The organism is Pontibacter sp. E15-1 (assembly GCF_022601975.1).
In the GTDB taxonomy this organism is placed as follows: domain Bacteria; phylum Bacteroidota; class Bacteroidia; order Cytophagales; family Hymenobacteraceae; genus Pontibacter.
On record NZ_JAKVIR010000028.1, the window covers coordinates 1 to 57,671 of the forward strand.

Below are 57,671 nucleotides of genomic sequence, written 5' to 3' on the forward strand. Positions count from 1 at the left end.
TCTGCTAAAGGTGCTTGGCTTCTTGTTAGCCAACCATTTCTCTTTTTACCTTTAGAGCCTACCACACAACTTGAGTTTATATAATCACGCAGGAGCTGGCGTAATTAAGACGGAACTCCTTGGGGGTACACCCCTTCTCGCGTTTGAAAATGCGGTTGAAATAGGACAGGTTATTGAAACCGCACTTGTAGGAGATCTCCGAAATCGTTTCAGTCGTGTCGATCAGCATGCGGGACGCGTGGCCGAGCCGAATCTCGTTCAGGCTCTCGATAAAGGTTTTCCCTGTGCGTTTCTTGATGAACCGGCTGAAGGACACCTCCGGCATGTTCACCACTTTCGACAGGTCTGCCAGTGAGATGTCTTTGTCGTAATAGGCTTGCATGTACTCAAACGCCTTCTCGATACGGCGGCTGTAATAGCTGAATTGCTCCGAGTTGAACGAGCTGTTGGACAGCGTGCGCATGTTGCGGGAGAGCGACAGGTCGTGCAGGATCGAGATGAGCTCCAGCACCGAGTCGAAGCCGCTTTTCTGGGCCAGTTGCTCGATCCGGGGCTTAAAGGCCTCCTTTGTCTCCCGAGAAAAAGAAATGCCCTTTGAAGATCGCTCCAGCAGCGTCCGGATAAAGCTCAGCTGGTTGCGCCGCAGAAACTTATCGTCCAGCAAGTCGCGGTGAAACTGTATGGTTACCTCGCTGATGCGCTCGCTCTGGCAATTGTGCGTGAACCAGCCGTGGGGCAGGTTGCTGCCCACCAGCACCAGCTCCAGGTCGTCCAGTTCTTCCATGTGGTCCCCGACAACGCGTTTGGCGCCAGCAGCGTTCGAGATCAGGTTCAGCTCAAACTCCTCGTGGTAGTGCAGCGGGAATTTAAACTCCTGCTTGTTTCTGGAAAAGATCGTGAAGCAATCGTTCTGGGTCAGGGGCGTGATTTCTCTGTAAACAGTCGTCATAAGTCCTCTACTTTTAGGGCGGCACCTCCCGCTACGCAGGATTGTGCCGGGAAACATGGTGAAACAAGAACAGCAGCGCCAGCATGCAGGGCACTCATACCTGGCAGGCGGTATAAACTTGGCTATACCCCCACGGCCACAGGCTTACGCGCATAAAAGACGGTGTGTGGGCACCGCCCTAAACTGCAAATCCTGTTGCGTATAACTTCTCAGGATAAGGCAGCCGCTACAACTAAATGGTTAAACTTCGTTTCGTGTTACTAATTAACTATAATGAAAGCAGATGTATGCAAGGGTACGATGAATTAGTCAAGTATTTGATAAAATAGTATTATAAACGAGGGGTAAATCTATCTAGTTTTGTAATGTGAGGTATAAGCGCCTCATTGCATTAGTTTGTTGCTGTAATGTGCTGGATACCCATGGTTTATCTAAAATGATATGACACCGGGTACCCGAAGTCCGGTAATGCCAGCAGTAACCTGTAACGAAAGAAACCTGGTGGCGTGTCCGAAAGCCATCCGAATAGTATAACCGAAATGCCATGTCCCGAATCGTTGTTGCCTTCATGCTCGCCTCATGCTTTTTGCAGGTATCCTGCTCCCGGAAAATGCAGTTCGCGGCCTCCAAGAGCCTGCCGGTGAACCTGCAGGCCACGCAGGAAACCCGTCATCTGTATGCCAACCTGAAGCAGCTCTCGAAAAAGGGCGTGATGTTCGGCCATCAGGATGACCTGGCCTATGGCCTGGGCTGGAAATACGAGGAGGGAAGGTCTGACATCAAGGACGTGGTGGGTGACTACCCCGCAGTGGTTGGCTGGGACCTGGGCCACCTGGAGTTGGGCAGTACCATGAACCTGGACAGCGTGCCCTTTGACCAGATGCGCGGCTTTGCCCGGCAGGTATACGAGCGGGGCGGACTGAACACCTTTAGCTGGCACCTCAACAACCCGCTGGACCCCGCAAAAACCAGCTGGGACCCGATGGACTCCACCATACAGCGGCTGTTCTCAGACCCGGCTGCCCTGAAAGTATATGATGGCTGGCTGGATAAAGTGGCGGACTATCTCACAAGCCTCAAAGGCCCGAACGGCGAGCTGATTCCGGTGGTGTTCCGGCCGCTGCACGAGCATACCGGCAGCTGGTTCTGGTGGGGGCGCAACCACGTGTCGCCGGAGGATTACAAGAAAATGTGGCGCTATACCGTAAAACACCTCCGCGACAAGGGCGCCAACAACATCCTGATCGCCTATTCCACCGACCGGTTCACCTCCCGCGAGGATTACCTGGAGCGCTACCCCGGCGATGACTATGTGGATGTGCTGGGCTTCGACCTCTACCACCGCCCCAGAATCGATTCCACGGATACCTCACCGGCCCCCGACACAGCCTTTATCAGAGATGCCCGCCGGATGGTGGAAACCGTGCGCCAACTGGGGCAGGAGAAAAACAAGCTATGGGCCTTTACCGAAACCGGTCTCGGCAACCTGCCCCTGGCCAATTGGTGGACCAGCACGGTGCTGCCGGTAGTGCAGGATGCAGGCCTTTCGTACGTGCTGGTATGGCGCAACGCCAACAACAGCCATTACTTCGCGCCGTTCCCGGGGCAGAAAAGCGCGGAAGACTTTAAAAATCTCTATAACCGCCCGGACGTGTTCTTCATGAAAGACGTGCAGGCAGCGGATATTTACAGCGCACCGCCCAAAGGCAAACAGAAAAAGCCCGTCGCGCTGGGCGACAATTAGCTGGCCATATAGCCAGGCACCCGAACCGATATATACTTCCATACATACAAGATCAGCTAAAAGATATCATACATGAAACTAACCGCGATTGACGTAGGCATTGTGCTCCTATACCTGGTTGCCGTCGCCTCGATAGGCCTCATCATGCAGCGGAGGGCGAAGGTGAACAAGGATGCCTACCTGCTGGGCGGCAACACCCTGCCCTGGTATGCCCTGGGCCTGTCCAACGCCTCCGGTATGTTCGATATCTCCGGCACCATGTGGATGGTGATGCTGTCTTTTGTGTATGGCCTCAAAAGCATCTGGATCCCGTGGCTCTGGCCTTCCTTCAACCAGATTTTCCTGATGATGTTCCTGGCGGCCTGGCTGCGCCGGTCTAACGTAACCACGGGCGCTGAGTGGATGCTGACCCGTTTTGGCAGGGGAGGCTATGCCAACAAATCGCATGGCATCGTGGTGGTGTTCGCGCTCATCAGCTGCCTCGGCTTCCTGGCCTATGGTTTTATCGGGTTGGGCAAGTTTGTGGAGATATTTGTGCCCTGGGCGTATGTCCAGCCTTATATCCCATTTGAGGTGGCCGCCGAGTTTGTGCCGCACTTTTACGGGCTTGTGTTTACCTCCTTCGCCGTTTTCTACTCCATTCTGGGGGGCATGGCCAGTATCGTGTGGGCCGATGTGCTACAGTTCGTGATCATGACTGTGGCCGCCGTGGTAATCGGGGTGATGGCCATGAACAACCTCGACACGGCCGCTCTAAACGTGCCCGAGGCCTGGAGAACGCCTTTCTTCGGGGCCACGCTGCAGGACCTGGACTGGACTGGGATTATCGATGAGGTGAACGTGAAGATAAACCAGGACGGCTACTCCATGTTCGGGGTGTTTTTTATGCTGATGGTGTTCAAGGGTATCCTGGCCAGTGTGGCGGGGCCAACGCCGAATTACGACATGCAGAAGATCCTGTCGTCGCGCTCGCCGCAGGATGCCGCCAAGATGAGCGGGTTCGTGTCGCTGGTGCTTATCCCGACGCGCTACCTCATGATCATCGGCTTCACGGTGCTGGCCCTGCTCAACTACCAGCAACTCAATTTGCAGTCGCCCTCGGGCATCGACTTCGAGCGGATATTGCCGGCCGCCATCCAGAACTTTGCCCCGACCGGGGTGATGGGACTGATCCTGGCGGGACTGCTGGCGGCTTTCATCGGTACTTTTGCGGGCACCCTCAACGCGGCGCAGGCCTACATCGTCAACGATATTTATTTAAAGTACGTGAACCCCAACGCTACCAACACCACGGTCAGCCGCATGAACTATACCACCGGCGTGGTGGTGGTGCTGATCAGCGTGGCCATCAGCTTTTTCGCCAAAGACGTGAACACCATCCTGCAGTGGATCGTGGCGGGGCTGTATGGGGGCTATATCTCGGCCAACGTGCTGAAGTGGTACTGGTGGCGCTTCAACAGCAGCGGCTTTTTCTGGGGCATGCTGGCCGGTATCCTCCCTGCGCTCATCTTCCCGTACATATTCGACGGGCTGGACCTCTACTACTTTCCGCTGTTGCTGGTGATCTCGCTGGCCGGAAGCATCATCGGCACGCTCACCTCGCCGCCTACCGATGTGGAGACCCTGAAAAGCTTTTACCTGAGTGTGCGCCCCTGGGGATTCTGGAAACCGATTGCGGAGCTGGTGAAGGCCGAGAACCCGGAGGCCACCGAAAACAAGAACTTCAAACGCGATATGTTCAACGTGGTGATCGGGGTGTTGGGACAGATGTGCCTGACGCTCGCCCCGATCTACCTGGTCATCCGGATGCACACCGAGCTGTACGTTACCCTGGGCATCCTGCTGGTCGTGTGCCTGATCCTGAAGAAGACCTGGTGGGACAAGCTGGATCAGAACAACGCCGCCATCCCGAAACACAAAAAAGACGCGCTCGTTACCCGATAGCGCGCCTGCTGTCAGCGACCTGCAAGCAGGGAATGCCGCTGCAACCTAACAATTTAAACACCGATAGTATACGCTTGTCATGAAAACTGCCTTCAACAAAAGACTGGTGCACCTACAGAGCGCACACCAACGCCTGGTTACACGGCAAAACGAGAAACAGCCTTTGGGCAATGGGGTGTACGACCGGTATACCTACCCCATCCTGACGGCAGCGCACGCGCCGCTCACCTGGCGCTTCGACTTTAACCCCGACAGCAACCCATACCTGATGGAACGCATCGGCGTGAACGCGGCTTTCAACGCGGGTGCCATCAAACTGAACGGCAGGTACCTGCTGGTGGTGCGCGTGGAGGGTATGGACCGCAAGTCTTTCTTCGCAGTGGCGGAGAGCCCCAATGGCGTGGACAATTTTCAGTTCTGGGAGCGCCCGATCACGCTGCCGGAAACAGACGAGCCCGACATCAATGTGTATGACATGCGCCTGACGCAGCATCAGGACGGCTGGATATACGGACTTTTCTGCACCGAGCGCAAAGACCCAAACGCGCCGCTGGGCGACGAGTCGGCGGCCAACGCGCAGTGCGGTATTGCCCGCACCAAAGACCTGATTACCTGGGAGCGCCTGCCCGACCTGAAAACCAGCTCGCCGCAGCAGCGCAACGTGGTGCTGCACCCTGAGTTTGTGCAGGGCAGGTACGCACTCTATACCCGTCCGCAGGATTCCTTCATCGAGGCGGGCTCGCGCGGGGGCATCGGTTTTGGCCTCGTCGATTCGATGGAAAATGCGGTGGTGCCGGAGGAAATCATCCTGGACGAGAAGCGCTACCATACCGTGTATGAAGTGAAGAACGGGCAGGGGCCGGCCCCGCTCAAAACAGACAAAGGCTGGCTGCACATGGCGCACGGCGTGCGCAACACAGCCGCCGGACTGCGCTACGTGCTGTATGTTTTCATGACCGACCTCCACGACATCACCAAAGTGATTCACAAACCCGCCGGATACTTTATTGCCCCGGAAGGCGAAGAGCGCGTCGGCGACGTGTCGAATGTGGTGTTTGCCAACGGCTGGATCCTGGACGATGACGGCACGGTGTTCATCTACTACGCCTCCTCCGACACCCGCATGCACGTGGCGACCTCAACGGTGGATCGCTTGCTGGATTATACCGTCAACACCCCCGAAGACGGCTTCAGGTCTGCCGCATCCGTGCACCAGATCAACGACCTGATCAACCAAAACCTGGCTTACCTCGAGGCAGCCAACGCAGAACCGGTAGCCCACCACGAAGGGCTTGTGTAGGATGGCCGTAGCAGAAAAAGGCACCGGCCATACCCTTGCGGTATACCAGCAGGAGGCTGCGGCAGAGCTCACCCGCATTCTGGACTTCTGGATGCTGTATGCACCTGATGAAGCGCACGGAGGCTTTATCGGCCAGATGGACAGCCAGGGCCATATCGTGCCGGATGCCCCAAAGGGCGGCGTGCTCAATGCCCGCATTCTCTGGACGTTCTCCGCTGCCTGCCGCCATACCCAAAACGAAGGATACCGCCTGATGGCCGACAGGGCTTATACCTATCTGCGGCGGTATTTTCTGGATAAAGAATACGGTGGCACGTACTGGTCTGTGGATGCGCTGGGGAATCCGTTGAGCACCCGGAAGCAGGTTTATGCGCTGGCTTTCACCATTTACGGTCTCACGGAGTATTACCTGGCAACCCGGAACGAGGCAGCGCTGGAAACATCAAAAGAGCTTTTTAACTGGATCGAGCAGCATAGTTTTGATCCGGAGCAGGGCGGTTATTTCGAGGCGTTCAGCAGGGAAGGGGAGTTGCTGGAAGACTTGCGCCTGAGCGAGAAAGACCGCAACGACCCCAAGACGATGAACACGCACCTGCACATCCTGGAGGCCTACGCCAACCTCTACCGCGTGTGGCCCGACAAGCACCTGGCGCAGCAGTTGGAAGGCTTGTTGATGCTTTTCCTAAAGAGAATTGTAGCTGCCGACGGCCACATGAAGCTGTTCCTGACAGCTGACTGGGTACCTACCGCCGATCTGGTGTCCTATGGCCACGACATCGAGGCTTCCTGGCTATTGCTGGAGGCGGCTGAGGTGCTGGGAAAGCAGGAACTGATCCAACGGGTAAAAGAAGTAGCCGTTCAGATGGCGCAGGTCACCGCCGAAGCCCTGCAGCCCGACGGCAGTTTATACCATGAGCTCAACCGCACAAACGGACACACGGACACCCACCGCGAGTGGTGGGTGAGCGCCGAGGCGATGGTCGGCTTCCTGAACGCCTATCAACTGACACAGCAAGCGACTTTCCTGGAGCATTCGCGCAACGCCTGGGCGTTCTCAAAAAAGCACCTGCTGGACAAAGTGCGAGGCGAGTGGATCTGGGGGGTATACGACGATTATACCTCCATGACAACCGAGGACAAGATCGGTTTCTGGAAATGCCCTTACCACAACGCACGGGCCTGCCTGGAGGTGGTGCATCGCTGCGAGCAACTGCTTTTTAATGCTGAATAAGTGTAACTTAGCGTAAGGCACAGCGCGCCCTTATGCTGTGAAAATGAAAAACCGCTTTTAAAGATCATACCTGATGATAAGAAAATCAATTCTCCTTCCCTTACTGGTCGTGTTAGGTTTAAGTGTGTCGCACAGGGCGAAAGCCGTGTCTGTGCCGGCTATTTTCGGCAGCCACATGGTGTTGCAGCAAAAGGCAGAGATCACGATATGGGGCTCTGGCAAATCCGGGGAGGAGGTGACCGTGACCGGAAGCTGGGATGCGCAGCCCATCAAAACCAAGGCCAGCAACCAGGCGAAATGGCAGGTAAAGCTAACCACGCCAGCCGCAGGCGGGCCGTATACCGTCACCATCAAAGGCTACAACACCATTGTGCTGGAAGATGTGCTGGTGGGGGAGGTATGGCTTGCCTCCGGGCAGTCGAACATGGAGTGGCCGGTTGGTGGCGGGATAGAGAAAGGCGAGCAGGAAATCCCGAAGGCCAATTACCCGGAGATACGGTTTTTCAGCGTGGCGCACCAGACCGCCGACGGCCCGCAACTCGACCTGCAGGGGGAGTGGGTGGTGAGCACCCCGGAAACGGTGAAGAACTTCAGCGCCGTGGGCTACTTTTTCGGGCGGGACGTGCACCAGGCGCTCGATGTGCCGGTGGGCATCATCAACAGCAGTTGGGGCGGCACGCCGGGGGAGGTATGGGTGAGCCCCGGGACAATCGCCGGCGACCCCGTGCTGAAGGCAGCAGCGGCAACGCAAAAGGAAGTGCCGTGGGGGCCTATCCAGCCGGGTAAAGCCTACCATGCCATGATCGCTCCGCTTATACCCTACCGGATTGCCGGTGCGCTGTGGTATCAGGGCGAGTCGAACACCGGGAGCCCGGAAGCCTATGCCACGCTATTGCCCGCCCTCATCCAGAACTGGCGCACCGACTGGGGGTATGATTTCCCGTTCTATTTTGTGCAGATCGCGCCCTACAAAGACTACGGTCCGCAGGCGGGTGCGATTTTGCGCGATGCGCAGCGCCGCAGTCTGAAGGTGCCAAACACGGGTATGGTTGTGGTAAGCGACATCGGCAACAATGACGACATCCATCCCAGAAACAAAATTGACGTGGGCGCGCGCCTGGCCAACCTGGCGCTACACAAAACCTACGGCAAAACCGACCGCCCTGCCTCGGGGCCGCTCTACCGGGACATGCAGGTGAAGGGCAGCAAAGCAACGCTTTCTTTTGACTACGCGGCCGGTGGGCTGGTGCTGAAAGGCAAAGAGCTGCAGAATTTTGAAGTGGCCGGCGAAGATCACCAGTTTGTGCCGGCCAGCGCCAGGCTCGTGGGCAACACCGTGGTGGTGCAGGCAAAGTCGGTGAAGCACCCGGTGGCCGTGCGTTACGAGTGGAGCAACGCCGTGACGCCCACGCTGTTCAACAAAGCTGGGCTTCCGGCCTCTACCTTCAGCACGGAGAACGAAGCCGTCGTTCAATAATGCAATGTGAACCTTTGTAGTTGTACAGGTTTTAAATTTTTGTAGATGCTATAAATCAATAAGTTACATTATTTCCCTTCTCGGAGAGGGTAGGGGTGGGTTATTTGGTCAGAAGGCCATACCGTCAGCCGACATGTGGGGATTAGGAAATCCCCGGCAGGTGGCTTTCGGGCTGGGAAGCCCGAAAGAGCAGAGTGCAAATTCTACTGATAATGGTATACATTAAAACAGGAACGCCCCGTCTACATGCCGGGGCGTTCCTGTTTCTTAATTGCATCGGAGGGTTATACCTGTCTTCTTGCTTTAAGCACTAAAGAACGGAAGCCGCTTCGGGCCATTCTTTTTGTTTTTCCCCTTACTCTTTTTCTTCTTTTTCGTGGTTTTGCCGTTGCCGCCAGCCAGCATGCCACCCAGCAGTAAGCCGCCGAGGGCGAGTACCCCGGTCAGCACTTTGTCGCGGTGAAGGCTGAGCCATACCTGCGGACTGGAGTAGGTAGCCTTGTCGTCGAAGGTGCCGTGCGCGCCGTGGTCGCCGGGGATCGGCTCCCAGAGGTTGTTCTTGCGGTTCGGGTCTTCCGGTACGTTCGTTTGCTGCCCTTCGAAGCCGGTTTTTGCCAGCACGTAATCAGCAAACCCCGGGGCGATCTTGTTCCCGATGATTGCCTGCAAAGTGGGATAGCCCACACGGTACTCGCGGCGATTGTGCTCGGCGGCATATAAAATGACTTTGGCCGCTACTTCGGGCTGGTAGATCTTGCCCATCGGCTGGGGCTTGTTCGGGAGCCGCGACTTCACGAAGCCAAACTGCGTGGTATTCATGGCCGGAAGCTGCACCATTGTTGCCTGCACGTTGCTTTTGTCGTGCATCAGCTCGGTGCGCAGCGAGTCGTAAAAGCCCTGGATGGCGTGCTTGGAGCCGCAGTACGCCGACTGCAGCGGAATGCCGCGGTAGGCGAGTGCCGAGCCCACCAGTATAATAGAACCGCGGTCGCGGGGCAGCATGCGCTTGAGCGCCGAGAGCGTGCCATATACCTGGCCCAGGTAGGTTACCTCGGTCACGCGTTTGTACTCTTCGGCCTTCATTTCCTTCACCGGGCTGAAAACGCTGTTCATGGCATTGTTCACCCATACCTCAATCTCACCGAGTTCCTGTTCTATTTTCTCCGCCGCTGCTTCCACAGCGTCAGCGTCGGCCACATCCACCGGATAATACGCCGCTTTGCGGCCCATCTCCTCAATCTCTTTTTTGGCGCCCTCCAGGCCATCCACGCCGCGGGCAAGCAGCGCCACGTCATACCCATTCCGGGCAAACTCCCGGGCAATGGAGCGGCCAAGCCCGGCCGAGGCTCCCGTAACAACCGCTACACCTTTGCGGCCTTCATGCTGATTGTATTTCATAGTTTTTTCTGATTAGCTACACTCAATTTCTTTTGCTGATGGTACGCCTGCCCTCGGGGTTAAGTTGTAGGTATGTCAGATCGGTGTTGCGGGCAGCGGATGGGCCACAGGATTTTGGCGCACGATAGGGTATGAAGCAGTATTGCCGATGCCGCTACAGTGGCATTAGCGCCAGGGGTGGTTTGTCAGGCATTGGTAAGCGCATGATATTAAGCCGTTTATACTGGTTTAATATTAGTGGAGGTCTGGTTTAGTATAATAAAAATACGTTTATATATAATATTACCGACCAAATAATGCGTGTTCATTTTATACTTAAAGCAAAACACTATGAAACATTTTATCAAACTTACACTTTTTACGGTTTGCCTGCTCGTGTTCTCGTGCCACGAGGACGACTTCCCGATTCATGTGGGGGGCGGCGATGCCGTTGAGCTCGACCTGGTGGCCGAAAACCTGACTTCGCCGGTTTTCCTTGCCCAGGCGCCGGGTGACAAGCGCAGGCTTTTTGTGCTGGACCAGATCGGGGAGATTCGCCTGATAAAGGACGGAACGCTACAGGAAACGCCTTTCCTGGATCTGAAGAGCAAACTGGTGTCGCTCAATCCAAACTACGACGAGCGGGGCTTGCTCGGGCTTGCCTTTCACCCCGACTACGCCTACAATGGCCGTTTCTTTGTGTACTACAGCGCCCCGTTGCGCGGCGGTGCCCCGGCCAACTTCAACCATACCAGCCATATCGCGGAGTTCCGGATGATGCAGGGCAACCCCGACATGGCCGATCCCTCCTCTGAACGAATCATACTGGCAGTGGACCAACCCCAGGGCAACCACAACGGCGGCACGCTCCATTTCAGCCCGATAGACAAGTACCTTTATATCTCCCTGGGTGACGGGGGCGGGGCAAACGACGTGGGCGTGGGCCACGTGGAAGACTGGTATGCGGAAAACGCCGGGGGCAACGGGCAGGATATCTCCCAGAACCTGCTGGGTAGCGTGCTCCGCATCGACGTGAACAGCGGCATGCCCTACTCCATACCCGGCGACAACCCGTTTGTGGGCAAGGAGGGGCTTGACGAAATCTATGCTTTCGGTTTCCGGAACCCGTACCGCTACTCCTTCGACCGCCAAACCGGCATGCTGGTTTTGGGCGATGCCGGACAGGCGCTGTATGAGGAGATTGACGTGGTGACCAAAGGAGGCAACTACGGCTGGAACATCAAGGAGGGCCGCCACTGCTTTAACGCCGCCGACAACAAGAACCCGCTGGTGCAGTGCCCGGATGTGGACATCTGGGGAAACCTGCTGATAGACCCGGTGATTGAGTTTAAGAACAGCAGCAATTTTGCCGATGGCCTGGGCTTAGTGGTAGTAGGCGGCTATGTATACCGGGGCAAAGACAACTATATCGATCTCGGAGGCCAGTACCTGTTTGGGGTATGGTCGGAGGGGCAGGGCGGTGGCGGCGCACTGTATGCGGCAAACGCAAAGGCCGGCAGCCCCAACTGGCGCTTCAGGAAACTGGACATCGAAAACAACCCGGACCAGGAACTGGGCCACTTTCTGCTTGGCTTCGGAGAGGATAACAACGGCGAGGTATACGTCCTGACCACCGACAACGTAGGTCCACAGGGCAATACAGGCATGGTCTTCAGGGTGGATTAACGCGCCATACCTACGCATATTATGGAAAGACGCAAGGTGAGAGGGTATAAACCGGCTTCCAAACCCGTTTTCCTGAAACGCACAGAGGGCAACCCTACATTGGTGGGATTGCCCTCTGTGCGTTTCTTTTGCGGCGTTTCGCTTCTATTCCTCGCCTTTCTCAATCGGCTCTGCTTCCTCCAGGTGCACGAGGTAGCGCGTGAGCTTGTCCCACTGTAGCGCCTGTATGCCCGCCCAGCCCCCTTCGGCTACCAGCGTGTTCATCAGGGCGCGGTCACCGGCCTCTTCGCCCTGGTTGTTGATGCCCTCGTTTTTTCCGATCTCAAAGGCATGCAGCGTGTTGCCCTCCCGCAAGACCCGGAACGTGCTGCTGGCCTCCTTGATAAAGAAATGCTCGATTGTTTTTTCGCCGTGGCCTATTTCCTGGGGCTTCTCGCTCGGGTGTACGATAAACTCAGCCAGGTTATCCTCAACCCGAATATCTGTAATCTGCACCCAATTCTCGATGGTGGAGGCTGGCAGGATGATCTCTATATAAAACCCGACCTCGGGCCTTTGGGCCGTGGTGCGTTGCCCGTTGCCGTCGTGCAAATGGAACTCCGAGTTGAAACCGGCCATTTTGGTCCACTGGTTCACGTCAAAGAGTTTTTGCTTGGCCCGCTCCAGTTCCTGTATGGCGGTGGCTTCGTCGGCAAACTCATGATGGTTCGTGTAGACCTTGTCTTTCGTCTCCTCGCCCTGCATCACCTTCACTTCTTTTTTCAGATTCTCAAACAAGTCTTTCAGTCCCATACCGTGTGCTGCGTTTCGAATGCTTTAAAATGATTTATTTCAATGTCATAGTCAGAGAGAATACGGTTTGGCAGGGCTGAAGTTGGTGCCGCGCCATCAATTGCAGCGTCTTGGCCGTGGCAATATCCTTTGAGCTGATGCCTCGTATGCAAAGGGGCGTGTAAACGTTCAGAAGTACTTAATTAGCCACATCTATGGACAAAAACGATAACAAAAATGGCCAAGGCGGCCACCACGAAATGGGCATGCGCGGCGTAACCCGACCCATGGCCGAGAAAGAAGTGCGGCAGCACAACAAGGAAATGCACGGCGACGGAAAGGAGAAAGAGGACAAAGGCGACATGAAGATGAGCGGTGAGATGCGCCAGAAAATGTTGGAGATGCATCACATGCAAACCCTCTGGGTATACTGGATGATCATCCTGCTCGGCGCCTGGGTGTTGCTCTCGCCCCTCACCTTCGACTATAGCGTGGGCACGGTGGAGCCGTCCGGTGGGCGCGAGGTATGGCTCTCGCTGGAGCAGCGCATCCAGTTCATGAAGTGGAGCGACATCATCAGTGGGGCCTTGCTGCTGTTTTTCGGGTGGCGCGGCCTCACCCCGAACCGACCGGTCAGCCTCTGGATCTGCTGCTTTGTGGGTATCTGGCTTACCATGGCCCCGCTGCTGTTCTGGTCGCCCACGGCGGTGGCCTACCTCAACGATACCATGGTGGGTGCCCTCATCATCGCCCTCACCATCCTGATACCGGGCATGCCCAACATGATCATGTACATGAAGATGGGCCCCGATACCCCTCCGGGCTGGAGCTACAACCCCTCCAGCTGGCCGCAGCGCTGGATCATGATGGTGCTCGGTTTCTTCGGTTGGGTGGTTTCTCGTTACCTGGCGGCGTTTCAGCTCGGCTACATCAACACCGTGTGGGACCCTTTTTTCGGGGAATCCAGCATGCAGGTGCTCAATTCCAGCATGTCGCACGCAATGCCCGTTTCTGACGCGGGCCTGGGGGCAATTGCCTATACCTTTGAGTTTCTGATGGGGTGGATGGGCGCGCCCTCCCGCTGGCGCACCATGCCCTGGATGGTGGCTGTTTTCGGCATTCTGGTAATCCCGCTTGGTTTTGTGCACATCTTCCTGGTGATCAGCCAGCCGATTCTGGTGGGTGCCTGGTGCTCGTTCTGCCTGCTGGCCGCCATCATCATGCTGCCCATGATTCCGTTGGAAGTGGATGAAGTGGTGGCGATGGTGCAGTTCATGAAAAAGAAAATGAAGCAGGGCGAAGGCTTCTGGAAGCTGTTCTGGAAAGGCGGCACCATCGAGAGCGACGCAAAGGACGAGGCACCGGAGCTGATGGCGTTTCCGCAAAAGCCGGGGCCTGTGTACAGTGCGTCTATCTGGGGTATAAGCTTCCCGTGGACACTGGTGGTATCGGTGTTGCTGGGCGCTGCGCTGGTGGCGGCCCCGGCCTTTTTTGGCGTGGGTATACAGGAAACCGCCGCAGACGTGTTCCATCTCTGCGGCTCCCTGATCGTGGTGTTTGCAGCGGTGAGCATGGGAGAGCCCATGCGCATTTGCCGGTATGCCAACATCCTGCTGGGCCTTGCCCTGGCGGTGGCTCCCTGGTTTGTGAGCGGCAACACCACGGGCCTGGGCATCACGGGTGTGGTGCTTGGCCTGGCAGTGGCGGCGCTGTCGTTGCCGCTGGGCCCGGTTACGCAGCGCTATGCCGGTTGGAACGCTTACATTAAATAAACGCTTCCTTCGGCTGTGCCATACCTGTCTCCCTGTCGCGTTTACGATGAGGCTTGGGAGCAGGTATGGTGCCCGCCTGCCGGTGCATATACCAACGCAGGAAAGTAAATAAAACGAAACCATTCAGTCCATACCAAACCCGAGCCCGTGGAGGAAATCAAAGATCAGGAGATAACAGAGCAGGAAATTGAGGAGCGTGTACGGCAGCTGCTGTTCGAAAACATGATTGAGGGTAGCAATGGCGGTTACACGTTTCACTATACCAAGCCTTCGCCCGACACCTATCCCTTTCAGTATTTCTGGGACACCTGTTTCCATGTGAACACGCTCACCAGCCTGGGAGAGCACGAGATGGCCAAAAAACACATCCGCAGTCTGTTTTTGCTCCAGGATGAGGACGGGTTTGTGGGGCACATCCTTTACTGGAAGCATCCCTTTCCGGCACGCATCACAGATATTTTCCAGCTTCGGCCCAAGGATTTGCTCCGGCTGCACAAACCCCACTCGTCGGCGCTGATACAGCCGCCGCTGGTGGCGCAGGCCGTGGAGCGCATCTACCAGCGCACCCACGACAAAGCCTTTCTGGAGGAGATGCTGCCCAAGCTGAAGCGCTACTATAAGTGGCTGATGCAAAACCGCGACTTCGAGCAGGAGGGCCTCTTGTCAATCATCACGCCCTACGAATCGGGTATGGACTGGAAGGCGAGCTATGACCCGGTGCTGAATTACAGCAGGGGAAAGGCGGGCAAAATGCTGTTCCTGAAAGTGATGTGGCTCGAGATGGGCAACTTCCGGCGTGGGTATGATTTGAAGAAGATCTACGCCCAGGACAATTTCATTGTAAAGGATGTGGCCTTTAACACCCTTTACGCGCTGAACCTGCTTGCGCTGGCAGACCTGTGCGCGGAGGCAGGCGATACGGAGCAGCAGTTTTTCCGGGACAAAGCGCAACAGTGCAGCGCCAGCATCCTGAAGTATATGTATAATGCCGAAGATCAGGCGTTTTACGACCTCGCGGGCCACAGCATGCGACAGCTGAAGGTGGCCACGGCTACCGTTTTCTTCCCGGTGGCGCTACCTAACATACCCGATGCGGTGTGCAAGGCGGTGCTGGAGCGGCACCTTTTTCACAAAGACGGTTTCCGTGTGCCATACCCAGTGCCCTCGCTGTCGGTGCATGAGCCCGCCTTCGACCCGGGCGAGTCAGTATACATCTGGCGGGGGCCCACCTGGGTCATGTTCAACTGGTTTATGCACCGCTTCCTGCTAGACAAAGGGTATACCCAAGAGGCAGCGGAACTGCTGCGCAGCGTGAAGGAATTGATTGCCAAAAGCGGTTTCCGGGAGTACTACAATCCGTTTACCGGCGAGGGCCTGGGCGCGCACAGCTTTACCTGGTCGGGGCTGGTTCTGGACATGATGCAGGCCCAGAACGGTGCCTCAGCCAACTGATTTCACAGTTCGTGGCTGAATTGTCTAGCAAAATGTTGAATAAATGTATTTTTATGCTTAACTCATTGGGAAAGTGTTCGTTGGAAATAGAGGAAGGATTTGTGTTGAACGAACAACCATAAAACGGTGGAACCAATGGGAGACTTTTTTTTAGGTATGGGGATTATCGGCATGCTGCTGGGCCTGTTGATCCTGATTGTGTATGTATGGAGCATCGTGTGGTCCTACAAAGACGCGGAGCAGCGAAACAGGCCGGGATGGCTGGTGGCCATTGTGGTGGCATTTCTGGCCTGGCCGCTTGGTTTATTCGTGTGGCTGCTGGTGCGCCCAAACCATACCAAGGCTTATCACCGGCACAACCATTTGTAGCTTACTTTCTGTTGATCAGGTAGGCTCCCAGGATCAGGCTTGCCACCCCGGCCAGCCGTGTCAGCGTGATGGGGCTTTGGCGTACGCCCAGCAACCCGAAGTGGTCGTAAATGAGCGCTAGGATAAACTGGCCAGCCACCACCAGCGAGAAGATGTTGGCTACACTCAGCCGCTGCACCGACAGAATCACGACGGTGATAAAAAATGCGCCCAGCAAGCCCCCCGACAGTTTGTATACCTCTATCTCGGAGAACTGCTTCAGGGTGGGTATTTCCTGCCGGGTCAGGAGCACAAGCGTGCCCAACACGAGCGTGCCAATGCTGAAAGAGATAAAAGCCGTTAGCAGCGGGCTATGTACCGCCGTGCGCAGTTGCCCGTTAATAGCCGTCTGCGTGGTAACCGCCATACCGGCCAGAAAAGGGAGTAGAAGAATCCAGTTGAGGGAGATTGAAGGCATAAAGAGAGATTTTTACACCTGAAGTTAACAAATTTCTCAAGTATAGTTTTTTATACTTCCTTAGCCCCTTTTATACCCTCAATCGTCAAAACGATTTTATTGCCTTTCAAAGGGTATAGAAGTTACTCTTAGTTTTGGAATCTAAACTGGAGAAGCACTAACGCAGGTATAGCTTGTACACCTCATTTTCCGCTACAAATATCACTTCCTGGGGGCAATTTGGTTATGAAATCATAAAATTAAATATACGGCACAAATGATTGGGTATAAGGCTATGTACCAGCTACTTTACACCGGAATGCTTTCCGTCCTTGCCAAATAGCGGAAATGCCACTGATAGATTCAACCTTAAACCACTCCAGCCTGGCTCCAGGGATTTACCGTCGGCGTTGCGGGTCAATTTATTTTTCGGCTTGCCGGGCTCATGGAAGGGGGCGCTTGCGCTGGCCATATACCCTACACTAAGACGCAGCGGCAGATGAACCACTGGGTACTGCAGCCCCACGAAAGGCTTAATGCCTACACCGATGGCTTTGAAAGTGTCCTCACTTTCAGCGGATTCAGTATAAATGCGCCAATACTCTTTATGCACCAACTTGCTGAAAAAGGCGTTCAACTCCATACCACTGAAAAAATGAAGCTTGCTCTCTCGAATGGCATAATGTGAGTAGAGCATGCCACCCACCGCGTTGTAACTCATCAGGTCATCGATCAGGATCTCGCCGGAGTAATCCCGGTAACTCACGCGGCCACCCGTTGAGCCATGCTCCACGAAAATGCCTGCACGCGTATTTTCATTCAGGTCTTTCAGCACGTTTGCACCAAACTGCACGTATGGCCCGAAGGTATCGGTGGTTTTGGCATCAATTCCAGATGTATGGACCGCCTGTTGCTGCAGTTCCTTCATCGACTTCATGCCAAAGGTGCCCGCACCCGCCCTAAGCTCCAGGTATACGCCCGACTGAGCGGCAGCATCGAACACAAGCGGCAACAGGAGCACAAACAGATATAAATTCAGCTTTTGCATGGCTTAGAGGGGGATGTACCGGTCGGAGGAGAAAATCTTGTCTTTAAAAAGGAATATGTCAATCCCGTTTTGTGCCAGCTTTTGTTTTCGCACAAGCCTGCCTGTCTCGAGGTTGTAAACGTAAAGGGTGTTTTCGGCTGTTCCGTAGAGGAAACCGGAGGCAGCGTCTATGCTGAAGCGATTGAGTTTCACTTCAGTAGCGATTGCCGTTTGTAATGCTCCACTGTGTATCGCGTAAAACTCCAGCCTCGTATCGGTTTGAATCCCGTACCAAGGCTTATCTGGATGGAAAATCAGTCTTAAAGTAGTTTCGGTGTCGCCAATTGCCTGCTTTTGCCAGTTGCCATTGCCCTGCTCCACTAAGTAGGCATCGTATATGCGCAGGGCTTTGCCGTCCGGACTTATAGTGGTTTCCCTTGGATACGCGGCTGAATGCTGCTGCTTAAGCAATTTTTTCTGGTGCATATCCACCACATATATAGAGTCCCTGTACGAAGAGGTTTTGGCGCCTATCACCAGTCTGTTCGTGTTGCTGCAGCCTTCTAAGCTGATGTTACCATAAAAGCCATCGGCACTCAACAGTGCTTGTATACGGTAGATCGCAATTGATTCAAGTGTGCGCGGGTCGAGTTTATACACTGTATCATTTTCTATGGCATACACATGCTGGCCGTTGGCGGAGACTGTTAAATGAGGGAATTCGGGTGTATGGAATGAAGTCCTGCGCTTGTGTTTGACTTGGAGCGTAGAGGCGTCTGTCACTTCCAGCCAATTATCCTTACCCGTATAGAACAGGTTTTCCTGCGTGTTTACCCAAAGGCTGGCCAGCGGTTGAGGCCCCCAGGCAGTTCCATACCCAGCTACCTTGTTGTAGGTGGAATGCGTATTATAGTAATACTCTTTATTGACTTTTTTGGGATAAGCAACCAGCCGAAAGGCGAAATCAGTACCGAAACCAGGGTCCTCAAAGGTTACGACCGTGTCTGTTTGAACTTCAGAGAGATAGCTTAACCCCTGCGGGGAAGTAAGGGCGTAGCTTTCGAAGTTTTTGTAGAAAGGCGTCGTGGTGAAAGCCACTGTAAGCCGATGTGCGGCATCGTAGCTTTGCTGTACGATTGTGGGGAGCGGGTAATGATACGTGTAAGTAGGCCCTGTAGTATATTTGTCGTAACTGTCCTGCAACTCGGACACGGTAATCCAATAACTGACAAGGCCGCCAATATACGTGGTGTCACGCCAGGAGGTCTGCTTCACGTCTGAGATGGAGGCCATCAACTCCAAGGGGCCTCCTAATCTTATACGGTAGAGTTCATACTTGGCAAATGTCCGCCAGCTGCTCTGTTGCCACTCAAGGCGGAGTGTTCCGTTCTCGGGTTCAACCTTTGTGATGGCTACCGCCGCAGGAGGGCCGTTTTCGATGTATATGGTCCAGGTACGGTATACCTCTAGCACCTCCGCGCCAACCTTATCGGCCAGGCTGCCTGTGCCCGAGTTACCCTGCGCCGAAAGTTGAAGGGTATGGAAACCGTTGCCGTAGTTACCAGAAATAAAAGCGTGTGTATCAGCGTCTTTGTAGCCTTCAGTGAGCAGCGTGCCATCTAGCTTCAACTGGTACATTCGCAGGGCTCGGCCAGGCAGCGAAATCGAAAAGTCAAACAGGATCAGACCGCGGACATAGAGCGTGTCCTTATCCGGGTGGAGGGTTAAATCTGCAAGCACCGCCGGCTTCGGGTTGATCTCCTCGTAGTGCTCTCCAGAAGGGCTGTAATCACAGGAAAAGAACAGGAACGGCAAAGCCAGCACCAGTAGGAGTATACGTTGTTTCATAGGCTGATAAAATAAATTGGGGGGCACTCTGTGCGAGCAAATATACACATTAACAGGATGTTGCCAATTTTTTTTATCAGTGCAATTTTTGAAGCTACCTTGCCTTTTGGGGTTAAGAATCGACTTTTGTAAAGGATTGTAAAGTGCAATTTAATAGTTCCCCCTGACACGCAAAAAGCGCTGTGCCCCGAGCCTCTGTGTTATCAACATCACTCCTTTTCAACGATTGGATTTTTAGGGTGTTCTCCTTTAGAATGGCGCAATGCTCCAGCGCTGCGCAGTGCACCGCTGATAGAGTGCTGTTGGAGTGCTGTGCTGTGCGATGATCCGGCCTTGATCTTATACCAATATCAATTGATAAGCGCATACAGCGTTGCCTTTCATTAGAGCAATTCCCCTCGTGGGGGTAGGGGCCCTCTTGGGAGGGTAGGGTCGTTAAGTTCTAACGAAAATTGTCCCCTTGAGGGGACCGCAGGGGTGTAAAGCCAGCGAAAATAACCTTCCGCAAAGAGCAAACACCCCTCTAACTCCCCTCAAGGGGAGAATCGTTTTTCTGCTATATTAAATCTTTACGTGAAGACATGGTGCAAATTCTTAGAACTTAACGGCCCTACCTCTTGGGAGGGGGAGAGGTAGGTTATTCTGCACAAACACTTATACATGCGCAGAATCTATTTGATAAGGGTATAATACCTGAAATAAAAAGGCAGAGCAGCCTGCGCCACTCTGCCTTCCCAAATAAAAAAGGTTTACTAGTTCTTGTACGTCTCTTGGGTACTGCCGCACTTCAGCATCTTGTCGCCGAAGTATGGGTTGCGGATTTCCTGGGTTGTGCTGATCCAGTAAGCGCCCTCGTTGTTGTTGGCCATGGGGCAGTGCTGGTAGTAAAGCTCCTGGTTTGTGGCACCAAACGCCTTTGCCATCGAGAACACCGACTCAGACAACTTGTCCAGGCTGGCGCGCTGCGCGTCAATATCCGAGGCATTGGCAATAGCGGAGGCGCTTTCCTTTACCTGAGCTGTCTTTTCCTCTGCGTAGGCCTTCTCATCGCCTGTCAGGGTAGCCACTGGCATCGCGTTGGCAAGTGTCAGCACGCTGTTGGCTGCTTTTTTGGCTGCTTCGGCGTCGGCGCTTACCAGGGCCTCTTTCAGGTTCAGGTACTCGTCTACCAACTGCTTGATCTGCGTCTGCACGGGCTCGGCTACGGTGGTATAATCCGGTGTTTCTACCACAACGGTAGCAGGGGTAGCCATTTCTTCCTGTGCTGCCGCGCTGTTTTCGGCGGTGGCTTCAGTGTCAGCGGTCTTGTTTTCTGAACATGCCGAGAAGGTGAATGCAGCGACGAACGCTGCTGCTAAAAACGTCTTTTTCATGATTAGAATTTTGAGTTATTGAATAATTGGTTGTTGAATTCTGCTTTGGTATACTGGCTGCCTGCAGGAGAGAGTTATAATGCGCTCCTCCTTAATGCAGCCATTCAGTGTTAGTGATTGTGCCCGGCCATGGGGTTTGCGCCTTTCTTGAGCACAAACTCGCTATACAGCAGGTATGCCCCGGATGTCACCACCTGGTCATTCTCTTTCACGCCGCTCAGAATCGAGGCGTTGTCGGCGCTGGCTTCTCCCAGCGTAACCATGCGGGCCTGAAAGGTGTTGCTGCCGGTCTTTACCCATACATGGCTGCCTTGCCCGTCGCGGATCACGGCATCGGTGGGCACGAGCAGTGCCGCCCCGTTTTTGCCCGGAAGCACCACGTTTGCCTGCATGCCAGGCAGGTACTGCGCGTCTTTATTTGGCAGCTCGGCGCGTAACACCGTTACCTGGCTGCCTTGTCGCAACTCCGGGCTGATGAAGGTAACCTTGGCTGGCACCGATTTGCTGAATCCCTGCACAGCCACCTGCACATTGTCGCCGGCCTGCACAGCCGCCACTTCCTGCGGGTATAGCTCTGCCTCCACCCAAATGCTGCCTAAATTGCCCAGGCGGTATAGCACGGCCCCTTCGGCCACGTACTGGCCCTCGGCGGCGGCAATCTCGGTAATTACCCCAGCGGCAGGGGCTACAAAGGTAATGCGGGGAGATAGTTGCTCCGTTTTCCCCAGAGTTCTGATTTGCCCCTCGGTGAGCCCGTAGAGCAGGAGCTTGCTTTTGGCGGCCTTTAGGAAGGAGGCGAACCGCGGGTTTTGGGTACCCAGTTCCTGCTGCTGCTTCAGGGCCAGCAGGTACTCCCGCTGCAGCGTCAGCAGCTCTTCGGAATACAGCTCATACAGGGGCTGCCCTTTCCGGACCTGCTGCCCTGTTTCCTTTTGGAAGAGGCGCTCCACACGGCCCGCCGCCCGGCTGCTGATCACATCAGTCTGTGTCTCGTCCAGCACCAGCTTTCCGGTCAGGATGGCGTTGCTGGCGAGTTCCCCGGACTGCACTTTGGAGGTCTTGATATTGCCCAGCAGCATCTGGTTTTCGCTCAGCATTAGCTCGCCGCTGTCTTTGCCGCTCTGCGAAACAGGCACCAGGTCCATGTGGCACACGGGGCAGGTGCCCGGCTCCTGTTGCACCACCTGCGGGTGCATCGGGCAGGTATAGGTGGTGCCATCGGCAAGGGCATCGTCGTGCTCATGGCTCAGCTCACTCTGGCAGGCAACGGTGGCCAGGGCCAACACGAGCAGCACTATATTTCGGTATCGTTTCATGTCTTTCTACTTTTTACTTCTGACTACCTGAATGATTGAATCGGGATGGGCTTGCTGGTTTACATTCCATCGTGCAGGAGTCCCTTATTCAACATTTACTTTCACAAAGCTCTCGCTGTCGACCAGGAACTGGGCGTTGGCGGCGATGGTGTCGGTGGGTTTCAGGCCATCCAGCACCTGCACCTCATCGCCTGCCACGGCACCCAGGGTAATGGGCACAGGCTTGAAAATGCCCTTCGAGGGGATAAACGCAACTGTCTGCGTGCCCAGGTCCAGCACCGCCGTGCGCGGCACCCATATACCAGGGGCCGTAGGGTAGGAGGCCGTAGCCGTCACCAGCGTGCCCACACGGGCCAGATTCTGGGAGCCGGGCAGGTATGCGCGTATTTTCGCAAAATTCTCGCCAGCCTCATAAAACGGCTGCAGAAAGTCTACTTTGGCCTCCAGCCGCTCGCCCGGCAGTTGCGGAAACGTGATCTGGAGCGGCGCGCCCTTGGCCAGCGCGCTCACCTCTCCGGCCGGGACATTGAACTCCGCCCAAAGCGTGGAAGTGTTCACGACGCTGAACAGGGGCTGGCCTGTGCTCACATACATACCCTCCCGCAAGGGCGTCGCCTGTCCGCCGGGTGCAGTACTGCCTGCGGGAGTGGGGGCGCTGCCGCCCATACCCCCACCCATACCACCTGCCGCTGGCGCTGCACTTGCCTGGCCCGGGGTGGCCGCTGGGGCCGACGTGTTCAGGTTCACTACATACCCGTCGTAGGGGCTATAGATCGCGAAGGCATAGCTGGCCTCCCCGGTGCGCAGCAGCCGGTTTACCTGTGCGTCGGTGGCGCCAAGCAGCAGGAGCCGTTGTCTGGCCGCCGCCTGCATGGCCTTGTCTTCCGGGGCCGACCGGACCAGGTAGAGCAGTTCCTTCTGGGCAGTGACCAGGTCCGGGCTGTATAGCTCCATCAGCTTCTGCCCCTTGTGCACCGGCTGGAAGTTATACTGCACCAGCAGTTTCTCGATGCGGCCACCCACCTGTGCCGGTATGGTATACACCCGGCGCTCGTCGTAGGTCACGATGCCTTCCAACTCCACGGAGGCTTGCACCGTTTTCTGCGCGGGCTTCACGGTCGTCACCGACGACAGGATCGCCTCATTAGTGGGCTGCAGCAGGTACGTCAGGTCGCCGGTCAGCTCCACGTCTGCGCCGGCGGCATTCTGAGGCACCAGGTCCATGCCGCAGATAGGGCAGGTACCCGGCTCATTCTGTACCACCTGGGGGTGCATCGGGCAGGTATAAGTAGTGCCTTCGGCGTGTTCGTGCTCCTGCTCAGAACAGGCGCTGAAGACCACGAACAGCAATAATAAGAGTATGCTCAGGTATCGTTTCATATGTGTTTAATTTTGAATGATTGAATTCTGAATGAATACCTCCCCAATTCAAAATTCAGTTATTCAGGTATCCAAAACTTACTTTTCAAGCTCCCGCTCATAGTTCACGGTCAGCAGGTAGAGGGCCTGCAGGTTGTTGAGGTACTCCATCTGGGCCATGTTCAGGGCTTCCCAGGCATCGATCACCTCGGGCAGCTGGGCGTTGTTCTCCTCGTAAGAGAGCATGGTCACGTCGTAGTTCTTTGTCAGGGCCGGGATGATCTTGGTGCGGTAGTTCTCTGTCTGTTCCCGCTTGGCGTTCAGCTCCAGGGCCATGTTGCGCACCATCCCCTGGGCCTCGTTGAGGATGTTCTCGCGCTCCCGCAGCATGGCGTCAATCTCCAGGCCCATGGCTTTGGTATTGGCTTTGTACATTTTGCTCGACCATGGCGCAATCGGGATGGAAATCATACCCATGGCCGTGAACTGGTTCGGCATCATGCTGTTGCGGGGCGTCATGTGGTCGAAGCGCACTTTAAAATCCGGCTTGCGCTCCAGCCTTTCCTGCTCCACGCCCAGGCGCATGCTCTCAACGGTGCGGTCGAGCTGGCGGAGGTCGCTGCGGGTGTTGTTCAGGTATACCGTGTCGGCCGCAAGTGGCACCGCGTCGGGGATGCTGCCCAGGGAGTCGATCTGAAACTGCTGCTCTTTGGGCAGGTTCATGAGGGTGTTGAGCTGCACACGCTGCTGGGCAATCTCATTGCGGGTCATCAGCTGCATGTTCTCCACCTCGTGCAGGCGCCCCTCCGCCTTGTAGACGCTGCCCAGGCTCCCCTGACTGTAGGGGTAGCGGATGCGCGCCAGTTTCAGCATATACGCCATCAGGTCGGCGTTATCCTGCAGCACATCCAGTTTCTTTTCCAGCACGGCCCAGCTGTAGTAAGCGGCCTTGGCCTGGCTGCGGAGCTCGTTGTAGGTCACTTCCGCCTTGGCAAGCTCAATGGCTGCCCGCGAGTCGAAAACGGCCTGCTTGGCCCGCTGCTTGGCCGGGTTGGGTATGGCCTGCTCCGCCGAGATCATGAAAGAGCCTTCACGCTCGTCGCTCTCCACGTTCTGGCCCGGATAGGGCAGCATAAACACGCCTCCGCCCACCATGGGGGCCATCCAGCTCGTTGCCCCCTCGGCATAGGCATCCTGTGCCTTGGCCCGCAGGTCGTACTGCTGCAGCATGGGGTTGTTGCTGCGGATGGCGCTGAGCACGCTGTCCAGGGGCACGGGCTGCTGGGCCAGGGCAGGGGCGCTAACCGACAGCATGAGTAGCGCAGCCACAGCAGCGGCGAAACATCCGCCTACCCACTTCCGGAGCAGCGTCTTGAGCGCAGTGGTTTTCAAGGTATATAGCTTAGTGCTTGACATCGTAGATCTCTAGTTTACCGTGTTTCTTCAATTCATACTGTTTCGTCATCTCAAACACCACCGGGGTTACCAGCAGGATGTGGATCGAGGAGGTGAACACGCCGCCGATCATCGGCAGCACGATCGGCAGCATCACGTCGCTGCCCACGCCGGTGGCCCACAGTACCGGGATCAGGCCGAACAGGGCCACCGACACGGTCATGATTTTCGGGCGCAGGCGCTTGGCAGCCCCCATGAAAACATAATCGGACACATCCTGCTTTGTGATGGTCTCGGACGAGTTTCCCTTTGCGTCGGCCAGGTCCTTCATGGCCTCGTTGAGGTAGACCACCATCACCATGGCCGTCTCAATGGCCAGTCCGAAGAGGGCGATGAAGCCCACCGCCACCGCCACCGACAGGTTGACGCCATAGAAATACACGATAAATACGCCGCCCACCAGCGCAAACGGGATGGTGATCAGGTTGAGCAGGGCCTCCTTCATGGACTTGAATGAGAAGTAGAGAATCAGGAAGATGATCACCAGCACCAGCGGGATGATGAGCTGTAGCGTCTGGTTGGCGCGCACCTGGTTTTCCCACTGCCCGCTCCACTCCAGGTAGTAGCCCTCCGGCATGATCTTGCCCTCGGCGTTTATCTTCTCCATCGCCTCTTTCACCGTGCTGCCCAGGTCGCGGTCGCGCACGTTGAAGAGCACTGCCCCGCGCAGCTGCGCATTCTCAGAGTTGATCATCGGCGGACCGTTGGTGAAGCGGATGTCAGCCACAGACGAGAGGGGTATGGTGCCGGAGGAGGTTTCGAGCGGGATGCGCTGAATGCGCTCCAGGCTGTTGCGGTACTCCTGCGCCAGCCGCACGTTAATGGCGAAGCGCTCGCGCCCCTCAATGGTGTTGCCGATCGTTGCCCCGCCCAGCGCCGACTCCACCGTCATGTTCACGGCGTCTATCGTCAGGCCATAGCGGCCCAGGGCGTTGCGGTCGATGTCGATCTCCATGTACTTGCCCCCCGTAATGGGGTCCACGTACAGGTCCTTCACGCCGGGCACGGCCTCGAGGGCCGATTTTACCCGCTCTGACACGGCGTATACCGAGTCGAGGTCCTGGCCATATACCTTCACGCCCACATCGGTGCGGATACCGGTGGCCAGCATGTTGATGCGGTTGATGATGGGCTGCGTCCAGCCGTTGACCACACCGGGGATCTGCAGCTTCTCGTCCAGCTCCCGGATGATGTCCTTTTTCGTGATTCCCTCGCGCCACTCTTCCCGCGGCTTGAGCATGATGATGGTCTCGATCATGCTGATCGGGGAGTTGTCGGTGGCGGTGCTGGCGCGCCCGGCCTTGCCCAGCACACTCTTCACCTCGGGCACCGACTTGATGATCTTGTCCTGCACCTGCAGGATGCGCTTGGCCTCGGCATTCGACACGTCGGGCAGCGTAACCGGCATGAACAGGATGGAACCCTCGTTGAGTGGCGGCATAAACTCGGTGCCCAGGCTGAGCAGCATGGGTATGGCCACCAGCAGGGCGAGCACGTTCAGGCCGATGGTGGTTTTGCGCCAGTTCAGGCACCATTTCAGCAGCGGGCCATACACCCGCTCCAGCCCCCGGTTGATCGGGTTGGCGTTATCGTCCCGGAACTTTCCCTTCAGGAAGAAGGAGATGAGCACCGGCGTGAGGGTGATCGCCACCACCGCATCCACCAGTAGGATAAAGGTCTTTGTCCAGGCCAGCGGGCTGAACAGTTTGCCTTCCTGGCCTGTCAGCAGAAACACCGGCAGGAAGGAGGTGATCACGATGATTGTGCTCCAGAACACGCTAGGGCCAACCTGCTTGGAGGCTTTCTCGATGATGCGGAGTCTGGTTTCTTTATCTAGTTTCATATATTAGTTTTGAATGAGCGGGTGAGTGAATGAGTGAATTTTATCTGGTAGTATTTTTTCTGGCCTTTGCCAAAACAGATAAAATCTCAGTCGTTTCTTTTACCAGTGGTGTTGTCGTCAATTTGCTGGTGATGCCAGATTCCTCAAGTAGCTCAAGCCAGAAAATTGTCTCATCCGCCTCTTCAATCACGATGCTCACTTTTGAATAAAATTCTGCTGCTGACCTTGCGCGGCAAGCAGCTCTATAATTTGCTCCTACTGATGTGGCTGAGCGCAATAACTGCCTTTTCATGATGTTTGCTTCCTCTGATTTGGGTAAACCTTGGCTAAAGCGAATGACATCGAGCGCAAGTTTTTTGGTGCGCTGGCGGAATAGTTCAACAAACTCTTCCTTAGGGGTTTTATTTAAATCACTCATGGCTAATCCATTTAAGATTCACACATTCACTCAAACACTCATTCAAAATTTCTCCTATTCCTCCTCCATCCACTTTTTGCTCTTTGCTGCTTCTGCCAGGTGCCGGTAGGAGTTTTCTACCATCACGATGGCGTCGTCCACGATCACACCCACAGACAGGGCGATACCCGTCAGGGACATGATGTTGGAGGAAATATCGAAGGCGTTGAGCAGGATAAAGCCGATGGCCACGGAGAGCGGCAGCTGAATGATAATGACCAGGGCGCTGCGCCAGTGGAAGAGAAAGAGGAACACCACGACAGAAGCCACGATCATCTCCTCGATGAGGGTGGTTCTCACGGAGCTCACGCTTTCGTTGATCAGGCCGCTGCGGTCATACACGATGTTGAACTTTACCCCCTCGGGCAAGCCCTTGGAAATCTCGGCCATCTTGGCCTTCACATTGTCAATCACCTCGGCGGCGTTCTCGCCGTAGCGCATCACCACAATGCCCCCCACGGCCTCGCCCTCGCCGTTCAGGTCGAAGATGCCAAGGCGGCTCTCGCCCGTCATCTGCACGGTGGCCACGTCCTGCACGCGCACGGGTATGGTGTTGTTGGTGGTGATGGCGATGTTCTCGATCTCCCCCGCCGACTTCAGGTAGCCGGTGGTTTTGATGATGTAGCCGATGTCGGATCGCTCAAACTTGCGCCCGCCCGCCTCGTTGTTGTTGGCGCGCACGGCCTGAATCACCTGGGGCACCGTGATGTTGTAGTAAGTGAGCTTGTTGGGGTCCACGGTAACCTGGTACTGCTTCTGGAAACCGCCGAAGGAGGCCACCTCGCTCACGCCACTCACGTTCTGCAAGGCAAACTTCACATACCAGTCCTGCACGGCGCGCTGCTCGCCAAGGTCCATGCCGGGGGCATCCAGGGTATACCACAGCACGTGCCCGACGCCGGTGCCGTCAGGCCCCAGGGTTGGAGTAACGCCCTCAGGCAGCATGTTGCCAACCGTGCTCAGCCGCTCCAGCACCCGCGAGCGGGCCCAGTACACGTCAGTGTCCTCATCGAAAATGATATAGATAAAGCTCATGCCGAACATGGAGCTGCCGCGCACATACTTCACCTCGGGCAGGCCCTGGAGGTTAGTGACCAGCGGGTAGGTAACCTGGTCTTCGATGATCTGGGGGCTGCGGCCCATCCACTCGGTGAAAACGATAACCTGGTTCTCAGACAGATCCGGTATGGCGTCTACCTTGTTGGCTTGCACAGAATAAAGTCCCCAGCCAAAGAGTATGGCCGAGACGAGCAGCACGAGCACGCGGTTGCGCAGCGAAAAGGAAATGAACTTCTCAATCATGGAGAAAGATGTTTTAAACCAATACAGAACAGAAACAAGCAGCTGCATGACAGCTGTCGGGGAGTGCCTGAAACAGGGGTATGGCCGGGGAATGCGTTAGCGTGTGGACCAAAAAGGCCACGGGTGGTCAGCATGCCCGGGAGGCACTCCGGTCTGTATGGTTATAGGAGGAAAGACTGCACCAGCAACGGAATGTCGCGGGCAAAAGGAGGTGACGTGTAAGCGGTATACCTCGGGGCAAGTGTGGACTCGGACGCGTAAAACTGCAGCACGACCGCTTTTACGATAGCCAGCAGCTTGATGTGCTGCAGCTTGTGCAGGTCAATGGACGACTGGGTGTCTGTAGCGGAATCATGGCGTTCGGCCACTGTTTTGTGGTCCTGGCAGCAGCCGTCATTGTCAGGTTTGGCTTGCTTTGGGGTATGGCACGGGGGCTGTGGCTCCTGAAGCACTTGCCGCATCGGGCAGTCGGAGGAGGCGCCAAACAGGGTCACGTCACGCAACTCACCGCCACACAGGTGCACACCCACCGCCATACCCGTCGAGGAGACGAGCACCAGCAGCGCAAGCGTGAGGAGTATGATTTGGCGGTATAGCTTCATGTTAATTTTTGATACTACAAAGGTATAAGCTCTGCAGCAAGCGGCCTTACAAAATTAGCAAAATTATTTACAGAATTCTGGAAACGGCCCAGGGGGCCAGTCTGATAACAGGCATACCGGTAAAGAAGTTGCCGGTATGCCTGCCTTTTATACCCGTTGCCGCAACAGCCTTTGTCGCTGAAGCCGGGGTAGAGCGTCATGCCGCCGTCCACGTACAGGGTGGTGCCGGTGATGTAGTCTGCCTCGTCGGTTGCCAGCCACACGGCCACTTTAGCGACGTCCTCCGGCTCCCCGATGCGGCCATAGGGGATGAGCGAGAGCATGCCCGCGCTGCCTTCTCTGGTTTCCCATACCTCCTGGTTGATCCCGGTTTTGATGGCGCCGGGGGCAATGCTGTTTACCCGGATCTTGTTGGGGGCGAGCTCCTGGGCCAGCGTCTTCATCAGCATCTGTACCCCGCCCTTGGCTGTGGCATAGTTCACATGGCCTGCCCACGGGATGATATCGTGCACGGAGCTGATGAAGAGGATATGCCCGGCCGCCGTTCTTGCTTCCGGGTCAACCTTGCGCTTCGTAAACTCGCGGGCCGCTGCCTGGGCACACAAAAAGTAGCCGGTCAGGTTGGTGTCGATCACCTGTTGCCATTCTTCCAGGGTCATGTCCAGCACAGCGGCGTCCCGCTGTATGCCTGCGTTGCTCACCAGAATGTCCACGGTGCCAAATGCGTCTGTGGCGGCCCTGAAAAGCCGCTCCACGTCTGCCGGGTTGCCCGTGTCGGCCTGTACCACCACCGCCTTGCCGCCTCCCTCCTCCAGCCGGGCTTTCAGCTCCTGTGCCGGTGCCTCATTCGCGTGGTAGTTAATCACGACACTTGCGCCTTCCTGGCCCATGGCCAGCGCGATGGCCTGGCCTATACCGGCGCTCGACCCGGTAACCACCGCTACTTTTCCCTGTAACCTTTTGTTTTTCATCGTGTTTGTTTCATGTGCTTTCTCCTGTGTGCCCGGCCAGGTGCGCGTGCAGTGGCCGGAGGTGTTTTCGCTTTCCATCTGCTAACGGCTAAACCCGGCCGCAGTTGCCTGAAACGATTGCACAGCCACAAGCCAGCCCCAGCAGGCCACGGGTTCAGTTGCGCGGGGTTGTCTGATAGGAGTTATCCTTGTACATTTGTCTGAGCAAAGCAGGCCAAATACGCAGGCATGCAGCATCATGTATGATACAGCACTGTCAGATTCGCCTTTGCCCGGTGCCGCCCTATGGTGGGGCAGGGGAGCGAATGACCAAAACCGGATATTTAAGGATGATGGGTGCAGCACTCTCACATAAAGCGGGCTTCAGGGCGGTATTTTTGCTGCTGTTGCAGGCGATCCTCTGTTTTTTGCCTTCCCAAGCAGACGCCGCGCCGGATGCCGGGTTCCCCTATGTCCAGAACTTCACAAAATTGGCGTACCAGGCGGGCAACCAGAACTGGGGTATCGCGCAGGGCCCCGACGGAGTGGTATACTATGCCAACGCCAACGGGCTACTGGCCTACGACGGAAACCACTGGCAGCTATACCCCTTGCCCAACAACCAGATTGTCCGGGCGGTGGCCTCCGATAACAAAGGGCGTATCTATACCGGAGCCTACGGCGAGATGGGCTACTGGAGCTACAGCCAGGAGGGCCGCTTCACCTATACCTCCCTAACGGGCCTGATTCCGGGCAAACAGGCGCTGGCCGATGAGATATGGAAAATCTATACCGACGGCAGCCGGGTGCTCTTCCAGTCGTTTGGCAGCATTTATATATATGAGGACGGCAAGATAGACGTAGTGAAGGCAACGCGGCCCTACCTGTTCCTGCTCAAAGCCGCAGACCGATTTTTTGTGGAGGTGATCGGGGAGGGGTTTTATGAGCTGAAGGGCAAGGAGCTGGTTCAACTTGTTCCTGCCGGGGTGCCTGGCACCGCCGGAATTCTGTCGGTGCTTCCATACCGGAAGGGGCAGTTTCTGGTGGGCACCAACCGGAACGGCCTTTTTATATACGACGGCAACACGCTGAAGCCCTGGGAGAACCAGGTGAATCAGCTCCTGATCGAAAACCAACTGAACAATGGCGTACGGCTGCCGCACGATGTTTTTGCCTTCGGCACCATCCTGAAGGGCGTTGTGATGGTAGATACCGCCGGCAACCTGGTGCAGCAGATAAACAAGAACAGCGGGCTGCAGAACAACACGGTGCTGAGCATGTTCGCGGATGCCAGCGACAACCTGTGGCTGGGGCTCGACAATGGCATCGACCACATCGACGTGAACTCGCCACTCTACTTCTACTTCGATAAAACCGGCAAGTTCGGGACGGTATACGCCAGCACGATCTTCCGGGGGAAAATATACCTGGGCACGAATCAGGGCCTTTTTTACAGCGAATGGGCGGGCAATAACAGTGCAGCCCTTTTCCAGAACCTCGACTTTAAGATGATCCCCGGTTCGCAGGGGCAGGTATGGGATCTGTCGGTGCAGGACGGCGAGCTGCTGTGCGGCCACAACGACGGCACGTTTCGGGTGGAGGGCGACCAGCTGGTGAAAATAGCGAACATCAAAGGCGGCTGGGTGCTGCAACGGCTGCAGGCAAACCCCGACTACCTGTTGCAGGGCACCTACAACGGGCTGGCGCTGTTCCGCAAGGATGAACAGGGGAATTGGGCGCTGTGGCGCCAGATAGAGGGCTTTGGCGCGCCCTCGCGGTATGTGGAGCAGGACAACAGCGGGCACATCTGGGTGAGCCATGCCTACAAAGGGCTGTTCCGGCTAACGCTGGGTAAAGAGCTGTGGAAGGTGAAGGAGAGCAGCAGCTTTAACGAGGCGCAGGGCCTGCCCAGCGATTACAGGATCAACATCTCCAGGCTCTTCAACCGCATCCTTTTTTCGTCGGATGATGGCTTTTATGTGTTTGATGAGGTCGGCAGCAAGTTTGAGCCATACCAGGAGCTGAACCGGAAGCTCGGCAGCTTCGCCACTTCCAACCGCGTCATCAAAGCCAACGACTCGACGTACTGGTTCATCAACCACGGCAAGGTCGCGCTGGTGGGCTTCGGCAGCGACGGCACGCTTACCCTCAACACCAACCAGTTCAGCATCCTGGACAACCGCATGGTGCAGAAGTATGAGAACATCAGCCAGATACGCGCCTCCGACTACCTCATCAGCATAGACGACGGTTTCGTGGTATACAGTTCCGGCACCAGGCCACAGCCGTTTGCCCTGCCGCCCGTCCTGATCAGGAGGGTGGAGCACGCCACCGAGGGCAGTGCGCTCCTCAGCGACAGGGGCGGCACTGACGGTGCGCTGGAGCTTCCGTTTGCCCACAACAACCTGCGCATTTCCTATGCCCTGCCCCTTTACCAGCAGGCCACTGTCAAGTTTCAGTATTTTCTGGAAGGGTACTCCCGGCAGTGGTCGGCCTGGAGCAGCGCCGACCAGAAGGAGTTTACCAACCTGCCCTACGGCCGGTATACCTTTCGGGTGCGCGCCCGCGTGAATGACAACCAGCTGACGAAGGATGCGGCGTATACCTTCACGATCCTTCCGCCCTGGTATGCCACCACCTGGGCCTTTCTGGGGTATGCCGTGCTGGCTGTTTTGCTGGCCCTGCTCCTCCGCAGGCTTTACCACCGGAAACTGCAGCGCGACCATGCGCGGATACAGCACCGGCTGGAGCAGGAAAAGCAGGAGCACCTGCAGCGCGAGGCGCTGCTAAACGAGCAGAAGATCGTGAAGCTGCGTAACGAGCAGCTGAAGGCAGAGCTGTCGGGCAAGAGCCGCGAGCTGGCCAATACCGCCCTGAACATCGTGTCTAAAAACGAGCTGCTGCAAAACCTGCGGGTGGAAGTGAACAAACTGGAGGACGGCGACGGCAAAAAGCTGCCTGCGGCCAAGCTTAGGAAAATCCAAAAAATAATTGAAGAGGGTATGGGCGACCAGCAGGACTGGAACCTGTTTGAGAACAGTTTCGACGAGGCCCACGCCAACTACTTTAAGAAGCTGAAGGAAGAGTACCCGGACCTGACCCCAAATGACCTGAAATTGAGTGCTTACCTACGCATGAACATGAGCAGCAAAGAGATTGCCTCGCTGCTCCATATCACGGTGCGGAGCGTGGAGCTGCGGCGCTACCGGCTGCGCAAAAAGCTTAACATGGAGCACGATAAGAACTTGGTGGAGTTTTTTCTGGAGCTATAACACGGGCCGTACACCACATCATTACCTCTCATGCCACCCCTCAAAAGCCTCTCAGAGGCTTTTTTTGTCTTCGTGCTGCCCACCCCGGGTTTGTGTGCGTATAGGAGAATATCCCGCCAACGCCCTGTAAAACAGTGTGTAAGTGCTTGCTCACACGCTACTTTAAAGTATTTGCTCCCCTGATGTGGCGATGTAGTGGTGGCTTTTTTGGTTCGGGTGGCATTAAGTGAGACTTTTGGCTTAAAATCAACTTTCTACCAATCAAACAACAACGGCGTATGAAAAAATATTTTTTACTGTTCTGTATGTGTTTGCTAACGATCGGAATGCTGTATGCACAGGGGGATCTCTCTGTGAGCGGAAGACTGACGGACGCGGACAGTGGCCAGCCTCTTATTGGAGCAGGGGTGGCAGTGAAGGGAACCACCCGCGGAACACAAACCGACGCAAATGGTAATTTTACAATTACCGCTCCAGCAAACGGCACGCTTGTCGTGAATTATATTGGCTACCAGCGCAAGGAAGTTCCCGTGAACGGGCAAACCAACCTCGACATCTCACTCGCTATTTCTTCTGAGCAATTGGCACAGGTGGTAGTGGTAGGGTATGGTGTACAGGAGAAGCGCGACGTGACGGGCTCAATTGCTTCTGTAGATGGGGAGGAGTTGAACAAGCAATCCTCGCAGAACCCGGTAAGCTCGCTGCAGGGTAAAGTGGCAGGTGTGCAGATTACGAACAATGGGCAGCCTGGTTCTTCACCAAGCGTGCGTATCCGTGGTACGGGATCTGTGTTCGGAACAGTGGAGCCACTCTATGTAGTAGACGGTACTTTTGTGGATGACCTGACATTCCTCAACCCGAATGACATTGAGTCGATGGAAGTGTTGAAAGATGCCTCCAGTGCTTCTATCTATGGTCTGCGTGCTGCAAACGGTGTGATTTTGGTTACAACCAAGCGAGGTAAGGCTGGTAAGCCACGCATTAACTACAACGGCTTTGTAGGAACTAAATCAGCAACCAATAAGCTGGAAATGGCTAATGCCAGCCAGTATGCCACGCTGCTGAACGAGAAACTGAACACAGACAGGTTTAACACAAATCAGCCATCTACCGACTGGTATGATGAGGTGTTGCAGACGGCTACGATTCATAACCATCAGTTAAGCCTTTCGGGTGGTACCGAGAAAATCACTTACAGCTTTAGCGGCGGTTACTTGAACGAGGAAGGTATCGTTAAAGGTAATGACTATGAGCGCATTACGGCTCGCCTGCAGACGGATGCGAACCTGACCGACAATATCAAAGTAGGCTACAACGCCATCTTTAGTGATTACGACTCGAAGGATGTGCCGGGTGGCGTGTTATACCAGGCCTTTGTGGCTCCGCCTATATTGCCGGTGTTTAAGGCGAACGGCAACTATGGAGACCCTGCTGATATTGGTGTGGGTAATTTTGCAAACCCACGCGCCACCTTGGACCGCTTCAACCAGATATCCGGAGGTCAGCGCCTTGTTAGCAACGCCTTTGCAGAGGTGGACTTTCTGAAAAGCCTTAAATTCCGCTCCAGCCTTGGTCTGGAGTATGGCATCAACGAGTTTAGAAACTACCAGGCAAAAGATTCGCTTACAACTGTTCAGTTTGCTGATAGAAGCACTCTGACCAAAGGACGTTCGAAGAATACGCTATGGTTATGGGAAAACACGCTTACCTATGATAGAACGATTGGCGATCATCAGTTTACGTTGTTAGCCGGAACCTCAGCGCAGGAAAAGCGCAGCGAGTCATTTAGCGGATCAGCCAAAGACGTGCCTTTCGACTCTGAGGCGACCCTGTTCCTGGAACTAGGTGACCCAACAACCTACAGCCTGACAAACCGCGCTTCCTTAGAAACGCTTAACTCATACTTCGGTAGAATTAACTACTCTTTCAGAGACCGCTACCTTTTAACGGCTACACTGCGCCGCGATGGCTCCTCTAAGTTCCCTTCAGACAGCCGCTGGGATAACTTCCCTTCTATAGGCTTGGGCTGGATCGTTTCAGACGAGTCTTTCATGCAAGGCATATCTGCCATTGACTACCTGAAGCTGCGTGCCAGCTGGGGTAAACTGGGCAATGCAGGGGTGCCTTCCAATATCACTGACGTTGTTGCCGACTATAACCCACGCTACACGGCAATATTCGGTATACCGCCTATGCCCTATGTTGGGGCCAGTATCGTAGCCGCTGTACCAGACGATCTGCTTTGGGAAGTGGTGAAGGAGCTGGACTTTGGCGCCGAGTTCGCTTTCCTGAACAATAGGCTGACACTTGAAGCCGACTGGTATCAGAAGAAAACGGAAGATGCCATTTTCCAGGCGCCTATCCTGGGTTCTCAGGGTACCTCAAGCCAGTTTATACTTGGCAACTTCGCTGACTTCAAAAATACGGGCCTAGAGCTGGTGGCTGGTTGGAAAGACGACCTGAACACCGAGATTAGCTACGGTGTGAGCGCTAACGTTTCCTTCAACAAAAATGAAGTGACGAATCTGGCCACAGGCCGAACCGACCTCCTGTCTGGCGGGTTGCCGGTAGGTGGTTACCTGACCACTGTGTCGCGTGTTGGGCAACCGATCGGCTCTTTCTATGGCTACGAGGTGGTGGGCATCTTCCAGAATGAGCAGGAAGTAGCCAACTCGGCCCAGATGAACGCCACGCCAGGCAGCTTCCGGTATCGCGATGTGAACGAAGACGGTGTTATTGACACGAAAGACCGGGTATTGCTGGGCAACCCGAACCCAGGGGTATACTACGGCATCAATATGAACATGAATTACAAGAACTTCGACTTGCTGCTCGACCTGCAGGGCGTAGGGGATGTAGATGTGTATAATGCCAACAAAGGCGTTCGTTACGGCAACGAAAACTACACCAAAGAGTTCTTCGACAACCGCTGGAACGGGGCAGGCACATCAAACTCATACCCATCGGCAAATTTGTCTGGCTCAAACCTGGACCCCAACAGCTGGTATGTAGAAGACGGAAGCTACTTCCGTATCCGAAACATCCAGGTGGGGTATACCCTGACTAGCTCATTTGTGAGCAGCCTAAAAATGCAGAGCGTGCGCTTTTACGCCAACGCCCAGAACCCGGTTACCTGGTTCAATTACAATGGCTTTACCCCAGAGGTGGGCGGTGGGCCAACCAACGCAGGCATCGACCTGAACGTGTACCCTCTGTCGGCTACTTATAACTTTGGTGTGAACGTGAATTTCTAATCTAGAAAGAGAAAGACCATGAATACGATCCTATATAAATCGAAAAGAAAAATTACCATGCTTGGGTGCGTGCTGGCTCTGGGTGGGCTTTACTCCTGCAAAGAAGACTTTCTGGATGTTGACCCGCAAGGGCAACCCCGTGGGGAGGACTTCTTTGTGACGCAGGAACACGCCCTACAGTCGGTAAACGCCATCTACGGTAACCTGCGTGAGTGGAAACTTGCTGCATTTGCCAACCTGGCCGTAACCAACATCGCCTCTGATAATGCCGATAAGGGCAGTGATCCGGGGGATGCCACGTTCATGAACGACTTCGACAACTTTACCTTCACCCCAACGCAGTTTATCCTGAACGACTACTGGACGGGGCAGTACCAGGGCATCAACCTGACCAACCAGGCCCTGGACAACATCCCGAACATCAGTATGGACCAGACGCTGCAACAGCGTTTGCTGGCTGAGGCAAAGTTCCTGAGAGCTCACCATTACTTTAATCTGGTGCGTGCCTTTGGCGATGTGCCGTTGTTGACACGCGTGCCGCAGACTCCGGAGGAGATCAACCCGGTGCGCGCGCCAAAAGAGGAAGTATACCAGCAGATTATTAAGGATTTGCAGGAGGCAGCAACTGTGCTGCCGGCAAATTACGATGCCGTGAACGTGGGCCGTGCCACCAAAGGCGCGGCACTTACCCTGCTTGCCAAAGTGAACCTGTACCAGAAAAACTGGCAGCAGGTGCTGGACCTGACCAACCAAGTGATGGGCATGGGCTATTCGCTGACACCAAACTACAACGACATCTTCCGCATTTCGGGGGAGAACAACAGCGAGTCTATCTTTGAGGTGCAGGCCCTGACGCTGCCCGGCAACTGCGGCGCATCGAACATCCAGTGGGCGGAGGTGCAAGGCGTGCGCGGCCAGTTTGGCTGGGGCTTTGCCATCCCTTCGGAGAATCTGGTGAACGCCTTCGAAGAAGGGGATGTACGTATGGACGCCACGATTCTTTTCAGGGGTGAAACCACACCGGAAGGCGACAAGATCAAAGACGATGTCCCGAACCCGTACTACAACCAGAAAGCTTACGTGCCGAGCTTTGTAACCCGCGACTGCGGCTACGGGAAGGACCAAAACATGCGAATCCTGCGCTACGCCGAGGTGTTGCTGATGCACGCCGAGGCGGCTAACGAGCTGGGTATGACCTCAGAGGCGCTGAGCTCCTTGAACATGGTGCGTGTGCGTGCCAAGCTCGACCCGATTGAGACAGCCACGCAGCAGGAGTTGCGCAACATCATCTGGCAGGAGCGCCGCGTAGAGCTGGCCCTGGAGGGCGACCGCTTCTATGACCTGGTGCGCCAGGGAAGAGCCGCGGAAGTGCTGCAGGCCGCAGGCAAGCAGTTCACCGCCGGTAAAAACGAGTTGTACGCCATTCCACAACGGCAGATTGACCTGAGCGGCGGAACGCTGACCCAAAACCCCGGCTATTAATCGGGTAGTATAGTGCGGATGGGGCCATATTGGGGTATGGCTCCATCCTTTTTTTAATGAATGATCTTCTTCAGCATGATCCAAAAACAACTTTTGTTTTATTGTCTGCTCCTGATGTGCGCTTTGCTGTCCTGCTCCGGCGATCCAGACAAGGCACCAGTACCAGACCCGACCACCGATCCCGACACACCGCTTACACCTACCACCACCGAAGATCGGGCCCTGCTCGACAAGGTACAGGAAACAACTTTTCGCTATTTCTGGGATTATGCCCACCCTGCCAGCGGCATGGCCCGCGAGCGCACCGGCTCCGGTGACCTCGTGACCTCCGGGGGCACAGGCTTTGGCGTGCAGGCCATCATCGTGGGGGCGCAGCGCGGCTGGATTACCCGGGCGCAGGCCACCGAACGACTTACCAAACTAACCGATTTCCTGGCAACTGCCGACCGCTTCCATGGGGTATGGCCGCACTGGCTGAACGGCAGCACTGGCGCAGTCATCCCCTTCAGCCCCAAAGACAACGGGGGCGACCTGATCGAGACTTCCTTCCTGATGAACGGCCTGCTGACGGCCCGCGCCTATTTCGACGGAGCCGGGCAAGAGGCTGCGCTGCGAACCAAAATCACGCAGCTCTGGGAAACCGTGGAGTGGGACTGGTATGCCTCGCGGGGCAACGGCCTGCTGTACTGGCATTGGAGTCCGAACCATGCCTGGGAGATGAACATGCCGATCCGGGGATGGAACGAGGGCCTGATCGCCTACGTGCTGGCGCTTGCCTCGCCCACCCACGCCATCTCCCCGGAGGTATACCAAAACACGTGGGTCAATGCCAGCTTCGGGCAGCCCCAGGACTTTGCGGGCTATACCCTGAAAATGGGCCCCAGCTACGGCGGACCGCTGTTCTTTGCGCACTATTCCTTCCTGAGCCTGGACCCGCGCCAGATGCAGGATACCTATACGAACTACTGGCAACAGAACCAGCACCATACCATGGTGAACCGAAGCTACAGCCTCAAGTTCGCGCCACAGGGGTATGGCTACGCCGAAAACTTTTGGGGCCTCACCGCCTCCGACGACCCGGACGGGTATGCCGCGCACTCGCCCACCAACGACAACGGCACCGTGGCCCCGACGGCCGCGCTCGGCTCGTTCCCCTATACCCCTTATTACAGCATGCAGGCACTGCGCAATTTCTACAAAGGTTTCGGCGGCAGGCTGATCGGGGAGTATGGACTGAAAGACGCTCATAACAAAACCCGCAACTGGACGGCCTCCGACCACCTGGCCATCGACCAGGGGCCGATCGTGGCGATGATTGAGAATTACCGGAGCGGCCTGCTGTGGGGCCTGTTCACGGACCTGCCCGAGATCCAGAACGGCCTGGCGAAAGCCGGCATACGCAAGCCAACCTACGAAACCGGTTTCCCGCTGGAGGTGCCCGATGTATTCACCAATCAGGTAGACCTGCTGAAACACCCGGACCGGGAGAACTACTTTGTCGGGGTGGCCACGAAGGAGGCGGGCGTTTATACCCTCAAGCTGCTGAAAGAGGACGGTACAGAGGTAAAAACGATCTGGAACGCAGCCAGCAAAGCCGCCAACGGCCTGGAGCAGGTAGCGCTGGGCGCGGAACTGGTGGCCGGCAAGTACAAGCTGCTGCTCAGTTCTTCCGCTACATCCAAAGAAGTAACCCTGTTTCTGCATTAACCCAAACGAAAAAGACGACACGAACTGATTATGAGAAAACAACTACTCGCCATACCCTTACTCGCTGCGCAGCTTTTTTACGGTTGCCAGGGTGCCAAAGTAAACACTGCCACCGAGCCCACCGCCACCACCTCTGAATCCCTTTCCGACGACGAGCTGCTCACCAAAGTGCAGGAACGCACCTTTCAGTATTTCTGGGAGGGGGCCGAACCGACTTCCGGGCTGGCCCGCGAGCGCATCCACATGGACAATGTATACCCCTCCAACGACCGCAACGTGGTGACGACGGGTGCCACGGGCTTTGGCCTGATGGCGATACTGGTAGGTATCGAGCGCGGCTTCATCACCCGCGACGAGGGCGTGCGGCACCTGCAGAAGATGGTGAATTACCTGGATACGGCCGACCGCTTCCACGGGGCCTGGCCACACTGGATTGAGGGCGAGACAGGCAAGGTGAAGCCATTCGGCAAGAAAGACAACGGCGGCGATCTGGTGGAGACCGCCTTTCTGGTGCAGGGCCTGCTAACAGTGCGTCAGTACCTGCAGGACGGCACCCCACAGGAGCAGGCGCTGGCTGGCAAAATCGACAAGCTCTGGAAAGAGGTAGACTGGAACTGGTACCGCAAGGGCGGCGAGAACGTGCTGTACTGGCACTGGAGCCCGGAGTATGCCTGGGAGATGAACTTCCCGGTGAGCGGCTACAACGAGTGCCTCGTGATGTATGTGCTGGCCGCCTCGTCGCCCACGCACGGGGTGCCGGCGGAGGTATACCACGAGGGCTGGGCACAGAATGGGGCCATCAAATCGGATGCGCGCATGTATGGCCGCGATGTGGTGCTGAACCACAACGGACATCAGGGCAGCGTCGGGCCGATGTTCTGGGCGCACTACTCATACCTGGGCCTAGACCCGCGCGGCCTCAAAGACAGGTATGCCGACTACTGGAAGCTCAACCAGAACCATACCCTGATCCAGCGCGACTACTGCGTGGACAACCCGAAAAACTTTAAAGGCTACGGAGAGGATGCCTGGGGCCTGACTTCCAGCTACTCACCTGCAGGCTATGCCGGACACAGCCCAAAACACGACCTGGGTGTGATCTCGCCCACGGCAGCCTTGTCATCCTACCCGTACGCCCCAAAAGAATCCATGACAGTGATCCGCCACCTCTACGAGGACCTGGGCGACAAGGTATGGGGCACGTATGGCTTTTACGATGCCTTCTCCGAGGAAAAAGACTGGTACACGCCCCGCTACCTGGGCATCGACCAGGGGCCGATCGTGGTGATGCTGGAGAACGGACGCAGTGGTTTGCTCTGGGACCTGTTCATGAGCGCCCCAGAAGTGCAGCAGGGCCTAAAAAAGCTGGGGTTTGAGAGCCCGAAAATTAAGTAAGCAGCCCGGCCTGGGCAATCCGGAAGCGAATAAAAGGAAACAGTGGAGTATGCCATACTTAACGCAAAAAGGTTATATTAGGCAGAACGCTTCTCTCACCATACTAAAAAACGAAACGATGAATCGAACGAAACCACTGTTTACAAGCTGGATCACTTTACTGTTGATCGGGTGGCTGGTGCTGCCAGCGGCGCAGGCGCAGGAGAACACACCGCCTTTCTGGGACGAGATCCAGGCCTTTAAGCAGCAGGACAGCCGGCAGATGCCCCCAAAAAACGCCGTGCTGTTTGTAGGCAGCTCGTCGCTGCGGATGTGGAAGGACATGCAGGAAATGCTGCCCGGTTATACCGTCATTAACCGCGGCTTTGGGGGCTCTAACCTCCTGGACCTGAACCGCTACCTGCCCGACATCGTGTACCCATACCAGCCGAAGCAGATCGTGATTTACTCCGGCGAGAACGACATTGCCTCCGACACGGTGCAGGCCCCGGAGGTGCTGGCCCGATTCAAGGACGTGTTTCAGCGCATCCGGCAGGAGATGCCGGGAGTACCGGTGGTGTTTATCTCCATCAAGCCGAGCCCCTCGCGGTGGCACTACAAGCCGATCATCGTGGAGGCAAACCAGCAGATCCGCAAGTACCTGAAATCGCAGCCCAAAACGCAGTATGTGGATGTATACCGCCCCATGCTGAACGCCGGAAAAAGACCAAAGCCCGAGATTTTTATCCAGGATAGCCTGCACATGAACAACAAGGGGTATGAAATCTGGGCCAAAACCCTCACCCCGTATTTACTGAAGTAAAGAACTGACAACCTCAATAACATGAGAAAAACATCTACCGCCTTCGCACTGCTGCTTTTAGCCGGCTGTGCCCAGCCAATTGCGCAACCAGACACCGCAACGCAAACAGCCACAGCCCCGCAGGCAAATGCCGCCAGTGCGCCGGCAAGCCAATCCGCCGACCCCGAAATGGACGCGTTTATCAGCGACCTGATGGCCAAAATGACGCTGGACGAGAAAATCGGGCAACTGAACCTGGCGGCTGTGGGCTTCGACGTGACCGGCCCGGTGGTGAGCCAGAACGTGGACGAGAACATCCGCAAGGGCAACATCGGGGGCGTGTTCAACACCTTTACCCCGGTGGCGGCCCGCAAGCTGCAGGAAATGGCAGTGAAAAACACGCGCCTGCACATCCCGCTGCTGTTTGGGTATGACGTGATCCATGGGCACCGCACCATTTTCCCGATCCCGCTGGGCATTTCCACGAGCTGGGACATGGACGTGGTGGAGCGCAGCGCGCGCATTGCCGCTGAGGAAGCCTCGGCTGACGGCCTGAACTGGGTTTTCTCGCCAATGGTGGACATTGCCCGTGACCCGCGCTGGGGACGCATCGCCGAAGGTGCCGGAGAGGATACCTGGTACGGTTCGCAGGTGGCCAAGGCCATGGTGCGCGGCTACCAGGGCACCGACCTGACCAAGGAAAACACTGTGATGGCCTGCCTGAAGCACTTTGCCCTGTATGGCGCCGCCGAAGCCGGTCGGGATTACAACACCGTGGATATGAGCATGCTGCGCATGTACCAGGAGTACCTGCCGCCTTACAAAGCAGCGATCGAGGCTGGCGTGGGCAGCGTGATGACCTCCTTCAACGAGGTGAACGGCGTGCCTGCCACGGCCAACAAGTGGCTGATGACGGAGTTGCTGCGCGACGAGTGGGGCTTCGACGGCTTCGTGGTAACAGATTATACCGCCATCAACGAGCTGGTGCCGCACGGCCTGGGCACGGAGGCAGAAGTGGGTGCGCTGACACTCAAGGCTGGCGTGGACATGGACATGGTGGGCGAGGTGTTTCTCAAGCACCTGAACCAGCAGGTAAAAGACGGCTCAGTGAGCGAGGCCGATATCGACAAAGCGTGTCGCCGCATCCTGGAGGCCAAGTATAAACTCGGACTTTTTGAGGACCCATACCGGTATACCAACGAGCAGCGCGCCACCGAGACGATCATGAAGCCCGAGTTCATCGAGGCTACCCGCGACATTGCCCGCAAGAGCATGGTGCTCCTGAAGAACAGCAAGCAGACGCTTCCGCTCAAAAAGACCGGCAGCATTGCCTTGGTCGGGCCGTTGGCCAAGAGCCAGCGCGACATGATCGGGAACTGGAGCGGTGCCGGCGACTGGAAACAGGCGGTGTCGCTGGAGCAGGGTATCCGGAACGTGGCCGGCAATGGCCTCAAGATAAACTACGCCAAAGGCGCCAACTTTACCGACGACAAGCAGATGATCGACCGCCTGAACGCACATGGCGGCGAGTTGCAGATCGATACCCGCACCTCGCAGCAAATGATTGCCGAGGCCGTGAAAGCCGCGCAGGCATCTGATGTGATCGTGGCCGTGGTGGGCGAGTCGCAGGGGATGACCGGTGAGGCAGCCAGCCGTGCCGACATTACCTTGCCCGGTCAGCAGCAGGAACTGCTGAAAGCGCTGAAGAAGACCGGCAAGCCGCTGGTAGTGGTGCTGATGAACGGCCGTCCGCTGGCCCTGCAGTGGGAAGAGGAGAACGCCGATGCCATGCTGGAGACCTGGTTTGCCGGCACACAGGCCGGTAACGCCATCGCCGATGTGCTGTTCGGAGCCTACAACCCATCGGGCAAACTGACGACCACCTTTCCGCAGGTGGTAGGCCAGGTGCCGCTGTACTACAACCACAAAGCTACCGGCCGCCCCTACGGTGGCCAGATGCTCGATAAGTATAAGTCGCGCTACATGGACGTGTCGAACGAGCCGCTGTATCCGTTTGGGTATGGCCTGAGCTATACCACGTTCAGCTACGGCAAACCGCAGCTAAGCAAAACCAGCATTACCCCAACCGAGACGCTGGAGGTGACGGTAAACGTGACGAACAGCGGTAACTTCGATGGGGAGGAAGTGGTGCAGCTCTACCTGCAGGACGTGCATGCCTCGGTTACGCGCCCTGTCAAAGAGCTGAAGAACTTCCAGAAAATCAACCTGAAAAAAGGGGAGAGCAAAACCGTGACGTTCCGGGTAACGCAGGAAGACCTCAAGTTTTACAACACCGACCTGGAGTATGTATATGAGCCCGGAGCCTTCAAGTTATATGTAGGCACCAACTCCCGCGACGTGCAGGAGGCAGATTTTACACTGACAAAATAGGGGAGGAGCACATCGCCGGGAGGACACGGTGAAGTTAATAACTCTCCTGCTTCAGCCGTTACATCAGTATATGCAGACAAACCCTAACATGTTTTGATCATGGACTCCAGTTGTAAAAAAACATATATGCGGAGCACGACCCACAGCCTGCGGACCTGTTGCCTTGCAGCGCTGGGCCTGCTCACTATCTTTGGCTGCGACCAAAAAAACCCCTCTACCTCAGCCGAGCAGACATTCGAGCGAAAAGTAGTAGACAAAAACCCGCCCTCCACGCCCTTGTCGCCGGAGGAGAGCATGAGCAAGGTGCAGCTGCCGCCCGGCTACCGCATCGAGCTGGTGGCCAGCGAGCCGATGGTGCAGGAGCCTGTTGCCATTGCCTGGGACGGAAACGGCAGGATGTACGTGGCCGAGATGAACACCTATATGAAGGATGCGACGGGAAGCGGCCAGTTTGAGCGCACCAGCCGGATCAAGCTGCTGGAAGACACCGACGGCGATGGCCAGATGGACAAGGCCACCGTGTTTGCCGACAGCCTGCTGCTGCCGCGCGCCGTGCTGCCCGTAGGCGATCAGGTGCTGGTGCAGGAAACCAACGTGCAGCACATCTGGAGCTTCCGCGACACCAACGGCGACGGCGTGGCGGATGAGAAAAAAATGGTTTTCCGAAACGACGCCATCGACCTGCGGAACCTGGAGCACCAGAACGGCGGCCTGCTCTGGAACATGGACAACTGGATATACCCCACTCGCGACAACCTGCGCTACAAATACACCAACGGCAAGCTGGTGGCCGACACCCTGATCGATAACATGACCGGGCAGTGGGGCATCACCGCCGATGACTATGGTCGCCTGTATTTCTCAGAGGCCGGTCCGGGTTTGCCCGCGGTGCAGATTGAGCAGATGCCCGCGTATGGGGCCCTGAACTTCAAAGACCAGTATACCCCGGATTTTGCGGTGCCGTGGCCCATTATCGGTACGCTGGACGCACAGGGCGGGAAAGACGCACTGCGGCCCGAGGACAACACGCTGAGCCACTTCACCTCTGGAGCCGGGCAGTCCATCTACCGGGGCGACCGCCTGCCCGCAGACATGCAGGGAGATTACTTTATACCCGAGCCGGTTGGGCGCATCATCAAGCGGGGCCGGGTGGTGAACAAAGATGGCAAGATACAGATCCAGAATGTGTACGAGGGCAAAGACTGGCTGGCGTCCGCCGACATGAACTTTCGCCCGATCAACACTTATACCGGTCCTGACGGTGCCTTTTACATCGTGGACATGTACCACGGCATCATACAGGAGAGCGAGTGGTCGGGGCCAGGCACCTACCTCTACGACATCATCCAGGAGAAAGAACTCTTCAAAAACAGGGGTATGGGGCGTATCTATCGGATCGTTCACGACGATTTCAAGCCCGACCCGACAAGACCCAACATGCTGAACGAACCTGCCAGCAAACTGGTGAGCTACCTGGAGCACCCGAACGGCTGGTGGCGCGACAATGCGCAGGCCCTGCTTGTGGTGCGCAACGACAAATCCGTGGTGCCCACGCTCCGGAAAATCGTACTGGGGGAGAAAGCCACCCTCCGCAAAAAGCCAAACCCCGTGACCCGCATCCACGCGCTATGGACGCTGGAAGGCCTGGGCGCGCTGAACAAGGACATCCTCTTCGAGGCCCTGGCTGCTGATGCGCCCGAAACCAGGAAGGCAGCGGTATGGATCAGCGAGATGTATATCCGCCAGAATGATCAGGAGGTGCTCCGGAAGCTGGGCGCGATGACCGAGGACCCGAGCGCGGACGTGCGGATACAGCTCATGCTCTCGCTCCGCGAAAACAAAACAGCCGAGGCGCAGGCCACCGTGAAAAAGCTGCTGGCCGCCAACCCGCAAAACGAACTGATGCAGAAGTCCTATGCCGCCTTTATCGACACCCGCCAGAAAATCGCGGCAGAGAAAGAACGCGTCAAGAACATCAGCCCCGAGGATCGGGAGCTTATTGCCAAAGGCGCGACCATATACAAGCAGCTTTGCACCAACTGCCACGGCCCCGCGGGCAAAGGGATACAGGTCGGCGACCGCATGCCGGCCCCACCGCTTGCCGGCTCTCCGCGCATGAAAGGCGCTGACAGAATCCTGCCCATCGAGATCCTGCTGCACGGCATGAAAGGCCCTATCGATGGCGTGGAGTATACCGATATGATGCCCTCCATGGCGGGACAGAGCGACGAATGGATTGCGGCTGTGCTCAGTTATGTGCGCAACAGCAGCGAGGTCGGGAACAAGGCCTCCGTCATCAAGCCGGAGGAGGTAAAAGAAGTGCGCGGCCGAACAGAGCTGATACCCGGCGGCGCAACTTTGCAGTATCTGGAGGTACACAAAGGCTACCGCACCACCCAGCGAAACTGGGCAAAAGACTAAAGCAAAGACATCATGCGCATGAAACGGAACCCCCTGTTGCTGCTTCCCCTCTTGTTGCTTTGTGGCTGTGCCCTTACTGCGCAGGAGCCCGCCTATACCAACCCCGTCGGGATGGAGTTTGTGCTGATAAAGCCCGGCAGCTTGGTGGTGGGCCAGTACCAGCCCACCGTAGGCAAACCCGACAGGAGCAACACCAACAGGCAATGGCTACCCGACTCGGTATATGCCGTGGCGGAGGAAATGGCCCGCAATGCGGCCATGCCCGGTTTTGAGGTAACCATCGAGCGGCCCTACTACCTCGGTAAGTTTGAGGTGACGCAGGCGCAGTGGCAGCAGGTGATGGGCAGCAACCCGTCCTTCTTCCAGGGCGACAAGGTGCCCGACGACGCGAAACAGCACCCGGTGGAAAACGTGACCTGGGAAGATGCGCAGGCCTTTGTAAAGACGCTGAACACGCTGGATAAAAAGCATACTTACCGCCTGCCCACTGAGTTTGAGTGGGAGTATGCAGCCAGAGCCGGGGCAAAGGATGATATTCCGTGGGCGGAGATGAACAAGGTGGCCGTGAAAGGCGGCAACACGACCAGCGCCATAGGGCAGAAGCAACCGAATGCCTGGGGGATGTATGACATGCTGGGCAACGTATGGGAATGGGTGCAGGACTATTACAACGAGAAGATTTTCGCGGACCCGGTGCCGCCGCGTTCCGGCAAGCAGCATGTACTGAAGGGCGCTTCCTTTACCGGCGACGCGAAAAATGCCACCTACAAAACGCACGCCGCCGGTCCGGGCAACGGCTTCGACGTGGGGCTGCGGGTGGTGATGGAAGCCAATAAATAAGTATACACGAAACTGGGATAAGAAGCCGTATGCAGCTAAAAAGTATCACCTTGTTCCTCTTCTCTGTTTTGCTGAGCCTCACGGCGGGCGCACAGGCACCCGCGGGGTTCAGGCCCATTTTTAACGGCCAAAACCTGGAGGGCTGGCATATCAGCCGCACCACGCACCAGGGCACTACGCCCGATGTGCGGGTGGAGGACGGTGCGATTGTGCTACGGCAGCAACCCTACGGACAAGGCGGCGTGTTGCTGTCGGATAAAAAATACAAGAACTTTGAGCTGTATGTAGAGGCGAAAATCGACACTTTCTCGAATGGCGGCATTTTTCTGCGCTCCTCCGAAAGCGGCATCGCTTACCAGATTGAGCTGGACGAGACGGCGGGCAGCACGGGCAGCCTCTTGGGAGAGCGCATGCCGGTCAGCAATAGCGTGAAGGCGACTGAGCGGGAGCGGGTATGGAAAGCCAACGACTGGAACGCGTTCCGGATTCGGATGGTGGGCGAGGAGCCGCACCTCACGCTCTGGATAAACGGCGTGCAGATGTGGGACGTGACGCAACCCAAAAACGATTTCGTGGCAGGGGCCACCGAGGGTATGATCGGCTTCCAGTCGCACTGGACGGCGCTTTTCTCTCCGGCAGCCTTCGACTGGAACGGCCTGGAGTCGTGGGCTCCCGGGGCAACGCATCGCTTCCGCAACATCGCCATCAAAGAACTGGACAAGGAACTAACGGAATAAAACCGCGCGCATACAGCGCTTGCATACAGGTATTTGAATTATTCGCAGTATAAAAGCCGCTTCTATATGTCGTGCCGGCTACTGCATCACTTAAACGAAAGAAACATGAAAGAGACGTTTACTTTCCTGCGCACCCCTTTTCGGGCGGCTGCGCTCCTGATGATCACGCTGCAGATGCTCTGCGCTGCCGGAACAGTGCAGGCCCAGAAGAAACAGGCCGAAGCGAAGCCCCTGAACGTGATTTTCATCCTGAGCGATGACCACCGGTATGATTTCATGGGTTTCATGAACAAGGTGCCGGGCCTAAAAACCCCGAACATGGACCGCATGGCCAAAGAGGGCGCGCACCTGCAGAATGCCTTTGTCACGACCTCGCTCTGCTCGCCCAGCCGCGCCTCCATCCTGACCGGGCAGTATGCCCATACCCACCAGATCGTGGACAACAGCGCCGCCTTGCCCGAGGGGCTTACCTTCTTCCCGCAGTATCTGCAGGAGAAGGGCTACCAGACCGGCTTTTTCGGGAAGTGGCACATGGGCAACACCGACGACCAGCCGCAGCCCGGCTTTACCAAGTGGGTGAGCTTCAAGGGCCAGGGGGTATACTACAGCCCGACCTTCAACGTAGACGGCAAGGAAGTAAAACAACCCGACAGCAGCTATACCACCGACCTGCTGACGGATTATACCCTGAACTGGCTGAAGCAGCGCGACAAGAACAAGCCGTTTTTCGCCTACCTCTCGCACAAGGGCGTGCACTCGGAGTTTATGCCAGCCAAACGGCACCGGGACGTGTATAAAAACATCCAGGTGGTGAGCCCGCCCTCCATGTACCTCACCGCTACCGATTCGAGCAAGCGCTGGGGTATGGTGCAGGCCCCAACAACTCCCGTGAACACCCGTGACATCCCGGAGTGGGTGCGCAGGCAGCGCAACAGCTGGCACGGCGTGGACGGCATGTATGACGGAGCGATTCAGTTCGACGACTTCTATCGGCAGTACCTCGAAACCCTCCTGAGCGTGGACGAGAGCATTGGCCGCGTGCTGGACTGGCTGAAGAAAGAGGGCCTCGACAAGAACACGATGGTGATCTATATGGGCGACAACGGCTTCCAGTTCGGGGAATTGGGCCTGATCGACAAGCGGGACATGTATGAGGCGTCTATCCGGGTGCCGCTGCTGGCCCGCGCCCCCGGCCTTATCAAGCCGGGTACGAAAGTGCCGCAGATGGTGATGAACGTGGACATCGCCCCGACCGTGCTGGAGATGGCCGGTATGGAGAAGCCCGCGCAGATGCAAGGAAACTCCTTCCTGCCCCTGCTGAAGGGCGAGCAAATTGCGTGGCGCAACAAAATGTACTATGAGTATTACTGGGAATGGGCTTTCCCGCAGACGCCCACGATTTTCGGCGTCCGCACCGACCAGTACAAGTACATCTACAACCACGGCGTGTGGGACATCAACGAGCTGTACGACATCCAGAAAGACCCACAGGAGATGAACAACCTCATCCGAAACCCGGAATACGAGGCGGTAGCCAAAGAACTGAAAGCAGATATGTGGAACTGGCTGGAAGCTACGAACGGCTTGCAGATACCGCTCAAAAACTCTCCCTACCGCCGTATCGACCTGCCATTTAAAGGTACTTACTAACCCGAGTGAACTCGAGAATTTATACATATACCTCAACATCAGCAACATGATAAAACACACCTGCTTTTTCGCCTTCCTGCTATGTCTGTTTTTCACTGCGGCAGGAGTACAGGCACAGGGAGAACTGGATGCCTATGCCCGGAAAACATATGTGAAAGGGAATGACACCTTGCCCTACCGCATCCTATACCCCAAAAATTTTGACCCTGCCAGAAAGTACCCGCTGGTGCTGGTGCTGCATGGTGCCGGTGAGCGGGGAGACGACAACCAGAAGCAACTGGTGTATGGCGCAAAGCGCTTTCTGGAGGAGCAGGAACAGTTTCCGGCGATTGTTGTTTTTCCACAATGCCCCACAGATTCCTATTGGTCCAACGTGGACATCGTGAAAGACGAGGCGGGCAAGCGTACCTTCAACTTTCAGGAGAAAGGCAAGCCCACCGAAGCGATGCGCTCCCTGATGGGCCTGCTGAAGCAGCTGGAGAAAAGCGGCTCTATCGACAAAGAGCGGATGTATCTGGGCGGCCTCTCGATGGGCGGGATGGGCACCTTCGAGTTGCTGCGCCGCAAGCCCAACACGTTTGCGGCTGCTTTCCCGATTTGCGGGGGCGGACACCCGGCTACCGCCAGAAAGTATGCGAAAAAAGTGGACCTCTGGGTTTTCCACGGGGAAGATGACAGCGTGGTGCCGGTGGAGAAATCCAGGATTATGGCTGCCGCGCTTGAAGACGCCGGAGGCGACGTGCAGCTGACGATTTATCCGGGAGTAAACCACAACAGCTGGGACTATGCGTTTAAAGAGCCCGCGCTGCTGGAATGGCTCTTCTCTCACCAATAGGGTGATTCAGGGGTACTTATAGATGCCTGGCGGAGGTATAAACAGGCATCCGCTAGCCAGCTCCGAGCAGGGAAATGCGCGTTTACGTTAGGTATACAGTGGGTTTTTCTCTCCGCCTTTCTTCGTGGAAAGGCTTTTGTTTAGCTCTACGGCGGCGCTGATCAGGGCCAGGTGGGTGAACGCTTGCGGGAAGTTACCGAGCAACTCACCCTGCAGCCCGATCTCTTCGGAGTATAGCCCCAGATGGCTGGCGTAGCCCAGCATCTTCTCGAAGTGCAGCCGCGCCTTGTCTACCTGCCCGGCTTTGCTGAGGTTTTCGATGTACCAGAACGAGCAGATGCTGAAGGTGCCCTCTGTGCCATCCAGACCGTCGGAAGCGCCGCGCTCGGTGCTGTAACGGTATACCAGCGAGTCGGTCACGAGGTTTTCCTCAATGGCTTTCAGTGTGGCCTGCCAGCGCGGGTCTGCCGGACTGAGCATCCGCACCAGGGGCATCACCAGCGCAGAGGCGTCCAGCACGGTAGCGCCACGGTACTGCACAAACGCCTGGCGCTCCTCGCTCCAGTAGTTCTCATACACATCTTTGTAAATCGCGTCGCGCGCTTCGAGCCACTGCGCTAGCGGCGCCGGGAAAGAACGGTCGCGGGCAATCCGGATGGCCCGGTCCAGCGCCACCCAGGCCATCACCTTAGAGTACAGGAACTCCCGTTTCTCGTTGCGCACCTCCCAGATGCCATGGTCCGGCTGCTTCCAGTTCTCGACCACAAAATCGACGAATACGGTCAGGTCTTTCCAGAAGGCATACGTGATGGGGCCACCATGCTTGTTGTAGAGGTAGATGGTGTCGATGAGCTCGCCGTAGATATCCAGCTGGAACTGCTGGAAAGCCGCATTGCCGATGCGCACCGGGCCGGAGCCCACATACCCCTCCAGATGGTCCAGCACCTGCTCCTGCAGCTGCGTCTCGCCATCCACGGCATACATCAGCTGCAGATCCGAGGCCTTAACCATATCCTTGCACCGCAGGATGATCCATTGCAGAAAGTGCTTCGCCTCGCCGATAAAGCCCAGCCGCAGAAACGCATACATCGTGAAGGCCGCGTCGCGGATCCAGGTGAAGCGGTAGTCCCAGTTCCGGCTACCGCCCAGCACCTCGGGTAGGCCGAAGGTGGCAGCGGCGATGGTGGAGCCGTGTTCCAGGGAGGTCATCAGCTTGAGGGTGATGGCAGAGCGGAGGACCATCTCGCGCCAGCGCCCCTGGTAGGTGCTCTGCTCGGCCCAGTCGCGCCAGTAAGCAACGGTGTCGGCAAAGGCGATGTCGGTATAATACTGCAGCTCCCGGCCCTTAAAGGAACTTTCCTCCTGCGGCACGGCCTCCAGCACAAAAGAGGCCTGGCTTCCCTGCTCCATCGTCCACTCGCCCAGCAGGTCGCCCTCCTGCACCTGCACCGGCTGGTCGGAGATAAACCGGAACTCGGCCTTGTCGGCCCCCTTGCTCCGGATGAGCAGCGCGCCGTCCTCGTTCAGCACCTCGTGGCTGGCACGGGCATAATCAGGGCGCGGCCTGCACTCCATCCCGAACGTCATGCTCCCCTTGATCACGGTGAGCATGCGCACCACCGAGCAACTGAAGTTGTTGCGCCGGAGCGGCATGAAATCCGTCAGCTCGCCCATACCCTCAGGTGTGAAAAAACGGGTGATCAGGACGCCGGTGTCTGGCAGGTACAGCTGTTTGTAGCGTGTTTCGGGGTGCTTCGGCTTGATTTGCCAATACCCGCCCTTGTTCTTGTCCAGCAGCGCCGTGAAAATAGTGGGGGAGTCGAAGCGGGTAAAGGGCAGGTAATCAATAGAGGCGTATTTCGATACCAGGGCCACGGTGTGCATGTTGCCGATGATACCGTAATTGGCGATGGGGCAGTAGTCTGTTTGCATGGGCAGGGGCATTTGGTGCTCTTATCTCCTAACGGCTGGCTGTGGGTTGCGTTGTGCCGGAAGCGGGCGGAATCCTTCCTTTTGCAGTGCAATCCGGAGGGGGGAAAGATCTCCCAGAAAAAATGGTGATGAGGCTTTCGGGGGTATAATGAAAATCGGTTCAGTTACGTTGTAGACAAGGCAGATTTCGCTTTTAGGTATGGCACGGGATTTGGATCTATGCAGCGGCTTCCGCCTGTTAAACCGGTCATCATACACATTAATAACACGATACCATGAATAAGAAAACTATCCTGCTACCGCTGCTGTTTGCCCTGTTTTTAAGTATGGCCAGTGCCTTTACCCAGCAAATAGCCGCCGCCGGCGAGAAATGGAATTTGGATTATGAAGCAGCCAGTAAAACGGCAAAAGCCGAACACAAGCCCATCCTGATGGTATTTGGCGGTTCGGACTGGTGCAAACCCTGTATCATGCTGCGCAAGGAGGTATGGGAGTCGGAAGCGTTTAAACGCTATGCCGCAGACAACCTGGTGCTGGTGGAGCTGGACTTCCCGAGGTTGAAGAAAAACCAGCTGCCCGCCGAGCAGGTGCAACAAAACGAGGCGCTTGCTGCCCGCTATAATAAGCAGGGCGTGTTCCCGCTGGTGGTGCTGACCGATGAATACGGTAAGGTGCTGGCCACGACGGGCTACCAGGCAGGCGGGCCGGAAAAATACATCGAACACCTGAACACACTGCTGCAGCATTAAATGCCTGAACCCGCCTCCCACAGAGGCGGGTTTTTACTTTCTGTAAAGCAGGTATAACGGAAACGCAGGTATAAATTTCACTTCCCAAAACGAAATTTATACCTGCGTTTCCGTTATACTTGTTGTTTAAACCTTAAACCCTTTTGATTAGATGGCGCAGCGGTTTTTTGCGTATGCCAACATACTACCCGATCGTTGTATGCCGCGCTCTCTTTTTTTACTTCTCCTTTTTATGTGCATGGTCCTGCCACCAGCACGTGCCCAACGACTCCCGACCAAAGAGCCAAACACGTACAGGAAGGTTTTGCTATTGATGGGCACCCGCTTCGAGCTGGCAGTTGTTACCCGCGACGAGCAGCGGGGGTGGGAGGCGATAGCGGCGGGCATTACGGAAATAAAACGCATCGAGGCGCTGATCTCCGAATGGCAACCCACCTCCCAAACCAGCGCGATTAACCGGAACGCAGGTATAAAGCCCGTTGCGGTAGCTTCCGAACTGTATGACCTGATCAGCCGCAGTAACCGCATTTCTGAGATGACCGGCGGCGCCTTCGATATCTCATTTGCCGCTATCGACAAGGTATGGCACTTTGATGGCTCGATGAAAACCCTGCCCACGCAAGCACAGGTGGCAGCATCCGTTTCTAAAATCAACTACAGAAACATCATCCTGAACCCGGCAGACCACTCTGTGTTCCTGAAGGAAACCGGTATGAAAATAGGCTTTGGGGGTATAGGCAAGGGGTATGCCGCCAACCGCGCCCGCGATGTGATGCGGGAGATGGGTATGGCAGGCGGTGTAGTAAACGCTGCCGGCGACCTGGTGACCTGGGGCAAACAGGCTGATGGACAGCCCTGGTACGTGGGCGTGGCCGACCCTGCCGAGAAGGACAAGGTGTTCTCGTGGCTAACGGCAGACGAAACCTCGGTGGTGACATCCGGCAACTATGAAAAGAACGTAACGCTGAATGGCAAGCGGTATTCCCATATCATCGACCCGCGCACCGGGTTTCCGGTGTCGGGCCTCAAAAGCGTGACCATTGTCTGCGCAAACGGCGAGTTGGCCGATGCACTGGCAACGGCCGTCTCGGTGCTGGGACGCGAGGAGGGATTATACCTGATCAACCAACTGAAAGGGGTAGAGTGCCTGCTGCTGACGGACACCGATGAAATGGTGACGTCGGATAACCTGCACCTGCATTTTTACAACAACCAAAAAAATACTGCTGGCAATACTGCTCAGCCGGTTCCCTTAAAGTGATGGCATGAAAAAGCACCTGAGATATTGTATTGTTGGCTCCTCCCTGGCCCTGATGGCGCTCGCGAGCAGTTGCCAGGCGGTAATGCCCTATCAGAAAACCTACCTTAACGAGGAGGAGATGAAGCTCAGTACCCGCGGGCTGGAGTCGTTTGAGGTGAACTTCGAATCATACCGCGAGGGAAGCTCGGGCGCAAACGGCGGTAAAGTGGGAGGAGGGTGCGGATGCAACTAAGGCTTTTAGTTTATGGGATGCTGGCCCTGGCATTTTTTCTAGTAGCCACTGCTGCCTTCGGGCAGGAGGGCAATTCCGCCAAGCGCGTGCAACAACTGCCTCCTTCCGATGTGAACATACTGGCCAGTTACTATAGCCAGGACGGCAACCACTCGCCGGTAACAGGCGGCATCGGGACGGAAGAGCTCACCGATTTTACACCCACTATCATCGTAAACGTGCCGCTGGATACGGTCACGAACCTGAACGTGAATTTCGGCATGGACTATTATACCTCCGCCTCCACCGACCGCATCGACTTTAACGTTTCCTCCGCCTCCAGTTCTGATACCCGCACCCACATCAACGTGGGCCTGAGCCGCCGAAACAGCGTCCGCCGCACAATTAAAAGCATTACGGTGGGCGGTTCTACGGAGTATGATTACCAGTCGCTGTCGCTCGGGTTGGGCTGGTCTCAGGAGTCGCGGGACGGGAACCGCGAACTGAGCGTGGGTGGGCAGGTGTACTTTGATACCTGGAAGCTGATCTACCCCATAGAGTTGCGGGGACAGGGAAGTCTGGTAGACACAGACAAGCGCCAGTCGTACAACTTTTCCGCCACCCTTTCGCAGGTTATCAGCAAGCGTTTGCAGGGGTCGATCTCGGCAGACCTGGTGTACCAGACCGGCCTGCTTTCGACGCCATTTCACAGGGTATACTTCCGGGAGCAGCAGACGGTCCAGGTAGAACAGTTGCCGGACAGCCGCCTGAAATACCCGATTGGGTTGCGTCTGAACTACTACGTCAGCGACCTGATCACGATGCGCCTCTTCTACCGCTTTTATGCCGATAGCTGGGGCCTGATCGGGAATACCGCTGAGGTGGAGGTGCCGTTTAAAATTGGGCCGTTTTTCTCGATATACCCTTTCTACCGCTACCATACGCAAAAGGCCGCCGACTATTTCGCGGCTTTTAAAGAACACAGCCTGAGTGAGGAGTTTTATACCTCCGATTATGATCTCTCAAATTTTAATAGTCAAAAGCTAGGGTTAGGCGTGCGTTACTCGCCGCTGTTCGGTATCGCCAAGTTCGGACTGCCCTTCACGAGCAACAGCACCCAACTCAAGAGCATCGACCTGCGGGCTGGCCGCTATTGGCGCAGTGACGGCTTAACCTCCATGATTTTCAGCACCGACTTTGGCTTTACCATACCGAGCGAGTAAAAGAAAGCGGGCCTCAACTGTGTAAGCTGCGGCCCGCTTTCAATTTATACTGCCTATGTACTCGACCAATTTAATTACCAGAATTAGCATTTGTTTTTATATGACTAGAAACGGCTTTATGCCTCATTTCTAATTCTTAATTTATAATTTGGAGGAGCACTAAATGCTACGGCATCACTTCCTGTTTCGCTATTTCTAAATGCTGCAGGATCACATCAAACACATCCACGGCCTGTAGCTCCTGGGGTAGCGGCTGCTTGTTTTTGGTGAGCAGCACCGGCCACTCGGCTTTGTCTTCCTGGATGCGGCCATGCGAGCCCTTGATGAGCGTGGCGTCCAGCGGGATAATGTCCATCACCATCCGGAAACCCAGCTTCTTCTTCAGCACCTTCCCGATCACTTTTGGCATCAGGAACTTGATGGTCGGGTCGGCAAACATCTCCACGGGGTCGTAACCTGGTTTTTTATGGATATCCACCATGCGGGCGTAGTCCGGGGCACGGCTATCGTCGAGCCAGAAATAGTAGGTAAACCAGGATTTGGCATCGGCAATTACCACCAACTCGCCGCACCGCTCGTGGGACAGGTGATATTTGTCGCGCTCCGCTCCGGCCAGTACTTCCTGCACGCCCGGAACTTGCCGCAGCAACTCCTGCACCGCCGGTATATCGGCTGGGTTCTGGATGTAGACATGCGCGATCTGGTGGTCGGCAACGGCGAAGGCTTTGCTCATGGCCGTGTCCAGTAGCTCCGTTCCGCGTTCCTCGCGCACGGCAATATAGCCACTGGTGCGTAGCACGCGGTTCAGGTGCACCGGCTGGCTCACCTCGCTGATGCCATACTCCGACAGCACAATCACCTCGGCGCCTTTGGCCTCATAAAACGTGATCAGGTCGCCCACTACGGCATCTATTTCCCGCAGGTCTTTGGCCACGCGCGCATCGTTGGGGCCGTGGCGCTGCAGGTTATAGTCCAGGTGTGGCAGGTAGATGAGCGTTAGCGTCGGGTTATACAGGTCGTCGGTTATTTTGCTGGCATCCGCTATCCACTTGCTCGACTTGATGGAGGTTTTCGGGCCCCAGTAATTGAACAGCGGAAACGTGCCCAGTTTGGCTTGCAGCGTGTCGCGCAGGTCGGCGGGCTGGGTATAGCAGTCGGGCATTTTACGGCCGTCGGCCAGGTACTGCGGGCGCGGGGTGAGGGTATAATCGGCGGTGGTGTTCATGTTATACCACCAGCCCATGTTGGCCACCGTGAAGTTCGGGTCTTTGGCTTTCGCCACGTCCCATACCTTCTGCGCCTGCACCAGCTTGTTCGACTGCCGCCAGAGCTTCACCTCATCCTCGTCTCGGAAGTACCAGCCGTTGCCCACGATGCCGTGTTCCTCGGGCCATTTTCCGGTGAGGTAAGTGGACTGCGCCGTGCAGGTGACCGCCGGCACCACCGGGCGAATAATGCTTTGGTTTGCCTCCGCGGCCCATTTAGAAAGG

General features: G+C 56.3%; 42 protein-coding genes (1 of these 42 running past the window's edge). 25 read left to right on the forward strand and 17 right to left on the reverse strand.

All coding sequences use genetic code 11. The annotated features are described in order from the left end of the window. Positions 1-76: 76 nt before the first annotated feature. The gene (locus MKJ04_RS17975; protein ID WP_241643054.1) at positions 77-949 is read right to left on the reverse strand and encodes an AraC family transcriptional regulator; all 873 of its coding nucleotides are present in this window, start codon (positions 947-949) and stop codon (positions 77-79) included. A 544-nt stretch (positions 950-1,493) separates the two neighbouring features. On the opposite strand from MKJ04_RS17975, the gene MKJ04_RS17980 reads away from it, so the two are divergent. From MKJ04_RS17980 to MKJ04_RS18000, 5 genes are all read left to right on the forward strand, one after another. Beyond that, positions 1,494-2,693, forward strand: a complete 1,200-nt coding sequence (locus MKJ04_RS17980) for a glycoside hydrolase family 26 protein (RefSeq protein ID WP_241643055.1) — start codon at positions 1,494-1,496, stop codon at positions 2,691-2,693. Between the two features lie 72 nt (positions 2,694-2,765). Next, entirely contained in the window at positions 2,766-4,637 is a 1,872-nt protein-coding gene (locus MKJ04_RS17985; RefSeq protein ID WP_241643056.1) for a sodium:solute symporter family protein, read from the forward strand. A gap of 79 nt (positions 4,638-4,716) precedes the next feature. Further along, the gene (locus tag MKJ04_RS17990) at positions 4,717-5,937 is read left to right on the forward strand and encodes a glycosidase (protein ID WP_241643057.1); all 1,221 of its coding nucleotides are present in this window, start codon (positions 4,717-4,719) and stop codon (positions 5,935-5,937) included. A 1-nt stretch (position 5,938) separates the two neighbouring features. Further along, positions 5,939-7,168 carry an AGE family epimerase/isomerase gene (locus MKJ04_RS17995; RefSeq protein WP_241643058.1) on the forward strand — a complete coding sequence of 410 codons (1,230 nt, stop codon included), beginning with the start codon at positions 5,939-5,941 and terminating at the stop codon, positions 7,166-7,168. A 73-nt stretch (positions 7,169-7,241) separates the two neighbouring features. Beyond that, positions 7,242-8,645 (forward strand): sialate O-acetylesterase, encoded by a 1,404-nt coding sequence (locus tag MKJ04_RS18000; RefSeq protein ID WP_241643059.1) that lies wholly within the window; start codon positions 7,242-7,244, stop codon positions 8,643-8,645. 303 nt (positions 8,646-8,948) lie between these two features. Here MKJ04_RS18000 and MKJ04_RS18005 read toward each other — a convergent pair whose 3' ends face one another. Continuing rightward, positions 8,949-10,043, reverse strand: a complete 1,095-nt coding sequence (locus MKJ04_RS18005; RefSeq protein WP_241643060.1) for an SDR family oxidoreductase — start codon at positions 10,041-10,043, stop codon at positions 8,949-8,951. 330 nt (positions 10,044-10,373) lie between these two features. On the opposite strand from MKJ04_RS18005, the gene MKJ04_RS18010 reads away from it, so the two are divergent. Further along, positions 10,374-11,708 (forward strand): PQQ-dependent sugar dehydrogenase, encoded by a 1,335-nt coding sequence (locus MKJ04_RS18010; protein WP_241643061.1) that lies wholly within the window; start codon positions 10,374-10,376, stop codon positions 11,706-11,708. A 144-nt stretch (positions 11,709-11,852) separates the two neighbouring features. Here MKJ04_RS18010 and MKJ04_RS18015 read toward each other — a convergent pair whose 3' ends face one another. Beyond that, positions 11,853-12,500, reverse strand: a complete 648-nt coding sequence (locus MKJ04_RS18015) for a hypothetical protein (RefSeq protein WP_241643062.1) — start codon at positions 12,498-12,500, stop codon at positions 11,853-11,855. A 194-nt stretch (positions 12,501-12,694) separates the two neighbouring features. Between MKJ04_RS18015 and MKJ04_RS18020 the strand changes: the two genes are divergently transcribed. The 3 genes from MKJ04_RS18020 (at position 12,695) to MKJ04_RS18030 (ending at position 16,072) form a co-directional block, all read left to right on the forward strand. Next, positions 12,695-14,251, forward strand: a complete 1,557-nt coding sequence (locus MKJ04_RS18020; protein WP_241643063.1) for a vitamin K epoxide reductase family protein — start codon at positions 12,695-12,697, stop codon at positions 14,249-14,251. Positions 14,252-14,398: 147 nt separating this feature from the next. Then, entirely contained in the window at positions 14,399-15,703 is a 1,305-nt protein-coding gene (locus MKJ04_RS18025; RefSeq protein WP_241643064.1) for an amylo-alpha-1,6-glucosidase, read from the forward strand. 135 nt (positions 15,704-15,838) lie between these two features. Beyond that, positions 15,839-16,072: a hypothetical protein gene (locus MKJ04_RS18030; protein ID WP_241643065.1), complete on the forward strand. Its 234-nt coding sequence runs from the start codon at positions 15,839-15,841 to the stop codon at positions 16,070-16,072. Between the two features lies 1 nt (position 16,073). Here the strand turns inward: MKJ04_RS18030 and MKJ04_RS18035 are convergent, their stop codons facing one another. The 12 genes from MKJ04_RS18035 to MKJ04_RS18090 all read right to left on the reverse strand — a co-directional run bounded on the left by MKJ04_RS18035 (position 16,074) and on the right by MKJ04_RS18090 (position 30,139). After that, positions 16,074-16,529 carry a DMT family transporter gene (locus MKJ04_RS18035; protein ID WP_241643066.1) on the reverse strand — a complete coding sequence of 152 codons (456 nt, stop codon included), beginning with the start codon at positions 16,527-16,529 and terminating at the stop codon, positions 16,074-16,076. A gap of 283 nt (positions 16,530-16,812) precedes the next feature. Further along, positions 16,813-17,556, reverse strand: a complete 744-nt coding sequence (locus MKJ04_RS18040) for a hypothetical protein (protein ID WP_241643067.1) — start codon at positions 17,554-17,556, stop codon at positions 16,813-16,815. Between the two features lie 3 nt (positions 17,557-17,559). Next, positions 17,560-19,383 carry a YncE family protein gene (locus MKJ04_RS18045; RefSeq protein ID WP_241643068.1) on the reverse strand — a complete coding sequence of 608 codons (1,824 nt, stop codon included), beginning with the start codon at positions 19,381-19,383 and terminating at the stop codon, positions 17,560-17,562. A 752-nt stretch (positions 19,384-20,135) separates the two neighbouring features. Beyond that, a complete protein-coding gene (locus MKJ04_RS18050; protein WP_241643069.1) occupies positions 20,136-20,756 on the reverse strand; it encodes a DUF3347 domain-containing protein in 621 nt (206 codons plus the stop codon). Positions 20,757-20,866: 110 nt separating this feature from the next. Beyond that, positions 20,867-22,072, reverse strand: coding sequence for an efflux RND transporter periplasmic adaptor subunit (locus MKJ04_RS18055; protein WP_241643070.1), 1,206 nt, complete (start codon positions 22,070-22,072; stop codon positions 20,867-20,869). An 84-nt stretch (positions 22,073-22,156) separates the two neighbouring features. After that, positions 22,157-23,452 (reverse strand): efflux RND transporter periplasmic adaptor subunit, encoded by a 1,296-nt coding sequence (locus tag MKJ04_RS18060; RefSeq protein WP_241643071.1) that lies wholly within the window; start codon positions 23,450-23,452, stop codon positions 22,157-22,159. A gap of 78 nt (positions 23,453-23,530) precedes the next feature. Further along, a complete protein-coding gene (locus MKJ04_RS18065; protein ID WP_241643072.1) occupies positions 23,531-24,847 on the reverse strand; it encodes a TolC family protein in 1,317 nt (438 codons plus the stop codon). Beyond that, a complete protein-coding gene (locus MKJ04_RS18070; protein WP_241643073.1) occupies positions 24,834-26,729 on the reverse strand; it encodes an efflux RND transporter permease subunit in 1,896 nt (631 codons plus the stop codon). Before MKJ04_RS18070 ends, MKJ04_RS18065 begins: the two co-directional genes overlap by 14 nt. 40 nt (positions 26,730-26,769) lie before the next feature. Continuing rightward, positions 26,770-27,147 carry a four helix bundle protein gene (locus tag MKJ04_RS18075; protein WP_241643074.1) on the reverse strand — a complete coding sequence of 126 codons (378 nt, stop codon included), beginning with the start codon at positions 27,145-27,147 and terminating at the stop codon, positions 26,770-26,772. A gap of 54 nt (positions 27,148-27,201) precedes the next feature. After that, positions 27,202-28,488: an efflux RND transporter permease subunit gene (locus MKJ04_RS18080; protein ID WP_241643075.1), complete on the reverse strand. Its 1,287-nt coding sequence runs from the start codon at positions 28,486-28,488 to the stop codon at positions 27,202-27,204. A gap of 161 nt (positions 28,489-28,649) precedes the next feature. Further along, positions 28,650-29,090 carry an HYC_CC_PP family protein gene (locus MKJ04_RS18085; RefSeq protein ID WP_241643076.1) on the reverse strand — a complete coding sequence of 147 codons (441 nt, stop codon included), beginning with the start codon at positions 29,088-29,090 and terminating at the stop codon, positions 28,650-28,652. Between the two features lie 14 nt (positions 29,091-29,104). Beyond that, positions 29,105-30,139 carry an SDR family oxidoreductase gene (locus MKJ04_RS18090; RefSeq protein WP_317246730.1) on the reverse strand — a complete coding sequence of 345 codons (1,035 nt, stop codon included), beginning with the start codon at positions 30,137-30,139 and terminating at the stop codon, positions 29,105-29,107. 164 nt (positions 30,140-30,303) lie between these two features. On the opposite strand from MKJ04_RS18090, the gene MKJ04_RS18095 reads away from it, so the two are divergent. From MKJ04_RS18095 to MKJ04_RS18150, 12 genes are all read left to right on the forward strand, one after another. After that, positions 30,304-33,312 (forward strand): triple tyrosine motif-containing protein, encoded by a 3,009-nt coding sequence (locus tag MKJ04_RS18095; RefSeq protein WP_241643077.1) that lies wholly within the window; start codon positions 30,304-30,306, stop codon positions 33,310-33,312. A 305-nt stretch (positions 33,313-33,617) separates the two neighbouring features. After that, a complete protein-coding gene (locus MKJ04_RS18100) occupies positions 33,618-36,566 on the forward strand; it encodes a SusC/RagA family TonB-linked outer membrane protein (protein ID WP_241643111.1) in 2,949 nt (982 codons plus the stop codon). A gap of 18 nt (positions 36,567-36,584) precedes the next feature. Continuing rightward, a complete protein-coding gene (locus MKJ04_RS18105) occupies positions 36,585-38,048 on the forward strand; it encodes a RagB/SusD family nutrient uptake outer membrane protein (RefSeq protein WP_241643078.1) in 1,464 nt (487 codons plus the stop codon). 75 nt (positions 38,049-38,123) lie between these two features. Continuing rightward, positions 38,124-39,755 carry a glucoamylase family protein gene (locus MKJ04_RS18110; protein WP_241643079.1) on the forward strand — a complete coding sequence of 544 codons (1,632 nt, stop codon included), beginning with the start codon at positions 38,124-38,126 and terminating at the stop codon, positions 39,753-39,755. Between the two features lie 30 nt (positions 39,756-39,785). Next, positions 39,786-41,150 carry a glucoamylase family protein gene (locus MKJ04_RS18115; protein WP_241643080.1) on the forward strand — a complete coding sequence of 455 codons (1,365 nt, stop codon included), beginning with the start codon at positions 39,786-39,788 and terminating at the stop codon, positions 41,148-41,150. A 118-nt stretch (positions 41,151-41,268) separates the two neighbouring features. After that, positions 41,269-41,952, forward strand: coding sequence for a GDSL-type esterase/lipase family protein (locus MKJ04_RS18120; RefSeq protein ID WP_241643081.1), 684 nt, complete (start codon positions 41,269-41,271; stop codon positions 41,950-41,952). Between the two features lie 21 nt (positions 41,953-41,973). Then, complete coding sequence (gene bglX, locus MKJ04_RS18125) at positions 41,974-44,322, forward strand: beta-glucosidase BglX (RefSeq protein ID WP_241643082.1); 2,349 nt, start codon at positions 41,974-41,976, stop codon at positions 44,320-44,322. A 126-nt stretch (positions 44,323-44,448) separates the two neighbouring features. Continuing rightward, entirely contained in the window at positions 44,449-46,743 is a 2,295-nt protein-coding gene (locus MKJ04_RS18130) for a c-type cytochrome (RefSeq protein WP_241643083.1), read from the forward strand. Between the two features lie 18 nt (positions 46,744-46,761). Next, the gene (locus MKJ04_RS18135; protein WP_241643084.1) at positions 46,762-47,583 is read left to right on the forward strand and encodes a formylglycine-generating enzyme family protein; all 822 of its coding nucleotides are present in this window, start codon (positions 46,762-46,764) and stop codon (positions 47,581-47,583) included. A 29-nt stretch (positions 47,584-47,612) separates the two neighbouring features. Beyond that, the gene (locus MKJ04_RS18140) at positions 47,613-48,320 is read left to right on the forward strand and encodes a DUF1080 domain-containing protein (protein ID WP_241643085.1); all 708 of its coding nucleotides are present in this window, start codon (positions 47,613-47,615) and stop codon (positions 48,318-48,320) included. 105 nt (positions 48,321-48,425) lie between these two features. Next, complete coding sequence (locus MKJ04_RS18145) at positions 48,426-49,970, forward strand: sulfatase (RefSeq protein ID WP_241643086.1); 1,545 nt, start codon at positions 48,426-48,428, stop codon at positions 49,968-49,970. Positions 49,971-50,016: 46 nt separating this feature from the next. Continuing rightward, positions 50,017-50,805 (forward strand): prolyl oligopeptidase family serine peptidase, encoded by a 789-nt coding sequence (locus tag MKJ04_RS18150; RefSeq protein WP_241643087.1) that lies wholly within the window; start codon positions 50,017-50,019, stop codon positions 50,803-50,805. 87 nt (positions 50,806-50,892) lie between these two features. Here MKJ04_RS18150 and MKJ04_RS18155 read toward each other — a convergent pair whose 3' ends face one another. Then, positions 50,893-52,737 (reverse strand): glycoside hydrolase family 15 protein, encoded by a 1,845-nt coding sequence (locus MKJ04_RS18155; RefSeq protein ID WP_241643088.1) that lies wholly within the window; start codon positions 52,735-52,737, stop codon positions 50,893-50,895. A 275-nt stretch (positions 52,738-53,012) separates the two neighbouring features. Between MKJ04_RS18155 and MKJ04_RS18160 the strand changes: the two genes are divergently transcribed. The 4 genes from MKJ04_RS18160 (at position 53,013) to MKJ04_RS18175 (ending at position 56,181) form a co-directional block, all read left to right on the forward strand. After that, a complete protein-coding gene (locus MKJ04_RS18160; RefSeq protein ID WP_241643089.1) occupies positions 53,013-53,486 on the forward strand; it encodes a thioredoxin family protein in 474 nt (157 codons plus the stop codon). A 238-nt stretch (positions 53,487-53,724) separates the two neighbouring features. Then, complete coding sequence (locus MKJ04_RS18165) at positions 53,725-54,747, forward strand: FAD:protein FMN transferase (protein ID WP_241643090.1); 1,023 nt, start codon at positions 53,725-53,727, stop codon at positions 54,745-54,747. A gap of 52 nt (positions 54,748-54,799) precedes the next feature. Continuing rightward, positions 54,800-54,979 carry a DUF4266 domain-containing protein gene (locus MKJ04_RS18170; RefSeq protein ID WP_410896834.1) on the forward strand — a complete coding sequence of 60 codons (180 nt, stop codon included), beginning with the start codon at positions 54,800-54,802 and terminating at the stop codon, positions 54,977-54,979. Then, positions 54,970-56,181: a DUF3570 domain-containing protein gene (locus tag MKJ04_RS18175; RefSeq protein ID WP_241643092.1), complete on the forward strand. Its 1,212-nt coding sequence runs from the start codon at positions 54,970-54,972 to the stop codon at positions 56,179-56,181. Before MKJ04_RS18170 ends, MKJ04_RS18175 begins: the two co-directional genes overlap by 10 nt. A 166-nt stretch (positions 56,182-56,347) precedes the next feature. Here the strand turns inward: MKJ04_RS18175 and MKJ04_RS18180 are convergent, their stop codons facing one another. Beyond that, positions 56,348-57,671, reverse strand: partial view of an alkaline phosphatase family protein gene (locus MKJ04_RS18180; RefSeq protein WP_241643093.1) — the 3' portion only. 68 nt of this gene lie beyond the right edge of the window; only the last 1,324 of its 1,392 coding nucleotides appear in the window; its start codon lies off the right edge, out of view — the gene reads right to left on this strand; it ends in the stop codon at positions 56,348-56,350.

Coding starts and splice junctions, on each gene's coding strand:
- MKJ04_RS18085 (WP_241643076.1), bottom strand. CDS start 29,090: ATGAAGCTATACCGCCAAATCATACTCCTCACGCTTGCGCTGCTGGTG.
- MKJ04_RS18170 (WP_410896834.1), top strand. CDS start 54,800: ATGGCGCTCGCGAGCAGTTGCCAGGCGGTAATGCCCTATCAGAAAACC.
- bglX (WP_241643082.1), top strand. CDS start 41,974: ATGAGAAAAACATCTACCGCCTTCGCACTGCTGCTTTTAGCCGGCTGT.
- MKJ04_RS17995 (WP_241643058.1), top strand. CDS start 5,939: ATGGCCGTAGCAGAAAAAGGCACCGGCCATACCCTTGCGGTATACCAG.
- MKJ04_RS18150 (WP_241643087.1), top strand. CDS start 50,017: ATGATAAAACACACCTGCTTTTTCGCCTTCCTGCTATGTCTGTTTTTC.
- MKJ04_RS18165 (WP_241643090.1), top strand. CDS start 53,725: ATGGTCCTGCCACCAGCACGTGCCCAACGACTCCCGACCAAAGAGCCA.
- MKJ04_RS18035 (WP_241643066.1), bottom strand. CDS start 16,529: ATGCCTTCAATCTCCCTCAACTGGATTCTTCTACTCCCTTTTCTGGCC.
- MKJ04_RS18120 (WP_241643081.1), top strand. CDS start 41,269: ATGAATCGAACGAAACCACTGTTTACAAGCTGGATCACTTTACTGTTG.
- MKJ04_RS18000 (WP_241643059.1), top strand. CDS start 7,242: ATGATAAGAAAATCAATTCTCCTTCCCTTACTGGTCGTGTTAGGTTTA.
- MKJ04_RS18105 (WP_241643078.1), top strand. CDS start 36,585: ATGAATACGATCCTATATAAATCGAAAAGAAAAATTACCATGCTTGGG.
- MKJ04_RS17975 (WP_241643054.1), bottom strand. CDS start 949: ATGACGACTGTTTACAGAGAAATCACGCCCCTGACCCAGAACGATTGC.
- MKJ04_RS18075 (WP_241643074.1), bottom strand. CDS start 27,147: ATGAGTGATTTAAATAAAACCCCTAAGGAAGAGTTTGTTGAACTATTC.
- MKJ04_RS18040 (WP_241643067.1), bottom strand. CDS start 17,556: ATGCAAAAGCTGAATTTATATCTGTTTGTGCTCCTGTTGCCGCTTGTG.
- MKJ04_RS18065 (WP_241643072.1), bottom strand. CDS start 24,847: ATGTCAAGCACTAAGCTATATACCTTGAAAACCACTGCGCTCAAGACG.
- MKJ04_RS18070 (WP_241643073.1), bottom strand. CDS start 26,729: ATGAAACTAGATAAAGAAACCAGACTCCGCATCATCGAGAAAGCCTCC.
- MKJ04_RS18130 (WP_241643083.1), top strand. CDS start 44,449: ATGCGGAGCACGACCCACAGCCTGCGGACCTGTTGCCTTGCAGCGCTG.
- MKJ04_RS18010 (WP_241643061.1), top strand. CDS start 10,374: ATGAAACATTTTATCAAACTTACACTTTTTACGGTTTGCCTGCTCGTG.
- MKJ04_RS17990 (WP_241643057.1), top strand. CDS start 4,717: ATGAAAACTGCCTTCAACAAAAGACTGGTGCACCTACAGAGCGCACAC.
- MKJ04_RS18050 (WP_241643069.1), bottom strand. CDS start 20,756: ATGAAAAAGACGTTTTTAGCAGCAGCGTTCGTCGCTGCATTCACCTTC.
- MKJ04_RS18135 (WP_241643084.1), top strand. CDS start 46,762: ATGAAACGGAACCCCCTGTTGCTGCTTCCCCTCTTGTTGCTTTGTGGC.
- MKJ04_RS18020 (WP_241643063.1), top strand. CDS start 12,695: ATGGACAAAAACGATAACAAAAATGGCCAAGGCGGCCACCACGAAATG.
- MKJ04_RS17985 (WP_241643056.1), top strand. CDS start 2,766: ATGAAACTAACCGCGATTGACGTAGGCATTGTGCTCCTATACCTGGTT.
- MKJ04_RS18160 (WP_241643089.1), top strand. CDS start 53,013: ATGAATAAGAAAACTATCCTGCTACCGCTGCTGTTTGCCCTGTTTTTA.
- MKJ04_RS18145 (WP_241643086.1), top strand. CDS start 48,426: ATGAAAGAGACGTTTACTTTCCTGCGCACCCCTTTTCGGGCGGCTGCG.
- MKJ04_RS18095 (WP_241643077.1), top strand. CDS start 30,304: ATGATACAGCACTGTCAGATTCGCCTTTGCCCGGTGCCGCCCTATGGT.
- MKJ04_RS18115 (WP_241643080.1), top strand. CDS start 39,786: ATGAGAAAACAACTACTCGCCATACCCTTACTCGCTGCGCAGCTTTTT.
- MKJ04_RS18045 (WP_241643068.1), bottom strand. CDS start 19,383: ATGAAACAACGTATACTCCTACTGGTGCTGGCTTTGCCGTTCCTGTTC.
- MKJ04_RS18175 (WP_241643092.1), top strand. CDS start 54,970: ATGCAACTAAGGCTTTTAGTTTATGGGATGCTGGCCCTGGCATTTTTT.
- MKJ04_RS17980 (WP_241643055.1), top strand. CDS start 1,494: ATGTCCCGAATCGTTGTTGCCTTCATGCTCGCCTCATGCTTTTTGCAG.
- MKJ04_RS18015 (WP_241643062.1), bottom strand. CDS start 12,500: ATGGGACTGAAAGACTTGTTTGAGAATCTGAAAAAAGAAGTGAAGGTG.
- MKJ04_RS18005 (WP_241643060.1), bottom strand. CDS start 10,043: ATGAAATACAATCAGCATGAAGGCCGCAAAGGTGTAGCGGTTGTTACG.
- MKJ04_RS18155 (WP_241643088.1), bottom strand. CDS start 52,737: ATGCAAACAGACTACTGCCCCATCGCCAATTACGGTATCATCGGCAAC.
- MKJ04_RS18055 (WP_241643070.1), bottom strand. CDS start 22,072: ATGAAACGATACCGAAATATAGTGCTGCTCGTGTTGGCCCTGGCCACC.
- MKJ04_RS18100 (WP_241643111.1), top strand. CDS start 33,618: ATGTGTTTGCTAACGATCGGAATGCTGTATGCACAGGGGGATCTCTCT.
- MKJ04_RS18110 (WP_241643079.1), top strand. CDS start 38,124: ATGATCCAAAAACAACTTTTGTTTTATTGTCTGCTCCTGATGTGCGCT.
- MKJ04_RS18090 (WP_317246730.1), bottom strand. CDS start 30,139: ATGGAAAGCGAAAACACCTCCGGCCACTGCACGCGCACCTGGCCGGGC.
- MKJ04_RS18140 (WP_241643085.1), top strand. CDS start 47,613: ATGCAGCTAAAAAGTATCACCTTGTTCCTCTTCTCTGTTTTGCTGAGC.
- MKJ04_RS18030 (WP_241643065.1), top strand. CDS start 15,839: ATGGGAGACTTTTTTTTAGGTATGGGGATTATCGGCATGCTGCTGGGC.
- MKJ04_RS18080 (WP_241643075.1), bottom strand. CDS start 28,488: ATGATTGAGAAGTTCATTTCCTTTTCGCTGCGCAACCGCGTGCTCGTG.
- MKJ04_RS18060 (WP_241643071.1), bottom strand. CDS start 23,452: ATGAAACGATACCTGAGCATACTCTTATTATTGCTGTTCGTGGTCTTC.